This is a genomic window from Streptomyces sp. NPDC093598 (assembly GCF_044764825.1).
Lineage (GTDB): Bacteria > Actinomycetota > Actinomycetes > Streptomycetales > Streptomycetaceae > Streptomyces.
Map to the genome: position 1 here is coordinate 1 of NZ_JBIWIV010000017.1, position 55,072 is coordinate 55,072.

The 55,072-nt window shown below is 71.2% G+C and carries 55 protein-coding genes (1 of these 55 cut by a window edge); 20 read left to right on the forward strand and 35 right to left on the reverse strand.

Annotated elements, in window-relative coordinates:
* Nucleotides 1–105 precede the first annotated feature (105 nt).
* The 4 genes from ACIRDU_RS32760 to ACIRDU_RS32775 are packed head-to-tail and all read right to left on the reverse strand — an operon-like array spanning nucleotide 106 to nucleotide 3,738.
* Nucleotides 106–777: a response regulator gene (locus ACIRDU_RS32760; protein ID WP_403586372.1), complete on the reverse strand. Its 672-nt coding sequence runs from the start codon at nucleotides 775–777 to the stop codon at nucleotides 106–108.
* On the reverse strand, nucleotides 774–2,018 hold the full coding sequence (locus ACIRDU_RS32765) for a sensor histidine kinase (protein ID WP_403586374.1): 1,245 nt from the start codon (nucleotides 2,016–2,018) through the stop codon (nucleotides 774–776). Before ACIRDU_RS32765 ends, ACIRDU_RS32760 begins: the two co-directional genes overlap by 4 nt.
* 23 nt (nucleotides 2,019–2,041) lie before the next feature.
* Complete coding sequence (locus tag ACIRDU_RS32770; protein ID WP_403586377.1) at nucleotides 2,042–2,821, reverse strand: ABC transporter permease; 780 nt, start codon at nucleotides 2,819–2,821, stop codon at nucleotides 2,042–2,044.
* Nucleotides 2,818–3,738 carry an ATP-binding cassette domain-containing protein gene (locus tag ACIRDU_RS32775; protein ID WP_403586380.1) on the reverse strand — a complete coding sequence of 307 codons (921 nt, stop codon included), beginning with the start codon at nucleotides 3,736–3,738 and terminating at the stop codon, nucleotides 2,818–2,820. The genes ACIRDU_RS32770 and ACIRDU_RS32775 overlap by 4 nt, the downstream gene beginning before the upstream one ends.
* A gap of 92 nt (nucleotides 3,739–3,830) precedes the next feature.
* Between ACIRDU_RS32775 and ACIRDU_RS32780 the strand changes: the two genes are divergently transcribed.
* Entirely contained in the window at nucleotides 3,831–4,400 is a 570-nt protein-coding gene (locus ACIRDU_RS32780; protein ID WP_403586383.1) for a GNAT family N-acetyltransferase, read from the forward strand.
* On the opposite strand, the gene ACIRDU_RS32785 is transcribed toward ACIRDU_RS32780, so the two are convergent.
* The 8 genes from ACIRDU_RS32785 to ACIRDU_RS32820 all read right to left on the reverse strand — a co-directional run bounded on the left by ACIRDU_RS32785 (nucleotide 4,389) and on the right by ACIRDU_RS32820 (nucleotide 14,320).
* Entirely contained in the window at nucleotides 4,389–6,050 is a 1,662-nt protein-coding gene (locus ACIRDU_RS32785; protein WP_403586386.1) for a TraM recognition domain-containing protein, read from the reverse strand. The genes ACIRDU_RS32780 and ACIRDU_RS32785 overlap by 12 nt on opposite strands.
* A 16-nt stretch (nucleotides 6,051–6,066) precedes the next feature.
* Nucleotides 6,067–7,476 carry an ATP-binding protein gene (locus tag ACIRDU_RS32790; protein WP_403586389.1) on the reverse strand — a complete coding sequence of 470 codons (1,410 nt, stop codon included), beginning with the start codon at nucleotides 7,474–7,476 and terminating at the stop codon, nucleotides 6,067–6,069.
* 6 nt (nucleotides 7,477–7,482) lie between these two features.
* The gene (locus ACIRDU_RS32795; RefSeq protein WP_403586392.1) at nucleotides 7,483–9,039 is read right to left on the reverse strand and encodes an SCO6880 family protein; all 1,557 of its coding nucleotides are present in this window, start codon (nucleotides 9,037–9,039) and stop codon (nucleotides 7,483–7,485) included.
* Complete coding sequence (locus ACIRDU_RS32800) at nucleotides 9,036–10,364, reverse strand: hypothetical protein (protein WP_403586395.1); 1,329 nt, start codon at nucleotides 10,362–10,364, stop codon at nucleotides 9,036–9,038. The genes ACIRDU_RS32795 and ACIRDU_RS32800 overlap by 4 nt, the downstream gene beginning before the upstream one ends.
* A complete protein-coding gene (locus ACIRDU_RS32805) occupies nucleotides 10,354–11,181 on the reverse strand; it encodes a hypothetical protein (protein ID WP_403586398.1) in 828 nt (275 codons plus the stop codon). The genes ACIRDU_RS32800 and ACIRDU_RS32805 overlap by 11 nt, the downstream gene beginning before the upstream one ends.
* Before the next feature lie 215 nt (nucleotides 11,182–11,396).
* Nucleotides 11,397–11,705 carry a hypothetical protein gene (locus tag ACIRDU_RS32810; RefSeq protein WP_003991275.1) on the reverse strand — a complete coding sequence of 103 codons (309 nt, stop codon included), beginning with the start codon at nucleotides 11,703–11,705 and terminating at the stop codon, nucleotides 11,397–11,399.
* Nucleotides 11,706–12,184: 479 nt separating this feature from the next.
* Nucleotides 12,185–13,474 (reverse strand): peptidase S8, encoded by a 1,290-nt coding sequence (locus tag ACIRDU_RS32815; protein ID WP_403586401.1) that lies wholly within the window; start codon nucleotides 13,472–13,474, stop codon nucleotides 12,185–12,187.
* A gap of 228 nt (nucleotides 13,475–13,702) precedes the next feature.
* A complete protein-coding gene (locus tag ACIRDU_RS32820; RefSeq protein WP_403586404.1) occupies nucleotides 13,703–14,320 on the reverse strand; it encodes a TetR/AcrR family transcriptional regulator in 618 nt (205 codons plus the stop codon).
* Nucleotides 14,321–14,392: 72 nt separating this feature from the next.
* On the opposite strand from ACIRDU_RS32820, the gene ACIRDU_RS32825 reads away from it, so the two are divergent.
* From ACIRDU_RS32825 to ACIRDU_RS32840, 4 genes are all read left to right on the forward strand, one after another.
* Nucleotides 14,393–15,325 carry an oxidoreductase gene (locus ACIRDU_RS32825; RefSeq protein WP_403586407.1) on the forward strand — a complete coding sequence of 311 codons (933 nt, stop codon included), beginning with the start codon at nucleotides 14,393–14,395 and terminating at the stop codon, nucleotides 15,323–15,325.
* Between the two features lie 35 nt (nucleotides 15,326–15,360).
* Nucleotides 15,361–16,086: a trypsin-like serine peptidase gene (locus tag ACIRDU_RS32830; protein ID WP_403586410.1), complete on the forward strand. Its 726-nt coding sequence runs from the start codon at nucleotides 15,361–15,363 to the stop codon at nucleotides 16,084–16,086.
* A gap of 227 nt (nucleotides 16,087–16,313) precedes the next feature.
* Entirely contained in the window at nucleotides 16,314–17,258 is a 945-nt protein-coding gene (locus ACIRDU_RS32835) for an NlpC/P60 family protein (RefSeq protein ID WP_388136141.1), read from the forward strand.
* A gap of 246 nt (nucleotides 17,259–17,504) precedes the next feature.
* Nucleotides 17,505–18,203, forward strand: a complete 699-nt coding sequence (locus tag ACIRDU_RS32840; protein ID WP_403586413.1) for a phosphatase PAP2 family protein — start codon at nucleotides 17,505–17,507, stop codon at nucleotides 18,201–18,203.
* A 4-nt stretch (nucleotides 18,204–18,207) separates the two neighbouring features.
* Here ACIRDU_RS32840 and ACIRDU_RS32845 read toward each other — a convergent pair whose 3' ends face one another.
* Nucleotides 18,208–19,761 carry an FAD-binding oxidoreductase gene (locus ACIRDU_RS32845; RefSeq protein WP_403586416.1) on the reverse strand — a complete coding sequence of 518 codons (1,554 nt, stop codon included), beginning with the start codon at nucleotides 19,759–19,761 and terminating at the stop codon, nucleotides 18,208–18,210.
* Between the two features lie 403 nt (nucleotides 19,762–20,164).
* Between ACIRDU_RS32845 and ACIRDU_RS32850 the strand changes: the two genes are divergently transcribed.
* Nucleotides 20,165–21,016, forward strand: coding sequence for a hypothetical protein (locus ACIRDU_RS32850; RefSeq protein WP_403586419.1), 852 nt, complete (start codon nucleotides 20,165–20,167; stop codon nucleotides 21,014–21,016).
* A gap of 91 nt (nucleotides 21,017–21,107) precedes the next feature.
* Entirely contained in the window at nucleotides 21,108–21,275 is a 168-nt protein-coding gene (locus ACIRDU_RS32855) for a hypothetical protein (RefSeq protein ID WP_403586779.1), read from the forward strand.
* 21 nt (nucleotides 21,276–21,296) lie between these two features.
* Here the strand turns inward: ACIRDU_RS32855 and ACIRDU_RS32860 are convergent, their stop codons facing one another.
* Nucleotides 21,297–21,674, reverse strand: coding sequence for a metal-sensitive transcriptional regulator (locus tag ACIRDU_RS32860; RefSeq protein WP_403586422.1), 378 nt, complete (start codon nucleotides 21,672–21,674; stop codon nucleotides 21,297–21,299).
* A 203-nt stretch (nucleotides 21,675–21,877) separates the two neighbouring features.
* Between ACIRDU_RS32860 and ACIRDU_RS32865 the strand changes: the two genes are divergently transcribed.
* Nucleotides 21,878–22,498: a DUF47 domain-containing protein gene (locus tag ACIRDU_RS32865; protein WP_403586425.1), complete on the forward strand. Its 621-nt coding sequence runs from the start codon at nucleotides 21,878–21,880 to the stop codon at nucleotides 22,496–22,498.
* Between the two features lie 7 nt (nucleotides 22,499–22,505).
* Nucleotides 22,506–23,504 (forward strand): anion permease, encoded by a 999-nt coding sequence (locus ACIRDU_RS32870; protein ID WP_403586428.1) that lies wholly within the window; start codon nucleotides 22,506–22,508, stop codon nucleotides 23,502–23,504.
* 115 nt (nucleotides 23,505–23,619) lie between these two features.
* Here ACIRDU_RS32870 and pstB read toward each other — a convergent pair whose 3' ends face one another.
* From pstB to ACIRDU_RS32920, 10 genes are all read right to left on the reverse strand, one after another.
* Nucleotides 23,620–24,396: a phosphate ABC transporter ATP-binding protein PstB gene (pstB, locus tag ACIRDU_RS32875; RefSeq protein WP_403586431.1), complete on the reverse strand. Its 777-nt coding sequence runs from the start codon at nucleotides 24,394–24,396 to the stop codon at nucleotides 23,620–23,622.
* A 70-nt stretch (nucleotides 24,397–24,466) separates the two neighbouring features.
* The gene (gene pstA, locus ACIRDU_RS32880) at nucleotides 24,467–25,522 is read right to left on the reverse strand and encodes a phosphate ABC transporter permease PstA (RefSeq protein WP_403586434.1); all 1,056 of its coding nucleotides are present in this window, start codon (nucleotides 25,520–25,522) and stop codon (nucleotides 24,467–24,469) included.
* A complete protein-coding gene (pstC, locus tag ACIRDU_RS32885; RefSeq protein ID WP_403586437.1) occupies nucleotides 25,519–26,520 on the reverse strand; it encodes a phosphate ABC transporter permease subunit PstC in 1,002 nt (333 codons plus the stop codon). Before pstC ends, pstA begins: the two co-directional genes overlap by 4 nt.
* A 103-nt stretch (nucleotides 26,521–26,623) precedes the next feature.
* A complete protein-coding gene (pstS, locus tag ACIRDU_RS32890) occupies nucleotides 26,624–27,751 on the reverse strand; it encodes a phosphate ABC transporter substrate-binding protein PstS (RefSeq protein ID WP_403586440.1) in 1,128 nt (375 codons plus the stop codon).
* A 246-nt stretch (nucleotides 27,752–27,997) separates the two neighbouring features.
* Nucleotides 27,998–28,435 (reverse strand): NUDIX hydrolase, encoded by a 438-nt coding sequence (locus ACIRDU_RS32895; RefSeq protein WP_403586443.1) that lies wholly within the window; start codon nucleotides 28,433–28,435, stop codon nucleotides 27,998–28,000.
* Entirely contained in the window at nucleotides 28,432–29,556 is a 1,125-nt protein-coding gene (locus ACIRDU_RS32900) for a CHAD domain-containing protein (RefSeq protein WP_403586446.1), read from the reverse strand. The genes ACIRDU_RS32895 and ACIRDU_RS32900 overlap by 4 nt, the downstream gene beginning before the upstream one ends.
* On the reverse strand, nucleotides 29,537–31,903 hold the full coding sequence (locus ACIRDU_RS32905) for an RNA degradosome polyphosphate kinase (protein ID WP_403586449.1): 2,367 nt from the start codon (nucleotides 31,901–31,903) through the stop codon (nucleotides 29,537–29,539). The genes ACIRDU_RS32900 and ACIRDU_RS32905 overlap by 20 nt, the downstream gene beginning before the upstream one ends.
* Nucleotides 31,904–32,083: 180 nt before the next feature.
* Nucleotides 32,084–33,079 (reverse strand): ABC transporter permease, encoded by a 996-nt coding sequence (locus ACIRDU_RS32910; protein WP_403586452.1) that lies wholly within the window; start codon nucleotides 33,077–33,079, stop codon nucleotides 32,084–32,086.
* The gene (locus ACIRDU_RS32915; protein WP_403586455.1) at nucleotides 33,076–33,954 is read right to left on the reverse strand and encodes an ATP-binding cassette domain-containing protein; all 879 of its coding nucleotides are present in this window, start codon (nucleotides 33,952–33,954) and stop codon (nucleotides 33,076–33,078) included. Before ACIRDU_RS32915 ends, ACIRDU_RS32910 begins: the two co-directional genes overlap by 4 nt.
* A complete protein-coding gene (locus ACIRDU_RS32920) occupies nucleotides 33,951–34,343 on the reverse strand; it encodes a GntR family transcriptional regulator (protein ID WP_403586757.1) in 393 nt (130 codons plus the stop codon). The genes ACIRDU_RS32915 and ACIRDU_RS32920 overlap by 4 nt, the downstream gene beginning before the upstream one ends.
* A gap of 111 nt (nucleotides 34,344–34,454) precedes the next feature.
* Between ACIRDU_RS32920 and ACIRDU_RS32925 the strand changes: the two genes are divergently transcribed.
* From ACIRDU_RS32925 to ACIRDU_RS32950, 6 genes are all read left to right on the forward strand, one after another.
* Complete coding sequence (locus ACIRDU_RS32925; RefSeq protein ID WP_403586458.1) at nucleotides 34,455–35,006, forward strand: RNA polymerase sigma factor; 552 nt, start codon at nucleotides 34,455–34,457, stop codon at nucleotides 35,004–35,006.
* Nucleotides 35,003–35,839, forward strand: coding sequence for a zf-HC2 domain-containing protein (locus ACIRDU_RS32930; RefSeq protein ID WP_403586462.1), 837 nt, complete (start codon nucleotides 35,003–35,005; stop codon nucleotides 35,837–35,839). Before ACIRDU_RS32925 ends, ACIRDU_RS32930 begins: the two co-directional genes overlap by 4 nt.
* Nucleotides 35,836–36,696 carry an ABC transporter ATP-binding protein gene (locus tag ACIRDU_RS32935; protein ID WP_403586465.1) on the forward strand — a complete coding sequence of 287 codons (861 nt, stop codon included), beginning with the start codon at nucleotides 35,836–35,838 and terminating at the stop codon, nucleotides 36,694–36,696. Before ACIRDU_RS32930 ends, ACIRDU_RS32935 begins: the two co-directional genes overlap by 4 nt.
* Nucleotides 36,693–38,213, forward strand: coding sequence for an ABC transporter permease (locus tag ACIRDU_RS32940; protein WP_403586468.1), 1,521 nt, complete (start codon nucleotides 36,693–36,695; stop codon nucleotides 38,211–38,213). Before ACIRDU_RS32935 ends, ACIRDU_RS32940 begins: the two co-directional genes overlap by 4 nt.
* Nucleotides 38,204–38,842, forward strand: coding sequence for an ABC transporter (locus tag ACIRDU_RS32945; protein WP_403586471.1), 639 nt, complete (start codon nucleotides 38,204–38,206; stop codon nucleotides 38,840–38,842). The genes ACIRDU_RS32940 and ACIRDU_RS32945 overlap by 10 nt, the downstream gene beginning before the upstream one ends.
* Before the next feature lie 98 nt (nucleotides 38,843–38,940).
* Entirely contained in the window at nucleotides 38,941–39,903 is a 963-nt protein-coding gene (locus ACIRDU_RS32950) for a LysR family transcriptional regulator (protein WP_403586474.1), read from the forward strand.
* Here the strand turns inward: ACIRDU_RS32950 and ACIRDU_RS32955 are convergent.
* Complete coding sequence (locus tag ACIRDU_RS32955; RefSeq protein ID WP_403586477.1) at nucleotides 39,875–40,396, reverse strand: GNAT family N-acetyltransferase; 522 nt, start codon at nucleotides 40,394–40,396, stop codon at nucleotides 39,875–39,877. The genes ACIRDU_RS32950 and ACIRDU_RS32955 overlap by 29 nt on opposite strands.
* Before the next feature lie 3 nt (nucleotides 40,397–40,399).
* The gene (mshD, locus tag ACIRDU_RS32960) at nucleotides 40,400–41,326 is read right to left on the reverse strand and encodes a mycothiol synthase (RefSeq protein WP_403586480.1); all 927 of its coding nucleotides are present in this window, start codon (nucleotides 41,324–41,326) and stop codon (nucleotides 40,400–40,402) included.
* A gap of 145 nt (nucleotides 41,327–41,471) precedes the next feature.
* Here mshD and ACIRDU_RS32965 point away from each other — a divergent pair, with 145 nt between their 5' ends.
* The 3 genes from ACIRDU_RS32965 (at nucleotide 41,472) to ACIRDU_RS32975 (ending at nucleotide 45,715) form a co-directional block, all read left to right on the forward strand.
* Entirely contained in the window at nucleotides 41,472–43,289 is a 1,818-nt protein-coding gene (locus tag ACIRDU_RS32965; RefSeq protein ID WP_403586483.1) for a bifunctional metallophosphatase/5'-nucleotidase, read from the forward strand.
* A gap of 58 nt (nucleotides 43,290–43,347) precedes the next feature.
* A complete protein-coding gene (locus tag ACIRDU_RS32970; RefSeq protein WP_403586486.1) occupies nucleotides 43,348–44,559 on the forward strand; it encodes a DUF2993 domain-containing protein in 1,212 nt (403 codons plus the stop codon).
* Between the two features lie 133 nt (nucleotides 44,560–44,692).
* Nucleotides 44,693–45,715: a glycoside hydrolase family 5 protein gene (locus tag ACIRDU_RS32975; RefSeq protein ID WP_403586488.1), complete on the forward strand. Its 1,023-nt coding sequence runs from the start codon at nucleotides 44,693–44,695 to the stop codon at nucleotides 45,713–45,715.
* Nucleotides 45,716–45,773: 58 nt separating this feature from the next.
* Here ACIRDU_RS32975 and ACIRDU_RS32980 read toward each other — a convergent pair whose 3' ends face one another.
* The 3 genes from ACIRDU_RS32980 to ACIRDU_RS32990 form a co-directional block, all read right to left on the reverse strand.
* Nucleotides 45,774–47,834 carry a pectinesterase family protein gene (locus tag ACIRDU_RS32980; RefSeq protein WP_403586491.1) on the reverse strand — a complete coding sequence of 687 codons (2,061 nt, stop codon included), beginning with the start codon at nucleotides 47,832–47,834 and terminating at the stop codon, nucleotides 45,774–45,776.
* 77 nt (nucleotides 47,835–47,911) lie between these two features.
* A complete protein-coding gene (locus tag ACIRDU_RS32985) occupies nucleotides 47,912–48,196 on the reverse strand; it encodes a hypothetical protein (protein ID WP_403586494.1) in 285 nt (94 codons plus the stop codon).
* Entirely contained in the window at nucleotides 48,193–48,393 is a 201-nt protein-coding gene (locus ACIRDU_RS32990) for a hypothetical protein (protein ID WP_403586497.1), read from the reverse strand. The genes ACIRDU_RS32985 and ACIRDU_RS32990 overlap by 4 nt, the downstream gene beginning before the upstream one ends.
* 152 nt (nucleotides 48,394–48,545) lie before the next feature.
* Between ACIRDU_RS32990 and ACIRDU_RS32995 the strand changes: the two genes are divergently transcribed.
* Complete coding sequence (locus ACIRDU_RS32995; RefSeq protein WP_403586760.1) at nucleotides 48,546–49,358, forward strand: helix-turn-helix domain-containing protein; 813 nt, start codon at nucleotides 48,546–48,548, stop codon at nucleotides 49,356–49,358.
* Complete coding sequence (locus ACIRDU_RS33000; protein WP_403586500.1) at nucleotides 49,355–49,552, forward strand: DUF397 domain-containing protein; 198 nt, start codon at nucleotides 49,355–49,357, stop codon at nucleotides 49,550–49,552. The genes ACIRDU_RS32995 and ACIRDU_RS33000 overlap by 4 nt, the downstream gene beginning before the upstream one ends.
* Here ACIRDU_RS33000 and ACIRDU_RS33005 read toward each other — a convergent pair.
* The 6 genes from ACIRDU_RS33005 to ACIRDU_RS33030 all read right to left on the reverse strand — a co-directional run.
* Nucleotides 49,542–51,020 carry a sensor histidine kinase gene (locus ACIRDU_RS33005; RefSeq protein WP_403586503.1) on the reverse strand — a complete coding sequence of 493 codons (1,479 nt, stop codon included), beginning with the start codon at nucleotides 51,018–51,020 and terminating at the stop codon, nucleotides 49,542–49,544. The two genes, ACIRDU_RS33000 and ACIRDU_RS33005, sit on opposite strands and share 11 nt — an antisense overlap.
* Nucleotides 51,017–51,754: a response regulator transcription factor gene (locus ACIRDU_RS33010; RefSeq protein WP_403586506.1), complete on the reverse strand. Its 738-nt coding sequence runs from the start codon at nucleotides 51,752–51,754 to the stop codon at nucleotides 51,017–51,019. The genes ACIRDU_RS33005 and ACIRDU_RS33010 overlap by 4 nt, the downstream gene beginning before the upstream one ends.
* Nucleotides 51,755–51,877: 123 nt before the next feature.
* Nucleotides 51,878–52,054 (reverse strand): hypothetical protein, encoded by a 177-nt coding sequence (locus ACIRDU_RS33015; protein ID WP_403586509.1) that lies wholly within the window; start codon nucleotides 52,052–52,054, stop codon nucleotides 51,878–51,880.
* A 39-nt stretch (nucleotides 52,055–52,093) separates the two neighbouring features.
* Nucleotides 52,094–53,113, reverse strand: coding sequence for a S1C family serine protease (locus ACIRDU_RS33020; protein ID WP_403586511.1), 1,020 nt, complete (start codon nucleotides 53,111–53,113; stop codon nucleotides 52,094–52,096).
* Between the two features lie 130 nt (nucleotides 53,114–53,243).
* The gene (locus ACIRDU_RS33025) at nucleotides 53,244–54,266 is read right to left on the reverse strand and encodes a LacI family DNA-binding transcriptional regulator (protein WP_403586513.1); all 1,023 of its coding nucleotides are present in this window, start codon (nucleotides 54,264–54,266) and stop codon (nucleotides 53,244–53,246) included.
* Nucleotides 54,267–54,394: 128 nt separating this feature from the next.
* Nucleotides 54,395–55,072 carry the 3' portion of a response regulator transcription factor gene (locus tag ACIRDU_RS33030; RefSeq protein ID WP_403586515.1) on the reverse strand. It continues 102 nt past the right edge of the window, so 678 of the gene's 780 nt are visible here — the last part of the coding sequence; its start codon lies beyond the right edge, outside the window; the stop codon is at nucleotides 54,395–54,397.

The following is a 55,072-nucleotide window of genomic DNA, read 5'->3' on the forward strand; positions in this document are numbered from 1 at the left end:
GCAGGGGGGACCCTGTGGGAGAGTAGGACGCCGCCGAACAATTTTTGGGAAAACCCCCGCATCTTCGGATGCGGGGGTTTTCTGCGTTCAAGGCCTTTATGGCCTTCACGACGGCTGAACCAGCTTCGTGTCGTACGCCAGGATGACCGCCTGAATTCTGTCGCGGGAACCGGTTTTCGCGAGGATGCGGCCCACGTGGGTCTTCACCGTCGACTCGGCCAGGTGGAGACGCGCTGCTATCTCCGTGTTCGTCCAGCCCTGGCCGATGACCGTGAGGATCTCGCGTTCCCGGTCGGTGAGGGAAGTGAGACGGGGGTCCTCCCGCGTCCCGTTCTCCGCGCCGGGGTCGGCCGGGAGGTGGTGGACGTAGGCGTCCAGGAGGCGGCGGGTCAGGCTGGGGGCGACCACCGCGTCGCCCGTGGCGACCGCGCGGATGCCGGCGAGGAGTTCCTCGGGCTGGGCGTCCTTCACGAGGAATCCGGAGGCGCCCGCGCGGAGGCCGGCGTAGGCGTACTCGTCCAGATCGAAGGTGGTGACGATCAGGATGCGGGTGCGATCGCCGGCGGCGGTGATGCGGCGGGTCGCCTCGATGCCGTCGAGGCCGGGCATGCGGATGTCCATGAGGACGACATCGGGATGGAACTCGGCCGCCATGCGGACCGCTTCGCTGCCGTTCGCCGCCTCGCCCACGACCGTCATGTCGTCCTGGCTCTCCAGCAGCATGCGGGAGCCGAAGCGCTGAAGGGGCTGGTCGTCGGCGATGAGGACCGTGGTCACTGCGGGGATTCCTCCGGGAGGTGTAGGCGGACGCGCCAGCCCTGTTCGGGGCGGGGGCGAGGACCGGCCTCAAGTGTGCCGCCGTACAGGGCGGTTCGCTCGCGCATTCCGGGTAGTCCGCGGCCGTCCCGGGCGGTCCTGTCGGTGTGGCCGGCGTTGCCCGTGTCCGTGATCGTGACGGTGACGGCGGCCTTCTCCCCGTAGGAGAGAGCTATCTCCGCGGTGGCGTCGGGGCCTCCGTGTTTCAGGGTGTTGGTGAGGGCTTCCTGGATGACTCGGTAGACGGTGAGTTGGCGGCCCGGGGGGAGGGTGGGGCTGCCGTGGGTGGTGGTGCTGACGGGGAGTCCGGCGGAGCGTACCCCGTCCAGGAGCTGGTCGAGGTCGGCGAGGCCGGGCTGGGGGGTCAGGTCCGCCTGTTGTCTCTCTTCCTCGCGCAGGACGTCGAGGAGGCGGCGGAGTTCGGTGAGGGCCTGGCGGCTGGTGGTGGCGATGGCGTCGAGGGCTTGGGCGGCCCGTTCGGGGGACTTGGCGGCGGCGTAGCGTCCGCCGTCGGCGAGGCCGGTGATGACGGAGAGGTTGTGGCCGATGATGTCGTGCATCTCGCGGGCGATGCGGGCCCGTTCGGCGGCGGTCGCGAGCTGGGCCTGCTGGTCGCGTTCGGTCTCCAGGCGGCGGGCCCGGTCCTCCAGGGCCGCGGTGTAGTCGCGGCGGGTGCGGACCGTGACGCCGATGAGGGCCGCCACCGCGGTGGACATCAGATGCGAGCCGATCTGCTGGTCCCAGCTGCCCTCCCCGTAGCGGGCCACCGATACGAGGACGGGGGCGATCACCAGGGCCGTCGCCCACCACAGGGTGCGCAGGGGGCGGCGCAGAGCGAGATGGTAGACGAGTACCAGTTGCAGCAGGGCCGCTTGGAGTGCGGCGCCGGTCCATGCGTCGACGAGGGCGAAGGGCAGCATGGCGGTCAGGACCGCCGCGGGGTGGGTGCGGCGCCACAGGAGCGGGGCCGAGAGGCCGAGGCTCAGGGTGAGGAGCAGCCAGCCGGGGACGTCGAGCTGGTGGGCGTTGTGGCGCCAGCCGCCGCCGGCGTAGTCGATCAGGGCGGCCGTCACCCAGAAGCCGGTGAAGTGCAGGTCCCACAGCAGGGGGTGGCGTCGGTCGAAGGCGCGCACCTTGTGGGTGAGGCGGTGGGCGTACTCGGTGAGGGGCTCCGGCGCCCGATCTTCCGTCACGGGGTCCATCGTGAGGGATCCGGTGCCGGGCGTCATACGTCTCGGCGGCGCAGGACCAGGGCGGCCAGCGCGAGGGTCGTCGCGGTCCACAGGAGCATGGCCGACAGGGCGGCGCCCGGGGAAGCCGCTCCGGGCACGGGGTGGGCCGTGGTGAGGGCTTCCAGGGCCTTGCCGGGGAAGTAGCGAACGGCGTCGTCGACGAAGGCGTACGGGAGCATGGCCAGGATCTCCGGGAGGATCATGACGAGGCCGATGAAGGCGCCGATGGCCGTGGGGACCGAGCGGAGCAGGGCGCCGATGGCGAGGGCCAGGACGGCGAGGAGGGTGAGGCCTGCCGCGTTGCCCGCGAGGGCGCGCAGGACGCCCGGGTCGCCGAGGGAGGCGGACTGGTCGGTGCCGGAGAGGAAGGACTGGGCCAGGGGGAAGGTGAGGAGGTTCGTGGCCAGGGTGAGGGGGAGCGCGACCGCGGCCAGGACCGCGGCCTTGGACCACAGCACCGGCAGGCGGCGGGGGACCGCGGTCATCGTGGCGCGGATCTGGCCCGTGGAGTACTCGCCGGCCGTGGCCAGGATGCCCAGCACCCCCAGGTTGATCTGGGCGAACTGGGTGCCGAGGAGGACGAAGACGACCGTGTCCATGCCGTCTTCGCCCGTGCCGTCGTAGGCGGCGCCGAGGCCCGCTCCCATGGCGGCGGTGAGGGCGCTGGTGACGACGAGGGTGATCCAGGTGGAGCGCAGGGTCCAGAACTTGTGCCACTCGGAGCGCAGGACGCGGGCCGGGGTCACGCGGTAGGGGAGGGTCGCCGTGGTCATGCCGCTGCTCCTTGCAGGGTCGCCGGGTATTCCACCGTGTCCCGGGTGAGGTCCATGAAGGCCTCCTCCAGGGAGGCGTTGCCCGGGGTGAGCTCGTAGAGGGGGATGCCGTGGGCCGCTGCGGTGCGGCCGATGTGTTCGGCGTCCGTGCCGCGGACCTGGAGGGTCCCGGGGGTGTCGGCGGTGATGTCGACGCCGGGGGCGGTGAGGAGCCGTACGAGGGCGGGGGCCTGCGGGGTGACGACCTTGATGGTGCCCGCGCCGGAGTGGTGGACGAAGTCGGTGACCGTGGTGTCGGCGAGGAGTCGGCCGCGGCCGATGATGACCAGGTGCTCGGCGGTGAGGGCCATCTCGCTCATCAGGTGGGAGGAGACGAAGACCGTACGGCCCTCCGCCGCGAGGGACTTGAGCAGGTTGCGGATCCACAGGACGCCCTCCGGGTCGAGGCCGTTGACCGGCTCGTCGAGGATGAGCGTGGCCGGGTCGCCGAGGAGGGCGGCGGCGATGCCGAGGCGTTGTCCCATGCCGAGGGAGAAGCCCTTGACGCGGCGGTGGGCCACGTCGGTGAGGCCCGTGAGGCCGAGGACGTGCTCGACCCGGGCGCGGGGGATGCCGTGGGTGTGGGCCAGGGCGCGCAGGTGGTGGTAGGCGGTGCGGCCGGGGTGGACCGATCGGGCCTCCAGCAGGGCGCCGGCCTCGGTGAGAGGCGCGGGATGGGCGGCGTAGGAGCGGCCGCCCACGGTGGCGTGGCCGCGGGTGGGGGCGTCGAGGCCGAGGAGCATGCGCATGGTCGTGGACTTGCCGGCGCCGTTCGGGCCGAGGAAGCCCGTGACGGTGCCGGGACGGACGGTGAAGGACAGGTCCGTGACGACCGTCCGGTCGCCGTAGCGTTTGGTCAGTTCGTGTGCCGTCAGCATGCTTCGATGCTCGTGCGTGCGGGGGCGGCGGGCGTCGGACCGGCGGGGTAATCGGGGTGAGGGGTGTCGTACCCGGGTACTACCGTGGCCGCATGAGCTATGTGATCCGGTCCGTCCGTGCTGATGAGTGGCCTGCGGCGAAGGAGTTGCGGCTCGCGGCGCTGCGGGACCCGGTGGCGCACCTGGCCTTCCTGGAGACGTACGAGGAGGCCGTGGCCAAGCCGGACTCCTTCTGGCAGGAGCGGACGGCGTGGGCCGCCGAGGGGGCGGACAAGGCGCAGCAGATCATCGCCGAGGGGCCGGACGGACGGTGGGTGGGGACGCTGACCGTGCTCGTGGAGGAGCCCGGCACGACCGACTGGGCCGGGTTTCCCGTGGAGCGGAAGCAGGGGCACGTGGTCGGTGTGTTCGTACGGCCCGAGGAGCGCGGGAGCGGGCTGACCGAGGTGCTCTTCGACGCGGCCCTGGAGTGGTCGTGGGGGCGGGGTCTGGAGCGGGTGCGGCTCATCGTGCACGAGGAGAACGGGCGGGCGCAGCGGTTCTACCGGCGGGTGGGGTTCCTGCCGAGTGGGGTGACGGTGCCGCTGGGGGATGCCGGGGAGCGGGAGTTGGAGTTCGTCCTCGAGCGGAGCTCTGTGGGAACGCCCTTCTCAGACCGGTAGTTCGTCGTGCGGCCAGCGGGCGCGGCCCTGTTCGCGGGACCGGAGCAGGGCCAGGGTCGGCATGCCCCGGTCCGCTCCGGTGGCCAGCAGCTCCGGGAGCTGGGGAAGCGGGGCCACGGCCGCGACGTCGTCCAGGACGAGCGTCATTGGTGGGTCGAGGCGACCGGCCGATGACCGTTCGGCCATGTGCCGGCCGCGCTCGACCACGCTCGAGACGAGGGCCGTCAGGAGGGGCATCGCGCCCGGGTTCGTCCTGGGGTCCTCGATGGATTCCCCCACCACATAAAGCGTGCCCCCTTCGTGGACGAAGGAATCCAAGGCGAGGGCATCAGTTCGGTTGGGAGTGCAGGCCTCCCGGATGTTGACGGTGGAGAGGGACGCCAGGGCGCGGGTCGTCAACTGCTGGGCCATGTCCCGGCGTTCCGGGTGGGCGGTGAGGGCGCCTTCGAGTTCGCCCGCCGAGCCGGGGGCGGCCTTGGGGCTGGTGCGGAGGATGCGTACGGCGTCCTGGATCTGGGTGCCCTGGGACCAGCGGTGGACGTGGCGGATGGTGCGGCCGTCGATGGCGGCGGCGTGCAGGTAGCTCCGCAGGAGGGTGGCGGCTGTGTCGCTGACCGCCTGGTCGAGTTTGGCGGTGGGACGGACCGGGGTGAGGAGGGCGGTTGCTCTTCTCGTCGCCGTCTCTCTGTCCTCGCAGCCGGTGGTGGGGGACCAGTGGAGGCGGGAGGGGGTGTCGCAGAGGTGGGTGGGGTCGTAGAGGTGGGTGGGGCCGAGCTTGGCTCTGGCGTCTTTGGTTTCCTGCCAGAGGGTGGGGTTCGAGGTGACGACGAGGGCTGGGCCTTCCGCGTCGCGTACGGCTTGGGCGGCGGTGGTCTGGCGGGCTTCCCTGGGGGCTACGAGGATCTTTTCCCACCCGGCCACCCGTTCCTGGCCGAACAGGCCGGCCGGGGTCGCGGGCACGGCAGCCGGTGTGGGGGCCAGGGGGGCCGTCGGCTCCACGGGGGGTGGGGGCTCGGGGGCGGAGCGGCGGGGGGTGGGGACGTCGTGCTGTGCCGGCGTGGGTACGTCGTGGGGTGCCGCCGCAAGGGCGCCGTGCCGGGCCGAGAGCGATACGTCGTGCTGCCCCGGGCCGGCCGCCCCGTGGTGTGCCGGTGCCGATACGTCGTGCTGCCCCGGGCCCGGTGTCCTGTGCTGCGGTGACGCCGGGACCTCGTGCGGAGTCGCGGCGCCGGTCTCGTACGTGGCCCCTGCCCGCTCCCCGGCCGTCGCCCTCTCCAGTCGGCGCCTCGCCCGGCTTGCCTTCCAGCGGGCCACCGTGCCGAGTACGAACACCGTCAGGACGAGCAGGATCATCAGCTGGCCGATGAACAGGCCCCAGAACAGGCCGTAGCCGGAGAGTTCGGCGGGGGGTGTGTCGGGCCAGGCGGCGGGGATGTCGTGGGGCTGGGCGATGAGGCTGCGCATGGCCAGCGGCGTGCGGGCGAAGGTGACGCCGGACGGCCAGGAGCCGTGGGCGAACAGGGCGGCGAGGCCCGTGGCCGTCCACACCAGCACGGTCATGCCGAGGAGGAACGCGAGTATGCCGACCAGCAGGCCGTCGGGGATGCCCCCTTGGGCGCCGTGCTGGGGGCGGCGGTCGTCCGGTCTCACGCGTCCTCCCCTGCCCCTACGCCACCGTCGATTCGGAGTCGCCCAGGTGGTGCTCCACGAAGGCCGCGGCCCGTTCCTCCGCCTCGATCTCGGCGGCGTGCAGGGCGTCGTCCGCGAGTTGGGCGGAGGACTCGGTCATCGCGCGGTCGGTGAAGACCAAGGGGCGTTCGGTCTCCGTGACCAGGTGTTTGACGACCTGGACATTGCCGTTGACGTCCCAGACGGCGATGCCGGGGGTGAGCGTCGGGATGATCTCGACCGCCCACCTGGGCAACCCCAGCACCCGTCCCGTCGCCCTCGCCTCGTCGGCCTTCTGGGCGTAGATCGTTCTCGTCGACGCCATCTTCAGGATCGCCGCCGCCTCCTTCGCCGCCGCGCCGTCGACGACGTCCGAGAGGTGGTGGACGACCGCCACGAAGGACAGGCCCAGGCGTCGGCCGAACTTCAGCAGGCGCTGGAACAGCTGGGCGACGAAGGGGCTGTTGATGATGTGCCAGGCCTCCTCGACCAGGAAGATGCGCTTCTTCCGGTCGGGGCGGATCCAGGTGTGCTCCAGCCACACGCCGACGATCGCCATGAGGATGGGCATGGCGATGGAGTTGCGGTCGATGTGGGACAGGTCGAAGACGATGAGCGGGGCGTCCAGGTCGATGCCGACCGTGGTGGGGCCGTCGAACATGCCGCGCAGGTCACCGTCGACCAGGCGGTCCAGCACCAGGGCGACGTCCAGGCCCCAGGCCCGTACGTCGTCTATGGCGACGTTCATCGCCTCGGCCGACTCGGGCTCGGGGTGGCGCAGCTGCTCGACGATGTCGGTCAGGACCGGCTGGCGGTCGACGATGGTCTCGTTGACGTAGGCGTGCGCGACCTTGAGGGCGAAGCCGGAGCGTTCGTCCAGGCCGTGCCCCATCGCGACCTCGATGATCGTGCGGAGCAGGGCCAGCTGGCCCGTCGTCGTGATCGCGGGGTCGAGCGGGTTGAGGCGGATCCCCATGTCCAGGGCGGCCATCGGGTCCAGGCGGATGGGAGTTATGCCCAGCTCCTGCGCGATGAGGTTCCACTCGCCGACGCCGTCCTCGCCCTGGGCGTCCAGGACGACGACCTGGCGGTCGCGGAAGCGGAGCTGGCGCAGGACATACGTCTTCTCCAGCGCCGACTTGCCGTTGCCGGACTCGCCGAGGACCAGCCAGTGGGGGGCGGGGAGCTGCTGGCCGTAGAGCTGGAAGGGGTCGTAGATGTAGCCCTTTCCGGAGTACACCTCGCGGCCGATGATGACGCCGGAGTCGCCGAGGCCGGGGGCGGCGGTCGGGAGGTAGACCGCCTGGGCCTGGCCCGTGGACGTGCGCACCGGGAGCCTGGTCGTCTCCACCTTCCCGAACAGGAAGGAGGTGAAGGCGTCGGTGAGGACGGACAGCGGGTCCCGCATCAGGTCCTACCTCCGAATGCCGGTGGCGAAGGGAAGGGTGTTCACGAAGGCGCGGTGGTGCTCACGGTCGCACCATTCCAGCTTGAGGTACGACTTTCCCGCCGAGGCCCTTATCGTCCGCTTGTCGCGGGCGAGGGCGTCGGGGGAGCGCGAGGAGACGGTGATGTAGCCGACGAGGTTCACACCGGCGGCGCCGCTGGCGAGGTCCTCGCCGCGCTGGTCCAGCCGGGAGTGCGCGGCCACGTCACGGGGGTCGACCGTGCGGTTCATCTTGGCGGCGCGGGACGCCTCGGCTTCATCGTTGGTCTTCTCGGTCAGCATGCGCTCGATGGCGACCTCGGTGGGTTCTAGGTCCATGGTGACGGCGACCGTGCGGATGACGTCCGGGGTGTGGACGAGGAGCGGGGCGAGGAAGTTGACGCCGACGGGTGTCATCGGCCACTCCTTCACCCAGGCCGTGGCGTGGCACCAGGGGGCGCGGGTGGAGGACTCGCGGGTCTTCGCCTGGAGGTAGGTGGGTTCCATGGCGTCCAGCTCGGCCGGCCAGGCGTTGCGTTTCGTCATCGCCTGGATGTGGTCGATCGGGTGGTCCGGGTCGTACATGGAGTGGATCAGCGAGGACAGCCGTCCCTGGCCCAGGGGCTGCCGGACGCGGATGTCGGCCTCCTGGAGACGCGAGCAGATGTCGGTGAGCTCACGGGCCATGACGACGGCGAGTCCGGCGTCCCGGTCGACCTTGCCGCCGTGGGCGCGGGCGGCCCGGGCCATGGCGTTGGCCTCGGCGGCGAGGTCGCGGGTGTAGTGCATGCACGCGACGAGGTAGGCGCGGTGCTGCTCGCTGCTGGTCGACACCATCGACTGGAGCTGGTCGTAGGACTCCTGGAGCCACGGCAGGGCCTTCTCGTCGCCGCGGACGGCGACGTCCTTGGCGTGGGCGTCCGGGTCGGCCGGGAGGGTGCGGGCCAGCATCTGGAGGCGGGTGACGAAGCCGTCGCCGTTGGCCACGTGCTTGAGCAGGGTGCCGAAGCGGTCGACGAGGGCCTCCTGGTCCTCGCTGTCGCGCAGGCCGACGCCCGGGCCCTCGATCTCGATGGCGGCGGTGACGGTCTTGCGGTCGGCGTGCAGCAGCACGGCGATCTCGTCGGGGCCGAAGGGGGCGGCCAGCCAGGTGATGCGTCCGATGCCCGGGGGCGGGCCGATCTCCACCTCGCGTCCGTCCAGCCGGGTACCGGCCTCGATGACGGCGGAGCGGTAGGCGGTGCCCTGCTTCAGGGTCCGCTTGTAGCTGCGGTTGATCTCGAACCACTTGTAGAACGTGCGGTGCTTGTACGGCACGTACACCGCGGCCAGCGCCAGCATCGGGAACCCGGCGAGCAGCACGATGCGCAGGGACAGCACCGGGACGAGGAGTCCGCACATCATGCCGAGGAACGCGCCCACGACGATCAGGGCGATCTCTCCGGTCTCGCGGTTGCGGCCGATGATCGCGTTCGGCCGGGCGCGGCCGATCAGATAGGTCCGGCGGGGCGTGACCGGATGGGACACGTGGGACTCGGTCGTCAACGCCCTTCACCTCCCGTGCGATGGGTACTGCTGTTGCGGGTGTTACTGGCGTGGGGAGTGTTGACGGGGCTGCTCGAACGGGGGGCGGGTGCGGCGGAGGGGACAGATCCGCCGCTGCCGTTCGAGGTGCGCGCGCTGTGCGCGGCGACTCCGCCGGAGGCGGGGTTGCTGGGGCGGGGGGCGGAGGACTGGCTGCCTCCGCCGTTGTGGTCGGCGCGGGAGCTGTGGGTCTTGATGCCCTGCGCGACCAGGGACGCCGGGGAGCTGATGACCGCGGCGGCCTTGCTCTCGGCGCCCTGCATGAGGCGGTTGTTGCGGGAGCCGGCGATCTCGTCGCCGAAGCCGGGGACGAAGCGGTAGATCATCGCGCTGGCGAAGATGGCGAGCAGGATGATGGCGAGGCCGGAGACGACGGCGGAGAAGGCGTTCGGCCCGTCGTCGGCGGAGAGTGCGCCGGCGAGGCCGAGGACGATGACGATGACCGGCTTGATGAGGATGACCGCGATCATGATGCCGGCCCAGCGGCGGACGTGGCCCCACAGGTTCTTGTCGACGAGGCCGGCGTAGACGACGGTGCCGAGGAGGGCGCCGACGTAGAGCAGGGCGGCCCTGATGACGAGCTCCAGCCAGAGGACGCCGGCGGCGAGGATGCTGACCAGGGAGACGACGATCAGCATGATCGGACCGCCGCCGATGTCCTCGCCCTTCTTGAGGGCCTCGGAGAAGGTGCCGAAGAAGGCGTCGGTCTGGTCGCCGGTGGCTTTGGCGAGGACCTCGGTGATGCCGTCGGTCGCGGAGACGACGGTGTAGAGGATCAGGGGGGTGAAGGCGGAGGCCAGGACGGTCAGCCAGAGGAAGCCGATGGCTTCGGAGAGGGCGGTGGTCAGGGGCACGCCACGGACCGCCCGCTTGGCCACGGCCAGGAGCCAGAGCAGGAGCGTGAGGATCGTCGACGCGGCGAAGACGACGGCGTACTGCTGGAGGAACTTGGGGTTGGTGAAGTCGACGTTGGCGGTCTCCTTCACGGCCTCGCTGAGCTTGTCGACGGTCCAGGACGCGGCGTCGGCACAGCCCTTGGCGAGGGAGGAGAGGGGGTCGAGGGTGGAGGTGGGGTCGAGCCGGGAGGTCCCGCCCCCGCTGCCACTGCCGGTGTCGCCTTCGCAGATCTCCCGGGCCCTGCCGGAGAGCAGAGAGCAGTTGTCGTTGCTGGGGCTGGGCGAGGGCGTGGGAGCGGCGACCGCCCGGGTGGCGAACAGGACCACGGCGGTCTGTACGGCGGTGAGGGTTGCGGCGACCTTGACTGCGCGGCGCGGGCTACCGGGCATATGTGAAGCCTCCGAACTCCTGGACGGCCTTGGAGATGTCGTCCGACGTCGACACCTTGTTGTCGCCGTTGACCGGCGCGGGGCCTTCCTTCTGGGAGAAGCTGTCGACCTTCCAGTCGTTGTCGGTCCAGCGCAGTCGGAGGGTCATGGTGAACCAGTCGTTGGTGACCGGGCTCTGCGAGCTCTCCCCCGCCATCCCGAACACGCCGGTGCACCACACCTCGACGGTGGCGGTGTTGCCCGACCAGTCGGTGGTCTTGGTGCCGACCGGCATGGTGCGGGAGACGTAGGTGCTGCCCTTGGGCGCGTCGCCGTTCTCGTCCAGGCCGACCTTCTCCAGGAACGCCTTGCTGTAGACCTGGTCGAGGTTCTTCTCCAGCTCGGACACCTTGCCGGCGTCGAACACCTGACGGACGATGTCGGGCCGCCGCGCGGGCTTGAGGATGTCGGCCGAGACGAGCACGACGGCGTAGTTCGCCGCGGCGCTCTCGGCCCCCTCCTGGTCCTGGGCGAAGCCCGACGGGATACCGGCGGCCGACTTGGACGTGACGGGGCGTTGGCCGGACGGAGCCGTCGCTGAGGTCTCCGGCTTGCCCGAGGAACCGTCCGCCGAAGAGGACGTGTCGCCGTCCCCCCGGTTCGCGAAGGCGATCGCTGCGATCAGGAGGACCACCACGCCCACCACCGTGACCAGGCTGCGGGACGAGCCGCGGCGGCGGGGGTCGCCGAAGGCGTCGCCGGAGTCGGGCAGGCGGGTGCGGGTCTGGCCCGTGCCGGCGTAGCCGCCGGAGGGCTCGTGGTCGTCGCCGAGACTCATGCCGCGTACGCCCCCTCGACGTCGTGCGGAAACACTTCGTACCGGTCGTACTTCTCATACTCCTCGTACGACGGTAGCCGTGCTGGTTCCCGCGCGGGCGCGGTGTGGTGACTCGACATCAGGGAAACGCAACCTCAGCCGGTGGGCACGACGGGCGGGTGGGAGGGAGAGGGAGGAGGGGCCGGGCGTGACCGGCCGGGCGGACGGTGCCCCGGCTACACGGCCATGCCGTACACGATGGTGAACAGCGTCCCGAGTGAGCCGATGATGAAGACGCCCGTCAGGCCCGCGATGATGAGGCCCTTGCCCTGCTCCGCGCTGAAGGTGTCCCGCAGGGCGGTGGCTCCGATGCGCTGTTTGGCGGCGCCCCAGATGGCGATGCCGAGGCAGAGCAGGATGGCCACCGCCATCACGACCTCGATCATCACCTTCGCCTCGTTGCCCAGGCTGCCGAAGGGGCCCCAGTCCGGAGCGATCCCGCCGATGATGGTGTTGATGTCTCCCTTGTCGGCCGCAAAGAGCATGTAAGTCACCGCCCCTGTTGGGTAGTTCCGCATCCTCTGCGGTCATGCAGAGGTCAGGCCCTCATTCTCGCCGACAATGATGCTGTCGTATGTCGACTTGGCGTCATTGATTGGCGGGTTTCGTACGAATACCTTGCCACTGTTCCGCGCCGGGCCCTAGGGGAGGCGACGGGCGGTGTGCGAAGGATCGTATGGTCACTCTGTGTATCACGGCAGGACACGCCGGGCAATGAGGCCTGAGCGGAACCTGGTGTGCGGTTCTGTCGTTGTGCCCTCTTGCGGCCTTTCTCACCCTTACCGGCTGTTTCTGACGGCTGGTCGGGTGAGTGGTCGCGCCGGTGTTCCCCGGGTGAAGGCTACCTGGCACGGCGAACGGGCCGCGGCTGGGTTGCCGCGGCCCGTTCGTCCTCGGCCGGCCCCGGGCCCCCACGGCCCCGGGCGGCGTTCCTCGGTGACGGTCTGTCACGGGTCGGGAGGCGTCAGCCGGTGAAGGCGCCGAGCCCCTTCGGGGTGCCCAGACCGGTCGGGCCGTCGTAGCCCGTCCGGGCGGTGCAGAAGTAGCTGGTGGTGCAGCTGCCGTTGCTGCCGCTGGTGACGTCGTTCAGTGCGGTGGTGTTCGCGTAGGGGAACGCGGCCGGGTAGGAGCCGGTGGACGGGGTGCCCGCGAGGGCGTAGACGCTCGCGATGATCGGGGCGGAGGCGCTGGTGCCGCCGTAGGTGGCCCAGCCCTGGCCGTCGGCGCCGTAGGTGTCGTAGACGGAGACGCCGGTCGCCGGGTCGGCGACGGCCGAGACGTCGGCGATCATGCGCCGGGAGCAGCCGGTGTCGGTCTGCCAGGAGGGCTTGGTGTCGTAGGCGGAGCAGCCGGAGCCGGTGCCCTCGGTGCTGCTGGTCCGCCAGACGGTCTCGGTCCAGCCGCGGGTGGTGGAGGAGGCGGTGAGCGCGGTGCCGCCCACGGCCGTCACGTACCTGGACGCCGCCGGGTACTCGGCGCCGTAGCCTCCGTCGCCCGCGCTGACGGTGATGGCGACGCCCGGGTGGTTGAAGTAGGCGGAGTCGTAGGAGGCGTCGGAGGAGGACTCACCGCCGCCGTAGCTGTTGGAGACGTACTTGGCGCCCAGGGCGACGGCCTCGTTGACGGCGGTGCCGAGGTTGGCCATGGACGCCGACTTCGCCTCGACGAGGGTGATGTGGCAGTTCGGGCAGATCGCGCTCGCCATGTCGAGGTCGAGGGAGATCTCGCCGGCCCAGCCGCTGTCGGCGGTGGGGAGGGCGGTGGCGGAGCCGGTCTGGCTCACCTTCTTGAAGCAGCCGTTCGCGGTGGTGCAGGCGGGCAGGCCGTAGTGCGAGCGGTAGGCGGCGAGGTCGGACTCGGCGTTCGGGTCGTCGTAGGCGTCGACGATGGCGATGGTCCGGCCGGAGCCGTTGGTCGTGGCGGCGGAGGTCAGGCCGTAGGCGCTGCGGAGGTCGGAGGGGCCGTAGCCGGAGGGGGAGGAGGCCTCGGCGGCCTGGGCCGAGATGCCGTGCTGCTGCTGGAAGGCGGTGCGGCCGCCCGTGACGCGCAGGGCGTTGCAGGCCATCTCGTCCTTGTGGCGGGGCAGGGCGCAGGAGCGGGCCCAGGTGACCTTGGAGGTGCCGGCGTCCGCGGCCTGTGCGTGGGCGGCGGTGGTGAGGCCGGTGAGCAGGAGCGCGGCGGTGGCGGTGACGGCGGAGACCGTGCGGCGCCATCTGCGGCGGGCGGAGGGGGAGTTGTGCGGTGTCGTGCGCAAGGTACAGCCTCCTGGCAGTGGTGGGCAGAGGCCTGCGGGTGGGGGGACCGCCGGTGTGTTTCCCGGCGGGGGCGGCGACCCGCGACGACGATCGCTTGTTGAGTACGTGACAACAAGACGGTGATCGGAATCCTGACTTCCGCCTTACTGAAAGGGGTGCGGGGCTTACCGATCGCTGACGGCTCGATGGTCGGCGGATGGGCCCTGCTTGACCCGAGGGGCCTGGCTTCAGCGGGGCTTGAGGCCGTGCAGGAGGAGGTGGACGCACTCCTCGACGCCGTCGAGGGCCGCCTCGGGGGCGAGCATGCCGCCCGCCGCGAAGGAGGCGATGCCCTGGAGGGTGGCACCGGTCAGCAGGGTGAGGTGCTGCGGGTCGCCCGCGATGATCTCGCCGCGTTCCTGGGCGTCGGCGATGACCCGCTCCAGGGAGCCCACCGTCCGGTCGACGGCGGCGGCCATCTGCTCGGAGGCGTCCGGCTCGTGCTTGCGGGCGTACATGAGCTCCAGCAGCTCGGCGTTGTCGATGGAGAAGGCGAGATAGGCCCGGGCGAGCGCGGTGAGCCGCCGTTCCAGCGGGAGAGCGGGGTCGTCGGCGCCCTCCAGGGCCTGGCCCAGGCGGTCGTACCCGGCCAGCGCCAGGGCGTTGAGCAGGGCCTGCTTGTCCTTGAAGTGGCGGCCGGGCGCGGCGTGGCTGACGCCCGCCTCCCGGGCCAGCTCGCGCAGCGAGAGCGCGCCGGCCCCCTTCTCCCGCAGGGTGCGTTCCGCGCCGGCGAGCAGGGTGGAGCGCAGGTCTCCGTGGTGGTAGGGGCGGCTCTCCGGGGTGCGGCTGGCTGGCATGCGCACCATCGTATCCCGATGTTGGCGATGCCATCATTGTTGTCATTGACAGCATTGTTGACGGCGTCTACATTCACTGTCATGGCTGAGAAGACGAACAACCGGAGCAGCGGGACATGGAGCGCGGACCGCCTCCCCGACCTCGGCGGGCGGACCGTCGTCGTCACCGGTGCCAACAGCGGCATCGGGCTCACCGCGAGCGACGCCCTCGCCCGGGCGGGGGCGCACGTCGTCCTCGCCGTACGGGACCCCGAGCGCGGGCGGGCCGCGGCCGCGACCGTGCGCGGCAGCACCGAGGTGCGCCGGCTGGACCTGGCGGACCTGGCCTCCGTACGGGCCTTCGCCGACGCCTGGCAGGAGCCGCTGCACCTCCTCGTCAACAACGCCGGCGTGATGATGCTCCCCAGGCAGCGCACCAGGGACGGCTTCGAGATGCAGTTCGGCACGAACCACCTAGGGCACTTCGCCCTGACGAACCTGCTGCTGCCGCACATCACCGACCGCGTCGTCACGGTCTCCTCGGGCGCCCACCGCTGGGGCGGTGCGAGGATCGGCTTCGACGACCTGGACATGGCGGAGAACTACACCCCGCAGCGCGCCTACGCCCAGTCCAAGCTGGCCAACCTCCTGTTCACCCTGGAACTCCAGCGCCGGCTCACCGAGTCGGGCTCCGCGGTCCGCGCCCTGGCCGCCCACCCCGGCTACGCGGCCACCAACCTCCAGAGCCACGCGGCCAACCCGGCCGCCCGCGCCTTCATGCGCCTCGGCAACAGGTTCCTGGCGCAGGACGACCGCGCCGGCGCCCTCCCCACCCTCTACGCCGCCACCCAGGACCTTCCCGGCGCGAGCTACGTGGGTCCCGACGGCCTGGGCGAGATGCGCGGCGCCCCGACCCTGGTGGGCCGCTCCCGCGCGGCCAGCGACCCGCTGACGGCCCGGCGGCTGTGGCGGGTGTCGGAGGAGCTCACGGGAACGCACTTCCCGTCGGCTCGGGACCGGCGGACCGGCGTCTGACGCTTCTCTCACCTTCGTCGGGCACAGTCGCTCCGGTGAAGCGCGTCCTGTCCATCGCCGTGGTCCTCGTCGCCCTCATCACCGCGTCCACCGCGACCGCCGACGACGGCGCCGGGCCCTTCGGGGTGACCGTCACCGCGCGCAACGCCCGGGTCGGGGTGCTCGTCCCCGCCGCCCGGGCGGGGCGGCCGGCCGGCGGGCACTTCTGCACGGCGTCCGTGGTGGACGCGCCGCACCGGAACCTGGTCGTCACCGCGGCGCACTGCCTGGGCGGCGACGGAGGCCTCGTCTTCGTGCCGGGCTACCGGGACGGACACGCGCCCTACGGGGAGTGGACGGTGCAGCGGCGGTTCCTGCCCCGCGGGTGGGTCGACGGACGGCACGAGGACAGCGATGTGGGATTCGTCCAGGTCGCGCCGCGGGGCGGCGAGGAGGTCCAGGACGCCGTCGGCGGGAACCGGTTCGTGACCGGTACGGCGACGGGGGCCACCGCGGTGACCGTCACCGGGTATCCCAACGCCCGGGAGACGCCCGTCAGCTGCACCGACAAACCGGCCGCGCACAGCCGCACCCAGCAGCGCATCGCGTGCCCCGGCTTCAGCGGGGGGACGAGCGGCAGTCCCTGGGTGAACGGGGACGGGCAGGTCGTCGGGGTCCTCGGCGGCCACGACGAGGGCGGGACGACCCCCGGCGTCTCCTACAGCGTGGTCCTCGGCGCGGAGGCGGAGCGGCTGTACCGGGAAGCGGCAGGGGAGACGTGACGCGCCGCGATCCCGTGCGCCGGCCGGATCCGTCGCGCCCTCGCCGTGCTGCCCGTGCTGTGCCCCGTCCCTCCGTCCGCCCCCGACTCCCCTCCCCGTGATCATTCCCGGGCGTGGCGGCCGCCTCTACACTGACCAACGGACTCCTGGGCGACGAGGGGCGGTTGACGGTGCGTAAGGCTTGGATCGTGGCGAGTGTCGCCATCAGCTCCGCCCTGGCCTTCGTGATGCTGCTCGTCGTCGGGGTCTACCTCGTCGCCGGGAACCTGGTCAACGGCGTGGGCGGCGGGGCGAAATCGCTGGCCAAGGGGTCGGTGCCCGCCGCGTACGCGGCCCTCGTGCAGAAGTGGGGCAACCTCTGCCCCGCCATCAGCCCGGCCCTGCTCGCCGCCCAGCTCTACCAGGAGAGCGGCTTCAACCCCAGGGCGCAGAGCCACGCCGCCGCGCAGGGGATAGCGCAGTTCATCCCCGGCACCTGGGCCAGCCACGGCATCGACGGCGACGGCGACGGCGACCGTGACGTGTGGGACCCGAAGGACGCGATTCCCTCGGCCGCCTCCTACGACTGCGAACTCGCCTCGTACGTGAAGAAGGTTGGCGGGAATCCGACCGAGAACATGCTGGCCGCCTACAACGCGGGGGCGTACGCGGTGATCAAGTACGGGGGCGTGCCGCCGTACAGCGAGACCCGGAACTACGTGAAGCGGATCACGACGCTGTCGGAGAGCTTCGCGGCGCCGGTCGGGCGGGTCGACCCCTCCGAGCAGGCCGCCGCGGCGATCGAGTACGCGCAGAAGAAGCTCGGCACGCCCTACCTCTGGGGCGGCACCGGCACCGCTGAGCAGGGCGGACGCTTCGACTGCTCGGGACTGACCCAGGCCGCCTACGAGACCGTGGGCATCAAGCTCCCGCGTGTCGCCAACGACCAGTACAACGCCGGCCCGCACCCCTCGCGGGACGAACTGCTCCCCGGTGACCTCGTGTTCTTCTCGGACGACCTCACCAATTCGCGCGCCATCCGGCATGTCGGTATTTATGTCGGAGGCGGGTACATGATCGACGCGCCCCGGACAGGCGCCGTCATCCGGTTCGACCCGATCGACACCCCCGACTACTTCGGAGCCACCCGCGTCACCGAAGATGGCGCGAAAGCACTGCCCACGACGGTGTGAACCGTGTGTGAACCCACCCCCTGAGCTGCGAAGACGTATCTCTCTTCGATAACGTCTGCGTGATCATTCGGTGGAGTGTGGAACGTATCAACGGGGACCATGCGTTCCTGGTGACGTAGCCGAGCAGACGTTCATTCGGCACGTGTCACGCACGCGTGCGGCGGAAGCGGATCTACAACCACGGGGGTGGCAGGAGCGGCGCACGCACGGGTGCGCCGGGAGAGACGACGAAGGGGCCGCAGCACCATGGCTGGACTCGCCGATTCCGGGTCGAACCCCGACGTCGACCTGCTGTACGACATCAATGGCCTGGCCAAGGACGCGCCGGCGTGGCTCGACCGCGTCATGGAGTACGTCGGTGAGTACGGGCTGCTGCTCGCCATCGTCCTGCTCGTGGTGGGGTGCTGGTGGTCCGTCAGGCGGCGCGGGGACGAGGACGCGGCGTCCACCGTCGCGGCGCTGATCTGGGCGCCGCTGGCGGCGGGGATCGCCGTACTGGTCAACGTGCCGATACGGGGGTTCGTGGAGCGGCCCCGGCCGTTCCTCGACCACCAGGGGCTCGAGGTGCTCGTCAAGGGCAAGACCGACTACTCGTTCGTCAGCGACCACGCGACGATCGTCATGGCGCTCGCGGTCGGACTGTTCGTCGCCAACCGGAAGTTCGGGCTGGCCGGGCTGGTGCTGGCGCTGTTCGGCGGGTTCATCCGCGTCTACATGGGCGTGCACTATCCGACGGACGTCGTGGGCGGGTTCGCGCTGGGGACGGCCGTGGCGCTGCTGCTGTCGCCGCTCGCCATGGCCCTGCTGACGCCTGTGGTGCAGGCGGTCGAGCGGTCGCCCCGGGTGGGCTGGCTGGTGCGCCGCAGAGGGCGGGCCGAAGGCGAGGACACGGTGATCTCCGAGGCCCGGAACGAGCGGGCCCCGGAGAGGGACCTCGCCGCGTAGGGCCTCACAGCGCCTGGGGATACGTGAAGAAGCGGTCGGGGTCGTACTGGTTCTTCAGTGTGGTCAGGCGGGCCGCCGCGTCTCCGTAGTACGCCTTGCGCCAGTCGGTCAGGGTCGGGTCCGTGTAGTTCTGGTAGGCCGCGCCCGAGGCGTGGGGGCGCATGGCCTTGTGGGCGGAGGCCAGCCAGTCACGGGCCGTCGTACCGCTCGTGCCGGCTCGCCAGGCGGCGATGTACTGGGCCAGCATCCGGGAACGGCGGTGGACGAAGGCCGTGGACGTGGGGGAGACGCGGTTGACCGCTCCGCCGAGGGCGGTCAGCGCGATGCTGCCGGTGCCGCCGCGCACCGAACCGATCCGGGACAGCAGCGTACGGATGCCGGCCGTGGAGAGGGACCGGTCGAAGAAGTCCGAAGCGGCGGCGTACGTCTCACGGCCCAGCGCGCCCTTCGGGGAGCGGCCCGGGGTCGAGCCGGGCAGATGGCACTGCGCGTCCGTCGGGAACGAGGAGCAGCCCGCGTACACCTCCATCGACTCCTCGTACGAGCGGCGCTTCAGGGAGACGCTGCGGGCCGGGGCGCCGACGCGGTCGGCCAGACGGTCGACGGCGTTCTTGAGTTCGCCGTAGGTGCCGAGGGAGAACGCCGCGACCGAGACGGTCGGGGTGCCGCCCGCGGCGTTCGCCAGGTGCAGCGACGACCAGATCTCGTCCGGCTGTGACGGGCCCCACTCCTGCCAGGCCTTCACCACCGCGGCCGCCTTCGACCAGGGCCAGGACAGGTACGCCGAGACCCCCTGCGGGGCCGGGTGGGTCTTGAAATGCAGCTCGGTGACGACGCCGAAGTTGCCGTTGCCGGCGCCTCGCAGGGCCCAGAAGAGGTCCTTGTTCTCGCGGGCGTCGGCGGTGAGCTGCTTGCCGTCGGCGGTGATCAGGGTGGCCCGGGTGAGGCTGTCGCAGGTCAGGCCGTAGGCGCGGGAGACCACGCCGTGGCCGCCGCCGAGGGTGAGGCCCGAGACGCCGACGGTGGGGCAGGAGCCGGCGGGGATCGTGACGCCCTTCGCGGCGAGCGCCCGGTAGACGTCGATGAGTTTGGCGCCGGCGCCGACCACCGCGGTGGTCCCGGAGGCCCGGACGCGGCTGAGTTTCGACACGTCGATGATCAGGCGGCCGTCGCCGGAGGACCAGCCGGCGTAGGAGTGGCCGCCGTTGCGGATCGCCACCCGGAGGGCGTGGGCGCGGGCGTAGGCCAGGGTCGTGCGGATGTCGTCCGGGTGGGACACGTACGCGACCGCGGCGGGCTTCAGGCCGTCGAAGCGGGTGTTGTACAGCTGCCGGGCCGCGGGCCAGTCGGCGTCGCCCGGGCGGACGAGGGGGCCGTCGAGGTCGCGGGCCAGGGCGGACCAGCCGGCGGCGGTGGATCTCGAAGTGGTGGTGGTGCGCGAGGCGTTGGTGGCCGTGGCCCCGGAGCGGGTGCCCGACGGTGTGCAGGCGGTGGTGAAGGGGGTCGCGGCCGCGGCGATGGCCGCCGTGCCGGCTGTGAGGATCGTGCGCCGTTCCATGGGGCCTCCCGGTGGTTCCGTGGTGGGAGACGGGGTGACGGGGGCGGGGGTTCCACGGTCCGGGCGCAACCCGGCGCGGCGTCTGCCACGGGTGTCAGCCCGTCGCGTGTTTCTCCGCGTCCGTCCGCGCCTGGCTTCTCGCTCTTCGCGCCGGGCCGCGCCAGCCGCAGATGCAGTGGGCCACACAGAAATGGCCCTTCTCCATGGTCGTCGTGCGGTGTTCCGGGAGGTTGGGGGGAGTTTCCAGCCCGTCCTGCTGCGCCACGGCGACAACGTTACCCACCACAGGTAAACAGTTCGTATGGCGGCCGGGGCGGGCTCGCGTGACGAGGGCACATACCCGTCGTTAACCGGAACAACGAGGGGGCCCGTGACGGACGTACCGGCTGGGGGTAGGCAGGCGATGACTGGGCGGCAGCGGGAACGGCGGCACAGGCGGACGGGTGCGGCGTTCGTCGCGGCGGGGGTCCTGGCCGGGGTGGGGCTGGGCACCGGAGGGTGCGCCGGGGGTGACGCGGTCGCCGGTGACTCGCGCGGCGGGGACGCGGTCGCCGCGCTGCGGCAGGCCGCCGATCGGCTCGTCGACGCGAGGAGTTCCAAGGCCCGTACGTCGATGGAGATGGCCGCCGGCGGGACGCGGGTCACCATCCGGGGCGCCGGGGTGTACGACTACCGGAAGCGGATGGGACAGCTGAAGGTGCTGCTGCCGCAGGATCCCGCGGGGGCCGCCGAGCGCCGGCCGATCACCGAACTGCTCGCGCCGGGTGCGCTGTTCATGAAGAACCGGGGCGCCGGGGTGCCCCCGGACAAGTGGGTGCGCGTGGACACGCGGACCCTGTCCGACGGGAACCTCGTCACCGGCGGGGCCACCGATCCGTTCACGGCGGCCGAGGTGCTGCTCGGGACGCGGACGGCGACGTACGTGGGCAGGACGCAGGTCGCGGGAACCGCAGTGCGGCACTACCGGGGGACGGCGGACCTCGGTGACGCGGCCCGGCGTGCCTCGGAGGGGAACAAGGCGCCCCTGAAGGCGGCGGCCAAGGGGTTCGCCACCGCCGTGGTGCCGTTCGACGCCTACCTCGACGACGAGGGACGCATCCGCAAGATCAGGCACCGGTTCAGTTTTCTGAACGGGCAGCAGAAGAGCCCCGTGGCCGTCGCCTCGACCACGCTGCTCTACGATTTCGGGGCCTCGGCGCACGTACGGTTGCCGGAAGCCGACGACATCTACGCGGGCAAGATCGCCGAGGAGTGACCGGCGTGAACTAGCCCGTCCGTGCCATGCGCGGTGTGTAGGCCGCTCCCTACTCTAGGAAGCCGGTGACGGCAGAGATGAGGTGATGCACGTGGCTCCGGTCGGCGGTACGGCAGTTCAGGACCACGTGGCCCTCGCCGAGATCGAGCTGTGCGGAGAGCTGATCATCGCGGCCTCGGCCGCCCAGGAGCGGCTCAGCCTGGAGAGCATCGACGAGGTGCTGAAGGTGGCCGAGGAGCGGGACCCCGCCAGGCGCTGACCACGGGCCGCGGAACCCGGTTCACGTCCGCAGCATGCGGGCGATCGCCTGGGTCGCCTCCTTCACCTTCGCGTCGATCTCGTCGCCGCCCTTGAGGGCCGCGTCCGCCACGCAGTGCCGCAGGTGCTCCTCCAGCAGCTGCAGGGCGAAGGACTGCAGGGCCTTGGTGGAGGCGGAGACCTGCGTGAGTATGTCGATGCAGTAGACGTCCTCGTCGACCATGCGCTGCAGGCCGCGGATCTGGCCCTCGATACGGCGCAGGCGCTTGAGGTGTTCGTCCTTCTGCTTGTGGTACCCGTGCACGCCGTGATCGTGATCGGTCGCCACGTCCGCACCCGCGGCGTCGGCGGTGCCGGCGGTGACATGGGCGACATCTGTTGCGTCGGTCACGTCCGTCATCGCTTCCTCCTGGTGGGCAGTGGACCGATATATACCCCTGGTGGGTATATGGTACCGAACTTTGCCGGGTATACGGCCCTGGAACCGCCCCCGTGCTCATCACTGTGCCTGATGGGCGACACTGGTGGGCGGCCCGATAGCCGTGGCCGGATGATGCGCCTAGCATCAGCCTGACCGAAACCGAAGCACCCCGAGGACCCCACGTGCGCTTTCGTCTGACCCCCAGGGAGACGAGCTTCTACGACATGTTCGCCGCCTCCGCGGACAACATCGTCACGGGCTCGAAGCTCCTGATGGAACTGCTCGGGGCGGACACACCCGCCCGGGCCGAGATCGCAGAGCGTATGAGGGCAGCGGAACACGCAGGTGACGACGCCACGCACGCGATCTTCCACCAGCTGAACTCCTCCTTCATCACGCCGTTCGACCGCGAGGACATCTACTCCCTCGCCTCGTCCCTCGACGACATCATGGACTTCATGGAGGAGGCCGTCGACCTGGTCGTCCTCTACAACGTCGAGGAACTGCCCAAGGGCGTCGACCAGCAGATCGAGGTGCTGGCGCGCGCGGCCGAACTGACGGCCGAGGCGATGCCGCACCTGCGGACGATGGAGAACCTCACCGAGTACTGGATCGAGGTCAACCGGCTGGAGAACCAGGCCGACCAGATCCACCGCAAGCTGCTCGCGCACCTCTTCAACGGCAAGTACGACGCCATGGACGTCCTCAAGCTGAAGCAGATCGTGGACGTGCTGGAGGAAGCGGCCGACGCGTTCGAGCACGTGGCGAACACGGTGGAGACCATCGCCGTCAAGGAGTCCTGAGCCCTTCATGGACACCTTTGCTCTGGTCGTGACCATCGCGGTCGCGCTGTTCTTCACGTACACCAACGGTTTTCACGATTCGGCGAACGCGATCGCCACGTCCGTCTCGACGCGGGCGCTGACGCCGAAGGCCGCGCTGGCCATGGCGGCGGTGATGAACCTCGCCGGTGCCTTCATGGGGTCCGGGGTCGCCAAGACCGTCAGTGAGGGCCTGATCCAGACACCGACCGGCTCGAAGGGGATGGGGATCCTCTTCGCCGCGCTGGTGGGTGCGATCGTCTGGAACCTCATCACCTGGTACTTCGGGCTGCCGTCCTCCTCCTCGCACGCGCTGTTCGGCGGCATGGTCGGGGCGGCGCTGGCCGGGGGGACGACGGTCTACTGGCACGGGGTGCTGGAGAAGGTCGTCATCCCGATGTTCGTGTCCCCGGTGGTCGGCATGCTGGCCGGCTATCTCGTGATGACCGCGATCCTGTGGATGTTCAGGAAGGCCAACCCGCACAAGGCCAAGAGGGGTTTCCGGATAGCGCAGACCGTCTCGGCGGCCGGCATGGCGCTGGGGCACGGGCTGCAGGACGCGCAGAAGACCATGGGCATCGTGGTGATGGCGCTCGTCATCGCCGACGTCGAGGACTACGGCGATCCGATCCCGGTGTGGGTCAAGATCGCCTGTGCGGTGATGCTGTCGCTGGGGACCTACGCCGGCGGGTGGCGGATCATGCGGACGCTGGGGCGGAAGATCATCGAGCTGGACCCGCCGCAGGGATTCGCGGCGGAGACGACGGGGGCGTCGATCATGTTCACCACGGCGTTCCTGTTCAAGGCGCCGATCTCCACGACCCATGTGATCACCTCCGCGATCATGGGCGTCGGGGCGACGAAGCGCGTGAACGCCGTGCGGTGGGGTGTCGCCAAGAACATCATCCTCGGCTGGTTCATCACGATGCCGGCCGCCGCGCTGGTGGCCGCGGCGTCGTTCGGGATCGTGAATCTGGCCTTCCTGTAGCCGCCCCCGTACCGCCGCGCACGCGAAAAGGCCCGCCCCTTGGAACAGGGGCGGGCCCTTTTTCGGCCTCGCGGTGGCACCGCCATGCAGCACCGCGAGGAGTCGCGGGTTCGGCTCAGCCGAAGCGGCCGGAGATGTAGTCCTCCGTGGCCTGGACCGACGGGTTGGAGAAGATGCGCTCCGTGTCGTCGATCTCGATCAGCTTGCCGGGCTGGCCGACCGCCGCGAGGTTGAAGAACGCCGTGCGGTCGGAGACGCGGGCCGCCTGCTGCATGTTGTGCGTCACGATGACGATGGTGAAGCGCTCCTTGAGCTCACCGATCAGGTCCTCGATCGCGAGCGTGGAGATGGGGTCCAGCGCCGAGCAGGGCTCGTCCATGAGCAGGACGTTCGGCTCGACCGCGATCGCCCGCGCGATGCACAGACGCTGCTGCTGGCCACCGGAGAGGCCCGAGCCGGGCTTGTTCAGGCGGTCCTTGACCTCGTTCCAGAGGTTCGCGCCCTTGAGCGACCGCTCGACGATGTCCGCCAGCTCGCTCTTCTTGTAGTTGCCGTTCAGCCGCAGCCCCGCCGCCACGTTGTCGAAGATCGACATCGTCGGGAACGGGTTCGGCCGCTGGAACACCATGCCGACCTCGCGGCGGACCGACACCGGGTCGATGCCGGCGCCGTAGAGGTCCTCGTCGTCGAGGAGCACCTTGCCCTCGACCCGGCCGCCCGAGGTCACCTCGTGCATCCGGTTCAGCGTGCGCAGGAACGTCGACTTGCCGCAGCCGGACGGGCCGATGAACGCCGTCACCGAGCGCGGCTCGACGGTCATCGAGATGTCCTCGATCGCCTTGTGGGAGCCGTAGTAGGCGGTCAGTCCGCTTACGTCGATTCGCTTGGCCATGATTACTTCACTTCCAGACAGTCAGATCAGTCGCTGTGGTCGCCCGCGGCGGTAGCCGCACATCGATGCTTTAGCGACCGGTCTTCGGGGCCTTCCAGCGGGCGATACCGCGGGCCACCAGGTTGAGGATCATCACGAAGGCGATCAGCGTGAGGGACGCCGCCCACGCGCGGTCGTACGCCGTGACCTCGCCCGATCCGTACTGCTGGTAGATGTACAGCGGGAGCGACGCCTGCGCGCCCTCGAAGGGGTTGGCGTTGATGAACTTGCTTCCGAACACCAGCAGCAGGACGGGCGCGGTCTCACCGGCGATACGGGCGATGGACAGCATGATGCCGGTGGTGATGCCGCCGAGCGAGGTCGGCAGGACCACCTTCAGGATGGTGCGCCACTTGGGCACGCCGAGCGCCAGGGAGGCTTCGCGCAGCTCGTTCGGGACGAGCTTGAGCATCTCCTCCGTGGAGCGGACGACGACCGGCATCATCAGAATCGCGAGGGCGAGCGAGCCGGCGAAGCCGAAGGGCTCCATCTCGAACATCAGCATGAGGCTGAGGATGAACAGGCCGGCGACGATCGACGGGATGCCGGTCATGACGTCGACGAAGAAGGTGACGGCCCGGGCGAGGTTGCCGCGCCCGTACTCCACCAGGTAGATCGCCGTGAGCACGCCGACCGGCGCGGCGATCAGCGTGGCGAGGCCGACCTGCTCCAGCGTGCCGAGGATGGCGTGGTAGATGCCGCCGCCCGCCTCCGAGTCGGCGACCACGCCCATCGAGTGGGTCAGGAAGTAGACGTCCAGGACCTTCGTGCCGCGCTGCACGGTCGACCACACCAGGGAGGCCAGCGGCACCACGGCGAGCAGGAACGCGACCCACACCAGCGAGGTGACCACGCGGTCCTTGGCCTGGCGGCGGTTCTCGACCCGGGCCGCGATGGCGTACGTACCGAAGACGTGCAGGAGCGCGGCGATCAGGGCCCACTGGATGCTGCTGTGCAGGCCGGCGGCGGCGCTGATGCCGAGTCCGAGTGCGACGGATCCGGCGGCGATGGCCCAGGGAGCCCACTTGGGCAACTGGCCGCCGCGCAGGGTGCTGGGGCCCTTCGGGGTGATGGTTGCGGTGCTCATGCGTTGGCCCCCGAGTACTCCTTGCGGCGGGCGATGATCGCGCGGGCCGCGCCGTTGACCAGCAGGGTGATGACGAACAGGACCAGACCGGAGGCGATCAGCGCGTCACGGCCGAACTCGGTGGCCTCGCTGAACTTGCTGGCGATGTTCTGGGCGAAGGTGCCGCCGCCCGGGTCGAGCAGGCTGGTGTGGATCAGGAAGTCGGGGGAGAGCACGGTGGCGACGGCCATCGTCTCGCCGAGGGCGCGGCCGAGGCCGAGCATCGAGGCGGAGATGACGCCGGAGCGGCCGAAGGGGATGACCGCCATGCGGATCACTTCCCAGCGGGTGGCGCCGAGCGCCAGGGCGGCTTCCTCGTGCATCTGCGGGACCTGGCGGAAGACCTCGCGGCTCACGTTGGTGATGATCGGCAGGATCATGATCGCGAGCAGGATTCCCACGGTGAGCATGGAGCGTGCGGCGCCGCCCTGCCATGAGAAGACGCCGGTCCAGCCGAGGTAGTCGTTCAGCCAGCCGAAGAGGCCGTTCATGTGCGGCACGAGGATCAGGGCGCCCCACAGGCCGTAGACGATGGACGGCACGGCGGCGAGCAGGTCGATCACGTAGGCGATCGGGCCGCGCAGCCGGCGCGGGGCGTAGTGGGTGAGGAACAGCGCGATGGCGACCGAGACCGGGACCGCGATGACCATGGCGATGATCGAGGAGACGATCGTGCCGTAGGCCAGGACCGCGATGCCGAAGACCGGCGGGTTGACACCGGTGTTCCATTCGAAGGTGGTCAGGAAGTTGCCGTCGTCCTCACTGATGGCGAGGACCGCGCGGTAGGTGAGGAAGCCCGCGATCGCGGCCATGATCACCAGCAGCAGAATGCCCGAACCACGGGAGAGACCGAGGAAGATGCGGTCTCCGGGCCGGGTGGCACCACGGGCGGCGCGCTTCTGCTCGGCCGTGGACGGCAGGGTCGGGGGAGGTGCGTCAGCTATCTGTGTTGTGTCCATCGGGTTCTCCGGTCTGCGGAACCGCACGTGCTGTGCGGCTCTTGGCGGCGGTGCACCGGACGGTGCGGTCCGGTCCCGCTGGGGGGACCGGACCGCACTCGGGTCAGCTCAGGCTCTCGACGGTCGTGCGGACCTTGGCGATGATGTCGTCGGGCATGGGCGCGTAGTCGTTCTCGGCGAGGATCTTCTGGCCGTCCTCCGAGGCCGCGTAGCGCAGGAACGCCTTGACCGCGGGCAGGGTGTCGGCCTTGTTGCCCTTGTCGCAGACGATCTCGTACGTCACCAGGACCATCGGGTAGGCGCCGTCGGCCTTGGTCGCGTAGTTCAGCTTCAGCGCGAGGTCCTTGCCGGTGCCGATGACCTTGGCGTCCGCGATGGCCTTGGTGGCGTTCTCGACGGTCGCCTCGACCGGCTCGGCGGCACCGGTGTCGATGGCGACGGTCTTGATGCCGTCCTTGGCGTACGACAGCTCGAAGTAGCCGATCGCGCCGGCGGTCTGCTTGACCTGCGCGGCGACGCCGGAGGACTGCGGAGCGGACTGGCCGCCCTTGGCCTGCCAGGCCTTGCCGCCCTCGTACGGGAAGTCCTTCTTGGCGGTGGCGATCAGGTACTTGGTGAAGTTGTCCGTGGTGCCGGACTCGTCCGAGCGGTGGAACGCCTGGATCTTGAGGTTGGGCAGCTTCGCGTCGGGGTTCAGCCGCTTGATCTGCGGGTCGTTCCAGTTGGTGATCTTGCTGTCGAAGATCTTGGCGATCGTCGCGGAGTCCAGGACGAGCTTGTCGACCCCCGGCACGTTGTAACCGACGGCGATCGGGCCGCCGACCATCGGCAGGTCGATGCCCTGGCCGCCGGAGCAGACCTTCTTGGAGGCCTCGACCTCTTCGGGCTTCAGGGCCGAGTCCGAGCCGGCCCAGGGGACCTGGCCCTGCGTGAACGCGGTGACACCGGCGCCGGAGCCGCCGGCCTTGTAGTTGATCTCCACCTTGCAGGCCGCCGAGAACTGCTTGACCCACGCGTCGACCGCGTTCTTCTGCGCGGAGGAGCCGTCGGCGAGCACCTGGCCGGAAGCGTCGTCGCACTTGACGTTGCTCGGCGCGGCGGCGTTGGAGGAATCGCCGCCCTTGGTGTTGCCACCGGTGTCGTCGGAGCCGCACGCCGTGAGGGCCAGGGCGCCGGAGACGGCGAGAGCACCGAGAGCGAGGGCCCGCCGGTTCATGCGCTGAAGCTTCACTTGAGTTCCTTCCAGGAGCCGCCGTCCTGATCGGCGGCGTGCGAAGTGTGAGTGACGCGGACGCGGTCGCACTCGGCAGGCGCGGCTCGCGTCGGTAAGGCTGAAATTAGGCAGATCAGGTGAAGCCGCCGATGGCCGCACATGAACGACGGGTGAACCCCTGCCTAAGGTGTGGTTAGGTCACGGAATGCTCACGGGGAGAGCGCGTCGGCATTCCGCTTGTGCGGACGAAGCGGGACCGTTCGGTCAGCCGGTCGTCCGGGGCAGGTGCAGAACGGCGAGCAGTTCGTCGACCAGGGGCCGGTCGTGGGGCTGTGTGAGACGGTCGCGGGCGGCGGCGGGAGTCAGCCACAGCACCCGGTCGACCTCGTCCGTCGGGGAGAACGCGCAGGACAGGGCTTCGGCCGCCCAGTAGCGGACCTGCTTGGGACGGTCGTTGGCCGAATAACGCAGGGTGGACAGCTCGGGGCCGGGCGCGGCCCGGCAGCCCGTCTCCTCCGCCACCTCGCGCAGAGCGCCGGTGAGCGCCTCCTCGCCGCGCTTCAGTTTCCCCTTCGGCCACGACCAGTCGTCGTATTTCGGCCGGTGGACGAGGCAGACCTCCAGCCCGCCGGTGGCGCGGGAGCGACGCCACAGGACGCAGCCGGCCGCCTGGACGGTGGGGTCGGGGGACCTCGGGCTCATCCGGTACTCACCGCTTCCTTCTGCCAGCACTGCTGGAACGCGAAGCGCGCCGCCTCCACCTCGTGCCGCTGGTCGGCGTGGAGCACGCCGAGGGCGTACGCCGTGGCCGGAGCGATACGGGGGGTACGGGCCGCCTGGGCCGCCGCTGCCGCCGCCTCCGAGGCGCCGCGGTGCCGGTTCAGGGCCTGGCCGGCGGAGAGCAGGCGCAGGTCGACCACGGCGTTGCCCTTGGGGCCGCTGACGGCCTCACGGGCGTAGCGGTGCAGGCGCAGCAGCAGGCGGACCTGGTGCCACGGGGCGTCCTGCGGGTGCGGGACCGTGTCCGGGGACAGGCCGTGGATGAGGGCCGCGGCGTTGTACGGGTTCCCCGCGGTGACGAGCGGCAGGGCGGCCACGGCGTCGGCGAGGCGGTCCTGGGCGGCGGCGGCGAAGGGCCGGAGGTCGGTGGTGTCGGTGGCCTTGGTGAGGGGGACCTCGCTGGCCAGGACGGCGACCTTGTCCGCGACGGCGTGGAAGCGGCTGCTGCCCAGGGCTTGCAGGGCCGTGGAGTGGGCCCGGGTGCGGGCGAGGGTCAGCTGGCGGTCGAGCAGGGCGCCTGCCTTGGCTGCTCCGACGGTCAGGTTGCCGCGTTCCGGGGTGCCGGCCGGGTGGGGCTGCGCACCGGCGTGGGACGGTGCCGCCTTCTTCGGGCCGGTCGCCCCGGCGGGACGGCCGGCGGCGGCCGCGCCTGCCGGCTGTGATGGGGGCGCCGTCGAGCCCGACAGGCGGTGCAGGGCCGTCAGCAGGCGTTCCAGACGGGCCGTGTACGCGTGCTCCATCGCCAACGTGCCCGACACCCACGCCAGTTCGGGGCGCATCGCTTCGCACCAGTCCGTGTCGAGGAGGGACTGGAACGTGTGCAGGGTGGCGCTGATGCGGCGGGCCGAGCGGCGCAGGGCGCGGGCCGCCTCGGCGGACGCCTCCGAGCCGTTCGCCCCCGACCCCGTCTCCCGGTGCAGGCGCAGAGCGCGGAGGAACTCCGTGGCCTGGGCCCGCAGATAGCCCGCGAGGGTGTCACCGGTGGGGGCGGGCCCCAGGTGCCTGGACCGGGGATCCGTGGGGTCAAGGTGTTGCTGTGCCACGCCGGCGCCTCCGGGCGTCTATGAGCATCTCCTGGACGTTGCGCAGGGGCTGTCCGTCCGCGTCGGTCGCATGCCGGGTCCAGTCGCCGTCCGGGCCGAGGTGCCAGGAGGCGGTGGAGTCGGACATGCCGGTCTCCAGCAGCCGGTTCAGAGCTGCCCGGTGGGCCGGGTCGGTGACCCGGACCAGGGCCTCTATCCGGCGGTCGAGGTTGCGGTGCATCATGTCGGCGCTGCCGAACCACACCTCGGGCTCGCCGCCGTTGCCGAAGGCGAACACCCGGGAGTGTTCCAGGAAGCGGCCGAGGATCGAGCGGACCCGGATGTTCTCCGACAGGCCCGCCACGCCCGGGCGCACCGCGCAGATGCCGCGCACCCAGATGTCCACCGGCACGCCCGCCTGGGCGGCGCGGTAGCAGGCGTCGATGATGGCCTCGTCGACCATCGAGTTGACCTTGATGCGGACGTACGCGGGACGCCCCGCACGGTGGTGCTGGACTTCCTTGGTGATCCGCGAGACCAGGCCGTCGCGGAGCGACTTGGGCGCCACGAGCAGCCGGCGGTAGGTCTCCCGGCGCGAGTAGCCGGACAGGCGGTTGAAGAGGTCCGAGAGGTCCGCGCCGACCTGCGGGTCGGCCGTGAGCAGGCCGAGGTCCTCGTAGAGGCGGGCCGTCTTCGGGTGGTAGTTGCCGGTGCCGACGTGGCTGTAGCGGCGGAGGGTCTCGCCCTCTTGGCGGACCACCAGCGACAGCTTGCAGTGGGTCTTCAGGCCGACCAGGCCGTAGACCACGTGGCAGCCGGCCTCCTCCAGCTTGCGGGCCCACTTGATGTTGGCGTGCTCGTCGAAGCGGGCCTTGATCTCGACCAGGACCAGGACCTGTTTGCCGGACTCGGCGGCCTCGATGAGCGCGTCGACTATCGGGGAGTCACCGGAGGTCCGGTACAGGGTCTGCTTGATCGCGAGGACGTCCGGGTCGCCGGCCGCCTGCTCCAGGAAGGCCTGGACGGAGGTGGAGAAGGAGTCGTACGGGTGGTGCAGCAGGACGTCCCGCTCGCGCAGCGCGGCGAAGATGTCCGGCGGGGACGCCGACTCGACCTCGGCGAGGTCGCGGTGGGTGCCGGCGACGAACTTGCGGTACTTCAGCTCGGGCCGGTCGAGGGAGGCGATCCGGAACAGGCCCGTGAGGTCCAGCGGGCCCGGCAGCGGGTAGACCTCGGCCTCGCTGATCTTCAGCTCGCGCACCAGCAGGTCCAGGACCTCGCGGTCGATGGACTCCTCGACCTCCAGGCGCACCGGCGGCCCGAAGCGGCGCCGCATGAGCTCCTTCTCCAGGGCCTGGAGGAGGTTCTCGGCGTCGTCCTCCTCGACCTCCAGGTCCTCGTTGCGGGTGAGGCGGAAGGCGTGGTGCTCCAACACCTCCATGCCCGGGAACAGCTCCTCCAGGTGGGCGGCGATGACGTCCTCGATGGGGACGTAGCGGCCCGGGGAGCTCTCCAGGAAGCGGGACAGCAGCGGCGGCACCTTGACGCGGGCGAAGTGCTTGTGGCCCGTGACCGGGTTCCGTACGACGACGGCCAGGTTCAGGGACAGGCCGGAGATGTAGGGGAAGGGGTGCGCCGGGTCGACCGCCAGCGGCGTCAGCACGGGGAAGATCTGGTGCCGGAACAGGGTGAACAGGCGGGCCTGCTCCTTCTCCTGGAGCTCGTTCCAGCGGACCAGGTGGATGCCCTCCTCCGCGAGTGCGGGGGCGACGTCCTCGTGGTAGCAGGCGGCGTGCCGGGCCATGAGCTCGCGCGAGCGGGCCCAGATCATCTCCAGCACCTCGCGCGGCTGGAGGCCGGAGGCGGAGCGGGTGGCCACGCCGGTGGCGATGCGGCGCTTCAGTCCGGCGACCCGGACCATGAAGAACTCGTCCAGGTTGCTGGCGAAGATCGCGAGGAAGTTGGCCCGCTCCAGCAGGGGCGTTTCGGGGTCTTCGGCGAGTTCGAGCACGCGCTCGTTGAAGGCGAGCCAGCTGCGCTCCCGGTCGAGGAAACGTCCCTGTGGCAGCTGGGGCCCGTCGTACGGCGACTCCTCGTACGCGTCGAGGTCGGCGTCGATGTCGGGTTCCAGATCGGAGACGACGGCCGCGACCGTGTGCGGGCGGTGCGCCGCGATGGAGCCCACGGAGGGCTGCGCGTGCTGGACCTGTGCCTGGGTGTTCGGCTGGCTCATGGACCCATTCTTCCGCGCCGCGAGCATCACGGGCGCGTCGGACAGCGCGGGCGGGAGCGGAGGTGTCACATGAGTGCTCCCGTTTCCCTCGGGCCCCTTGCGGGGCGGGGAAGGCTCTGGCACGGCGGGATTCATTGGCCGAGCTTCGCAAGCTCGTCTGAATCGATGGTTACGGAGACATGACGTGCGGGATAGCGGGGGGCGGCTCGCGGGCGTCCACAGGGCCGGGTGAGGGGCGGCGGCGGTTGCCCACAGGCTGTGGACGGACGGCGGGCCGCGCGTCCATCCCCCCGTGGAAGGACGCGCGGACCGGGTTCAGGGCAGGCGGCGGCGCAGCAGGACGAAGGCGGCCGCGACCGCCAGGGCGGCGACGGCGAGGAGGATGCCGGTCTCCACGAGCTGGAGGGGCCAGAAGTGGGAGGCCGGGTGGTAGTCGGCGTAGTAGTGGCTGATGCCGTGCTCGGCCTCGCACGTGGGCTCGCCCGTGCACGCCGGGAACGTGACGCGGGAACCGGTGGCGGTCAGGGCGCCGTCCTCGACGATCATGCCGCCGGAGCCGGGAGTCGTGTCCGGGGCCGTCACGACGGTCTTCGCCGGCCACAGGTACGGGCGCAGATCGCCGAGGACGTGGACGAGCGACCCGACGGCCAGGGCCGCGACGCCGAGGGCGGGCAGCGTCCGGCGCAGCAGCAGGCCCGCCAGGACGCCGACCGCCAGGGCGGCGAGGGCCTGGGCGGCGGCGATGGTGCCGTTGACCTCGAAGACGCCGTCGTCGTACCACGCGCGCCAGCCCATGGCGCCGATCAGGGAACGGTTCGACGACCACAGCACGCGGTGCAGCAGCGTCAGCGCGAGCGTGCCCGTCACGAGCAGCAGGGCCGGGACCGCGAGCTTGGCGGCCAGCCAGCGGGCCGGGCTGACCGACTGGGTCCAGGCCAGCTGGGCGGTGCCGCTCTCCAGCTCGCGGCCGATGAGCGCCCCGCCCGCCCAGGCCCCCGTGAGCAGCGGGAGGAGTCCGAGGAGGTTGGTGCCGACCGTCACCGCCACCTGGTAGCGGGCGTTCGCCGGCCCGGCCATGTCGCAGCCCAGGTTCGGGCGGGGCTCGTCGCAGCCCATGCCCGTGTACTCGGCCCAGGCGGCGTCCGCGCCCGGGCCGATCGCCCACAGCAGCGCCCCGGCGGCCACCGCCACCAGCCCGAGCCAGAACAACAGCGCCGTGCGGTGCAGCCGGAGCAGGGCCAGGAGCAGGCCGCGCGGCTCGGAGGAGTGCCGGGCGGTGGCGGCGGGTGCCCGGGTGGTCATGGCGGTCATACGGCGGCCTCCCGCGCGTCGAGCAGCAGGGGCGGGGCGTCGGGGGAGCGCAGGTGGGCCAGGACGACCTCCTCCAGGGACGGGCGGTCGCCCCGGAGTCCGTCGCCGAGGGGGCCCGCGGGCCGGACCAGGGCGGTCAGCTGGCGGCCGGTGGTGCGGGACTCGACGACGGTGTGCGGGTGGAGGGAGTCGCCCGCCCGGCCGGTGACCAGGGTGTGGGCGGCGAGCAGGTCGTCCAGCGGCCCGGCGAGCCGGACGCGGCCGCCGCCGAGCAGCAGCAGGTGGTCGCAGGAGCCCTCCAGCTCCGCCACGACGTGCGAGGACATGACAACCGTGGTGCCGCGGTCGGCGGCGTCCGCCATGAGCGTGGCCATCAGCTGGTGCCGCGCGAGGGGATCGAGGTCGGCCATCGGCTCGTCCAGGAGCAGCAGTTCGGGGCGTTTGCCGAGGGCGAGCGCGACGCGGGTGCGCTGGCCGCCGGAGAGCGTGCGGATCTTCGTGTCAGGGTCGAGGCCGCCCTCCGCGACGATCCGGTCGGCGGTCCGGGCGTCCCAGCGGCGGGGGTTGAGGTCCCGGCCCAGCCGCAGGGTGCCGGCGATGGTGAGCTGGGGGTGCAGGGGCTTGTTCTGCGCGACGTGGGCGAGGCGCTCGCGGGCCGCCGCCGGGCTCTGGCCGAGCACGGTGATGGCGCCCTCGGTGGGGCGGAGCAGCCCCGCCGCCAGGGCGAGCAGGGTGGACTTGCCGGCGCCGTTCGGGCCGGTGACGGCGCAGATGCGGCCCGCGGGGAGCCGGAAGGCGCAGCCGTCCAGCGCGGGCCCGCGGCGTCGCCCGAACCTTCTGCCCAGTGCCGCCGCCTCGATGGCGGTGTCGGTCATGCGTCCCCCTTGAAGTGTGCGAAGTGCGCGTCGAGTACGGAAGTGAAGAGGGCGGCCACGTCCTCGCGCTCCAGGCCGGCCTCGCGCGCCCGGGCCGCCCAGGCGTCCAGTTCCGCGCGGAGCGGGGAGTCGGCGGGGGCGGTGCTCAGGGACTTGCGGACGAACGTGCCCAGTCCGCGGCGGGCCTCGACCAGGCCCTCGCGCTCCAGCTCCCGGTAGGCCTTGAGGACCGTGTTCGGGTTGATGGCGGTGGCCTCCACGACCTCGCGTGCCGTGGGGAGTTTGTCGCCCGGCTCCAGCAGGCCCAGACGCAGGGCCTGTTTGGTCTGCTGGACGATCTGGACGTAGGTGGCCACGCCGCTGCGCCGGTCGATGCGGTACTCGACCACTGCTTGAACCACCCTTTCACTAATTGAGTAGTGAAAGGGTGGTGCAGGGAGGGACGGAAAGTCAAGCGGGCTTTCGTGAACCGTTCGAGCCGGGCCGTCCGATGAGGAGACGTGAGCGATACGAGAAGCGACGGGGAGCTGCTGCGGGCCATCACCGCGGACGCCGACCGGCGTGCCTTCGAGGAGCTGTACCGGCGCTACGCGCCATGGCTCCGGGCCCGGTTGCGGGGGCGGTGCGCCGACCTCGGCGTGGTCGACGACGTCGTGCAGGAGACCTTCCTCGCGGTGTGGCGGGGCACGGCCCGTTACCGGGAGGAGGCCGGTTGCGCGGACGCGGCCGGTTGGCTGTGGCGCATCGGGTCGCGGCGGCTCGTGGACGCGCTGCGCGGCGACGGGGCGCGGGGGCGGCTGCGGCAGGCCCTGGCGCGGCTGCGGCACCGGGACGAGGTGTCGGCGGAGGAACGCGTGCTCGCGGGGGTGGAGCACGGGGACCTCGCCGGGGCCCTGGTCCGGCTGTCGCCGGAGCTGCGCGCGGTGCTGCAGGCGACCGTCATCGACGGGCTGACGACCCGTGAGGCGGCGGTGCTGCTCGGGATACCGCCGGGGACGGTCAAGACACGGGCGATGCGGGCCCGGAAGCAGTTGCGGGAGGCGTTGGCATGAGCTGGCACGTGTCCGAAGAGGATCTGCGCGCCTATGCGCGAGGGGAGTTGGCGGCTCCCGTGCTCTGGTCCGCCGACACGCATCTGACCTCGTGCGCCCGGTGCCGTGCAGTACTGGCGGAGGTCAGTGACCCGGTCGCCCTCGACGCCGGGTGGGACCGGCTCGACGCCGAGCTGGACGCGCCCCGGGTGGGACTGCTGGAGGGGCTGCTCGTGCGGGCCGGGGTGGCCGGGCACACCGCACGGCTGCTGGCGGCGACGCCGGTGCTGCGGCGGTCCTGGCTGGGGGCCGTCGTCGCCGTGCTCTGCCTGAGTGTGGGGGCCGGGCACTCCGTACGCGGCGGGGAGTTCCCCACGCTGTTCCTGGCCCTCGCGCCGCTGCTGCCGCTGGCCGGCGTGGCGCTGTCGTACGGGCCCGCGCTGGACCCGACCTACGAGATGGCCGTCGTCGCGCCGATGCACGGCTTCCGGCTGCTGATGATCCGCACGGTGGCCGTGCTGGCCGTCGCGCTCGGGCTGAACGGGCTGGCGACCCTCGCCCTGCCCGCCTACGGGCTGCGGGCGCTGGCCTGGCTGCTGCCCGGGCTGGCGCTGACCGCGACCGGGCTCGCGCTGATGCCCCGGCTGGGGCCGGTGCTCGCGCCGTCCCTGGTGGGCGGGGCGTGGGTCGGGCTGCTGCTGCTGGCCGACGCACTGCGGGCGGGGGCGGACGTGCCGCTCGCGCCGTTCACCGCGGCCGGGCAGGGCGTGGCGGCGTTGGTGGCCGCGCTCGGCGCCGGGCTGCTCTTCCTGCTTCGTGACCGATTCGACCTCTTCCAGGGACGTGCCGTATGACCCCGACCGTGTCCGCCTCCGGGCTGAGCCTCCGCTACGGCGGCACCCGCGCCCTAGACGACGTGTCGCTGCGCCTGACCGGCGGCGTCACCGGGCTGCTCGGGCCCAACGGCGCCGGCAAGACCACGCTGCTGCGGGTGCTCGCCACGGCCCTGCCCGCCGACCGGGGCGCCTTCACCGTGCTCGGGCACGACCCGGGCACCACCCGCGGCCGGCAGGAGGTCCGGCGGCGGCTGGGCTACCTGCCGCAGACGCCGGGCTTCCACCCGGACTTCACCGCGTTCGAGTTCGTGGACTACGTGGCGATCCTGAAGGAGATGACCGACCGGAGCGCCCGGCACCGGGAGGTGCGGCGGGTGCTCGACGACGTCGGCCTGGCGGAGGTGCGGGGCAAGCGGATCCGCAAGCTGTCCGGGGGGATGCGGCAGCGGGTCGCCCTGGGGGCCGCCCTGGTCGGTGATCCCGGGTTCCTGGTCCTCGACGAGCCGACCGTGGGGCTGGATCCCGAACAGCGCATGCGCTTCCGGGAGTTGATCGCGCAGGCCGGCGAGGGGCGGACGGTGCTGCTGTCCACCCACCAGACCGAGGACGTGGCGATGCTCTGCCACCGCGTGCTGGTCATGGCCGGCGGGCGGATGCGGTTCGAGGGCACCCCGGCCGAGCTGACCGCGCGGGCCGCGGGGCGCGTGTGGAGCAGTACCGAGCGGGACCCGGGCGCGAAGGCGGGGTGGCGCACCGGCACCGGGACCTTCCGGAACGTGGGGGATCCGCCACCCGGCGCCGAGCTGCTCGAACCCACCCTGGAGGACGGCTACCTGCTCACGCTCGACGGTGCCGGAGCGGAGGTGGCGGCATGACCGCGGCGGTGGAGCAGCCGGTCGCGTCCGAGACGCGGGACGAGCCGGGCGGGTCTGCCAAGGCCTTGTTCGCCCTGGCCCTGTTCGAAACGCGGCGGCTGCTGACCCGCATTCCGGTGCTCGTCGCCTTCTCCGTGTACCTCGGCTGGACCGTGTGGCGCGCCGGCAGGGACGGGGACGGCCACCCGGCCCTCCAGGACGCCGACCGCGCCACCCAGAGCGCCCCGCTGCTGGTCGGCCTCGCGGTCCTGCTGTCCGTCAACCACGCCGCGCTGCGCTCCCGGCGGCACGACACGGAGCGGCACTTCGCGGTGCTGGTGCTCCCGCCGTGGGGCCGTACGGTCGCCCACGCGCTGTCGGTCGTGGCCGCGGCCCTGGTCACCGCCGTGTGCGTGGCCGGGCAGTTCGGCCGGGAGGCCCTCCGCCCCGGGGCGATCGGGCACGGCTCGGTGGGCGAACTGCTCGTCGGGCCGCTGACGGTGCTGCTGTTCGGGTCGCTCGGGCTGCTGGCGGCCGTCCTGGTGAGGTCGGCTCTCGTCGCCCCGCTGGTGATCGTGTTCTGCCTGTTCCTGTTCCTGTTCTTCGCCGGTGCGGGAACGGGGGAGGGCTGGCAGCAGTGGCTCATGCCCGCCGTCGGCGAGGCGACCGGCAACACCCTGCCCTCCGACCTGATGGGCCGGCCCGCCGCCTGGCACGCCCTGTACCTGGCCGGTCTTGGGCTGAGCCTCGGGCTGCTGGCGGTGCTCGTGGCCGGTGGCCGCAAGCCGGCCGTCCTCGCCGGTGTGGCCGGGGCGCTGGCCATGACGCTGGTGGGCGGAGTGGCCCAGTCGGCGGGCGACTCCCCCGAGCTGGTCAAGGCGCGCGAACGGGCCACGGTGCACCCCGAGCAGGTGCAGACCTGCGTCCGGCGGGCCGGGTCCACGTACTGCGCGTTCCCCGATTGGAAGCCTCGCGTGGACGACTGGGCCGCGGTGGTGGACCGCGTCCGGTCCCTGGCCGGGGGCAGCGCCCACGAGCAGGACGTCGTCGTACGGCAGCGGGTCGAGGCGCGCTACGGCCTCTCCGGTGACGGCGCGCTGATGCCGCTGGAGCGTCCGCACGAGGTGACCGTGGGCACCCAGTGGGGCGGCAACCGCGTCCCCGAGTTCTCCGCCGCCGTGGCCGGGGTGCTCATCGCGGGCGACGAGAAGGCCGCGACCTCGATCTGCGACGGCCGCATCGTCCCCCTCATGTGGCTGGCCGTGGGCTGGGAGTCCGACCCTCTCGACGCGCTGCGCCGCGTCCGTCTCGACGACACCGTCACCGGCTCCGCCCTCGTGCTCCAGCCCACGAACGGGCTGTACATGACCGAGGCCCAGACCGAGGTGCTGCGTGCGCTGCTCGACCTGCCCCGCGGTGAGGCCGGCGCACGGGTCAAGGACCGGTGGGCCGGGCTGACCGCGCCGAAGGTCACGGCGGCCGGGGCCGCGAAGCTGCTGGGCCTGCCCGCGCCCGAGGGGGAGGACAAGTGCCTGTGACACGGCACCTGGTGCTCCCCGTCCTGCGGACCGTGCCGTGGGGCGCGGTCGGGGCGGCCGGGGGAGCGGGGCTGCTGCTCGCCGCGCTGACGCGGACCGGTGAGACGGCGGAACGGCTCACGCTCCACCTGCTGCGGGCCGCGGTCCTGGCCTTCGCGGTGGGCCTGGCCTTCCTCCTGGACGACCCGGCCCGGCACACCACGTCCACGGCGCCGACCCCGCGCCCGGTCCGCACCGCACTGCGCGTCGCCCTGGCCGTCCCGGCCGCGGCGGCCTGGTGGACGGTGGCCCTGCTGCTCGTCCCGCCGGGCGTGCGCCCCCCGGTCGGCGACCTCACGCTGGAGGCCGGGGCCGCTTTCGTCCTGGCGGTGACCGGCGCGGTGGCCGCGGTCCGTTTCACCGAGGCCACCCGGCCCGGACTGCCGGTGACCGCCGTCCTGCTGACCACAGCCGTCCTGACCATGCTGCTCTGGCCCGACCGCTGGGCCCTGTTCGTGCCGGCCGAGGACGAACGGTGGGCGGCGGCGCACGACCGGTGGGCCGTGGTGCTGGCGACGGCCGCACTGGCGGGCGCGGCCTGCGCGACGGACCCCCTGCGCCGCCGCGTCCTGCGCTGGACCCGGCCCTAGCTGACGCCTTCCGGTTGTGCGGATCGGTCCTTGGGCGGCCTTGAGGCGGGATTGGCCCTTTCCAGCACAACCGCAGGGAGTGGTACTAGGCTCCGGCCGTGGATCTCAAAGCCGTACGGGCCTTCGTCGCCATCGCCGATTCCGGGCAGTTCCAGAAGGCCGCCGTCGATCTGGCGCTCACCCAGCAGGCCGTCTCCAAGCGGATCGCCGCGCTGGAGAAGGACCTCGGGGTGCGGCTGCTGGTGCGTACACCGCGCGGGGCGGAGCTCACCATCGACGGGCAGGCCCTCCTGCCGCACGCCCGGGTCCTGCTCCAGGCGGCGGAGAGGGCTGCCGCGGCGGTACGTCCGGGGGACCGCGCGCTGCGGGTGGACGTGGTGGGGCGCCGGGCCGCCACCGGCGGGCTCGTCCAGGACTTCCACCGGGCGCACCCGGAGATCGCCCTGGACGTCGTCACCCTGTTCGACGCGGACACGGCGATGGCGGCCGTACGGGACGGGGCCGTCGACGCCACCTTCCGTGCCGTCACCATGCCCGGGCGCCGGCTCCCCGACGGCATCGCCGCCGTCCCCGTCCTCGACGAGCCGCTGCACCTGTGCGTCGGCCCCGGCCACGCGTTCGCCCGGGCCGACCGGGTGACGCCCGCGCAACTGGCCGGGCACCGGATCTGGATGCCGGGCAACGTGCCCGGGACCGAGTGGCACGCCTACTACGAGGAACTCGCCGCGGCCTTCGGACCGGCCATCGACACCATCGGGCCCAACTTCGGCCTCGAGGCGCTCCTCGACACGATCGCCGGCTCCCCGACCGTGGCGACCTTCCTCAGCGAACGGACCCCCCACGTCTGGCCGGTCGCCCACGACCTGCGGCTCGTCCCCCTCCGGGACCCGGTGCCGGTCTACCCGCACTCCCTGCTCTGGCGCACGGACAACCCCCATCCCGGGCTGACCGCCCTGCGCGACTACCTGGTCGCCACCCGGCCGCGGCCGCCGGAGGGCGAGACCTGGCGGCCGTCCTGGGCGCACCTGCCGCCTACCCCAGCCACTTCTCCATCAGCGTGAAGGACTTGGGCGCACCGCCCGGCTGCGGCTTGCCCTCCTTGCGGCCCACGACGCGGTAACCGGCGTCGGCGTAGTAGGCGTTGAGCTGCGCGTTGCCCGCGAGGCAGTCCAGACGCACCCGGGTACGTCCCGCCTCGGCCACACGGCGCTCGGCGGCGCCCAGCAGCAGCCGCCCCGTCCCGGGCGCGGCGGCGGTCCGGTCCACCATCAGCCGGTGCACGTACCCGGCCACGGGCGGCTGCGCGCCCCACGCGTCCTCGTCCTCCCACCACAGCTCCCAGGCACCCGCGAGACGCCCGCCGGCCTGCGCGAGCCAGACCTCGCCGTGCGCCATGACCCGGCGGAAGTGGTCCTCGTCCAGCTCCCCCGGCCGCCACTGCCCGGTGACACCACGGGCCAGCATCCAGCGGGCGGCGTCGTCGCGGAGGCGCACGAGCGCGGCCAGATCGGCCTCGGCGGCGGGGCGGACGCGGAGGTCATGCGTCGACGGCACGGCTCAGGTCTCCGTCCGGTACATCAGGTCCACCTCGTGCGTGACGAACCCCAGCCGCTCGTACACCGACACCGCCGCCTTGTTGTCGGCGTCGACGTACAGCATCGCCGTCGGCAGCCCCTGCCCCGCCAGATGCCGCAGCCCGATCGTGGTGAGGGACTTGCCGAGGCCGCCGCCCTGCGCGCCGGGGCCGACGCCGAGGACGTAGACCTCGCCCAGGCCCTCCTCGGCGTGCACCTTGGTCCAGTGGAAACCCACGAGTTCGTCGCCGCGGAAGGCGAGGAAGAACCCGGCGGGGTCGAACCACGGCTCGGCCTTGCGGTCGTCGAGGTCGCGCTGGGTGAGGGAGCCCTGCTCGGGGTGGTGGGCGAAGGCGGCGGCGTTCACCGCGAGCCAGGCCGCGTCGTCCCGGCCGGGGACGAAGGTGCGCACGGTGACGCCCTCGGGGAGCACCGGCTCGGGCGCGTCGAAGTCGGTCAACGGCCGCCGCATCTGGCGCAGTTCACGGAACAGGGTCAGGCCGAGGACCTGCGCGAGATGCCGGGCGGCGGAGTGCCCGCCGTGGGCCCACACCCGCAGTCGCTTTCCCGACGCGGCCAGCAGGGCGGACCCGAGCGCCCGTCCGTGCCCGTGCCCGCGATGCCCGGGATGCACCACCAGCTCGGCGGCCGGGGGCTCCACCTCGTCCGTGTCCTCCAACTGGGCATAACCGACAAGTTCCCCGCCGGCGGTGAGCAGCAGATGGGACACGCCCTCCCGCTCGCCGCCCCGCAACTGCAACCGGCCCTGTTCGGACACCGCCTGCTGACCGTCGGTCCGGGCGGCCTCGTCGAGCAGTCCGAGCACGGCCTCGGTCTGTTCGGCGGAGAGCGCGGCAAGGGTCTCGATCGAGCGGGGGCTTCCGGGCCGTACGGTGTCGTCGCTGGTCATGCGTACGAGGGTACGGGGCACCACCGGCAAATCGGCGGCAAAGAAGCAACCCAGATGTAACCATGAAACACCTGTCGCGCTACGCGCGTTGACTCTAGGCTGCGCCGGACGACATCACTGTCCCAGCAGACCCACAGGGGGGCGTATGCCAGCCACTTCACCGGCGCACCCGGAGCGCCGCAGACGTCGTACGAACCGTTTCGTCGCTCTTGCCGCCGGTGTCGTCACCGTCGGCGCGCTGGCCGCCGCGGCGCTGCCGGGTTCGGCGACCGCCGGGGAGGACCACCGCGAGGGCGGGTACGGGCCCGGCCGCTACCAGGACGTGCAGCTGCTGTCCTTCAACGACCTGCACGGCAACCTCGAGCCGCCGGCGGGCTCGTCCGGCCGGGTCACCGAGCACCAGCACGACGGCACGACGAAGACCATCGACGCCGGTGGTGTCGAGTACCTCGCCACGCATCTGCGGCAGGCCCGCGAGGGCGAGAAGTACTCCATCACGGCCGCCGGCGGCGACATGGTGGGCGCCTCCCCGCTGATCTCCGGGCTGTTCCACGACGAGCCGACCATCGAGGCGCTGAACAAGCTCGACCTCGACGTCACCTCCGTCGGCAACCACGAGTTCGACGAGGGCGCCAAGGAGCTGGCCCGGCTGCAGAACGGCGGCTGCCACCCCGAGGACGGCTGCTACACGGACGAGAAGTTCGAGGGCGCCGACTTCCCCTACCTGGCGGCCAACGTCCTCGACGAGAAGACGAAGAAGCCGATCCTCAAGCCCTACTGGGTGTGGAAGAAGAACGGCGTCAAGGTCGGCTTCATCGGAGTGACCCTGGAGGGCACCCCGGACATCGTCTCCGCCGAGGGCGTGAAGGGCCTGTCCTTCAAGGACGAGGTCGAGACGATCGACAAGTACGCCAAGGTGCTCCAGAAGCAGGGCGTGAAGTCGATCGTCGCCCTCATCCACGAGGGCGGCTTCCCGGCGTCGACGTCGTACAACTACGACTGTGACTCCCCGGGCGCGGGCGACGGCATCTCCGGCCCGATCGTCGACATCGCCAAGAAGGTCACACCGCAGGTGGACGCGCTGGTCACCGGCCACACCCACAACGCGTACGTGTGCAGCATCGCCGACCCGGCGGGCAAGCCCCGCATGGTCACCTCGGCCGCGTCCTTCGGCCGCCTCTACACCGACACCACGCTGACGTACGACCGCAGGACCGGCGACATCGCCCGTACGGCGGTGAAGTCGGCGAACCGCGTGGTCACCCGGGACGTCCCCAAGGCGCCCGACATGACCGAGCTGATCAGCAAGTGGAACACGCTGGCCGCGCCCATCGGCAACAAGCCGATCGGCTACATCTCCGGCGACATCGGCAACACCGGCACCGAGTCCCCGCTCGGCGACCTCATCGCCGACGCCCAGCTCGCCCACGGCAAGCAGCTCGACCCGGAGACCGACCTGGCGCTGATGAACCCGGGCGGCATCCGCGCGCCGCTGACCTACGCGGCCAAGGCCGGTGAGGGCGACGGTGTCGTCACCTACGCCGAGGGCTTCACGGTCCAGCCGTTCGCCAACACCGTGAACCTCCAGGACTTCACGGGCGCCCAGCTCATTCAGGTGCTCAAGGAGCAGGTGACCGGCCCGAACGCGGCGGCGCCCAAGGTCCTCCAGGTGTCGTCCGGTCTCACCTACACACTGGACCTCACGAAGTCCGGCGCCGACCGTGTGGTCACGGACTCGGTCAAGCTGAACGGCGCGGCCATCGACCCGGCGGCCACCTACCGCGTCGCGACGAACAGCTTCCTCGCGGGCGGCGGCGACGGCTTCCCGACCCTCGGCCAGGGCACGAACGACGTCGTCGGCTCCGACGACCTGAGCGCCCTGGAGCAGTACCTGACGGCCAACTCCTCGGCGTCCGACCCGATCGCCCCGCCGAAGGCGGACCGCATCACGATCGTGAAGTAAGTAGCATACCTGGGGTTCAGGTTGCGGGTGGGGGAGGTGCGCATGATCGGATGGATCGATGCGTACCCCCCACCACCTAGATGCGCATCCCCGTCGGAACCCGTACGAGGAGCTCGCCGCCCTCGATGACGGGCCTCTGGAGGAGACCCCTCTGGAGGAGTTCCTCGCTCAGGAACGCGATGCGGGCGCCGAGGACGCCTGGGCTCCGCCGGACCATCGTCGCGGCGGCAGGCGCCGCAAGAAGAATCGTTTCGCTGGTTTGCCGCTCGCGGTGAAGGCCGTGGTCGGCCTGACCGTCCTCGCCTCCTTCGCCGCCCTCGGCGACCGCTGGGCCGTGCTGTACGCCGAGCACCGGGCCGCCGGCACCCTCAAGGACCGCCTCGACCTGGCCGCCGCGCCCGAGGTGGAGATCGGCGGCTTCCCCTTCCTCACCCAACTCGCCGACAAGCGCCTGGAGTCGGTGAAGGTGACCGTCCCGGACGTCGCCGCCGACCGGGTCTCCCTGGCCAAGGTGTCGGCCACGGCCCACGACGTACGACTGCACGCCGACGGCCTCACCGCCGTGCGCGGCGCCCACGTCCCGCGCTTCGACGGGGAAGTCCAGCTGACCTTCGCCGACCTCAACCGCGAACTGGGCGCCTCCCAGGTGACGTTCACCGGCGAGGGCCGCGACCGGGTCCGGGCGGACGGCACCCTGCCCGTCGCCGGGCACAACCTGCGGCTGCGTGCCGAGGCCCGGATCCAGCGGCAGGGCGAGCGGGGCATCGCCACCGAGATCGGCAACATGCGCCTGGACATCGGCGACCTGGCCACCTACCGCCCCGGCACCCGCGCCTCGCAGGGCCTGCATCTGACGCCCAAGGGCACCGCCGACCTCGCCCGGCAGACCCGCAAGGCCAAGGCGCTGCTGTCGGTCCCGGCCATCGTGCAGCGGATGGGTGTGCCCGAGGCGACGGTGCGCGAGGCCCTGGCCGACGACGGCAAGCTCGCCGAGCTGACCGGCTCCCCGCGCTTCGCCCGCCAGGCGGCCCGGCTCAACCTCATCGACCTCGCCCTGGAGCACCCCGACGTCATGCGCCGTCTGGGACTCGATCCCAAGCTGCTCGACTCCCTGGCGGGCCTGACCCGCCCGGTGCTGGCCGACCGGCTGTCGCTGGCGTTCGAACTGCCCGAGCCGGAGCAGGGGGAGGTGCGGCTCCAGGACGTAAGGGTGGAGGAGGACGGTATCCGGGTCCGGGTGTCGGGCACGGGGCTGACCGTGGGCTCCTAGCCTGCCTTCTTGATGAAATTTGGTGTGCAGATGTGTTGACCTCTGTTCGAGTCCTCTTCTAGTTTGCGGGAGCCAACGAGCCACCGATCTGTACGCGAGGTTCGCTCGAAAGTACTGCTCAGAAGGGGACGTCGTGTCACGAAAGACTCACCGGGGAACAGCCGGCTTGGGAGCGCTGCTCGCCTGCGTCACGGCATTCGGCGGGGCCCTCGCCTCTCCCGCAGCCGCATCCCCCGCCACGCCGCCGCCCGTCAGCGACTTCAAGGGCGTGAACTGGGCCGACCCGCGCGACAACTACGCCCACGACGCGGTGGTGCCCTCGGGCCTGTCCACCTCCGACAGTTACGCCACCACCTACGCCAAGTCCAAGGCGATCATCGGCGGCTTCTCCGAGCTCGGCGCCAACACCGTCCGCCTCCCGGTCAACCCGACCTCGGTGAACGGCCCGTTCTGGAAGTCGTACCGGGGCGCGATCGACGCCGCCACCGCCAAGGGTTTCAAGGTCATCCTGGGCTACTGGGAGGCCGACAACGCCAAGGACGGCAAGATCGACAACCAGGCGTCCTGGGACCGGATGTGGGCGCGGATCACCTCCGCCTACGCCCGCAACTCCAAGGTGTACTTCGAGCCGATGAACGAGCCGTTCGGCTACACCGCCCAGGAGTGGACCGACATCGCGGCGAAGTGGGTGAGGACCCACGGCAACGTGCCCCGCGACCGGATCCTGATCGGCGGCTACAAGTACAGCGAGGACGTCAAGCCGGTGTGCGCCGACCCGCGCCTGAAGGGCACGCGCCTGGCCCTGCACAACTACGGCTTCTGGCACACCGACTGGACCAGCGTCGACCAGTGGAAGGCGGACTTCAAGGCCCGCATCGGCGACTGCGCCTCCCGCACGATCCTCGACGAGTTCGGTGCCTCGATGACTACCGGCCTGGACTACAACGGCCCGGTCAACGGCTCCAACGAGGTCGCGTACATCCAGGCCGCGACCGACACCATCCGGGAGCTGGGCCTGGGCTCGGTCTACTGGCCCGGCCTGCGCAACGGTGACACCTACTCCCTCACCACGCTCCAGGGCACGGGCACGAACCTCAGCCTGACGGTGAACAACCAGAGCGGCCTGGACCGGCTGCACTACGCCTGGAAGCAGTAAGGGTGGTGGCCCTTCCGGGTCCGGCGCCGCTCGTCAGCCGGACCCGGAAGGGAGCCGTTCAGGACGCCGAAGGCGTCCAGCCCGCGAGCCAGTCCGCGACCTCCTGGTTCGCGGCCTGCGCGTCGCTCAGGTGGGGGCGGTTGGTGCTCGCCTGGCCCGCACCCGGGCCGTAGTTGCCGTACTCGGCGAACCGGTCGTCCTTCCACGAGAAGCCGCTCATGTCGGTCCACGGCGTGGACTTGATCGCGGCGTTGAGGCTGGTGTTGCGGACGGTGGTCTGCGGGTCGAGGGACGCGTCCCCGCCCGCGTGCCAGGGCCGGCCGAGGTAGAAGGTCCCGGCCGAGACGTCGCCGTTCACCGTGGAGTTGGCGATCAGGATGCCCTTGCGGTTCGCCGCGGTGCTCGGCGCGGTGATGTATCCGGCCGAGGTGCCGTTCCAGCGTTTCTTCAGCGTGATGACGGACTTGTCGACCACGGCCGTGGCCCGGCCGAAGATGAAGTCGACGTTGCCGATGACGTAGGAGTTGCTGACGTAGACCCGGCCCAGCCGGTCCTTCGACGCGGTGTCGAGCAGCAGAGTGTCCTGGTCCCCGCTGACGATGATCCCGTCCAGGAAGACCTTGTCGGCGGCGGTCCGCAGGGCGACGGCCTGATGCCCGTCGAGGGACTGGTTGGCCTTCTCGTCGAAGTCGTTGGAGATGGTCAGATTGCGCGCCTGGAAGTCGTCCGCCTCGACGGCGACGGTGGCGCTGCCGCCCGTGCCGTAGGTGCCACCGCCCGGCTTGGGAGTGCCCGACGCGTTGTTGTAGACGATCGTCGTGTCCTTACGGCTCCCGCCGGTGCCCTGGATGGTGACGTGCGGCTTGTTGGAGGGCACCTTCACCAGTTCCCGGTACGTCCCCGGCTTCACGGCGATCACGACGCGCGACGGGTTGTTCGCCGGTACGGCGTTCACGGCGGCCTGCACGGTGCGGTACTGGCCGCTGCCGTCCTGGGCGACGGTGAGGGTGGTCGCGGCGGCGGCCTTGGTGGCGGCGGCGGCCGTACCTATGGAGGCGCGGGGCCCGGCACCGGACTTGAGGACCGACGGGAGGTCGGCGGCCTTGTCGAGGGTGTAGGGGTAGTACGTCTTCGGGTCGAAGGCGGTCCCGCCGCTCTCGTTGCGGCCGCTGGTGCCGGAGAAGGAGTTGCCGCGCTGGACGACGGCGGCGCCGCTGTCCTTGATGACCGGGTTGTCGATGCCCTGGAAGAGGGAGTTCTCAAGGACCATCTTCGTACCGCCGCGCGAGTAGTTCCCGTACGCCGACCTGATGGCGGTGCCCGGGGCGTCCTCCAGGAAGTTGTTGTAGAGGTGCGCGTGGGCGGCGTTGTCGGTGGACGGGTTGCGCTGCTCGGTCTCGCGGATCCAGTTGTGGTGGATCGTGATGTCGGTCTTGACGTTCTGGGTCCAGCCGATGCCGAAGGTCTTGTTGTTGTCGCTCAGCTTGTTCCAGGAGACGGTGACGTTCGTGCTGTCCTTGCGGACGTCGATGAGCCCGTCGGCCATGTGCCGCAGATCGTTGTGATCGATCCACACGTGATGGGCGCCGTCCATCTGGATCGCGTCGAAGTCGTGGTCCTTGTCGTTCCAGATGCCCTGGTACGCGTCCCGGATGGTCAGGTTCCGGATGATCACGTTGTGCACGCCCTGGCCGAGGAAGAACCCGCCGCCGACGATGTGCCCCGAGGTCCCCTGCCCCACGATGGTCTTGTCGGACCGGACCTTGATCTCTTTCCCGACCGGGTTCATCGTGATGGTCCCGGCGACCACGATGATGTACGGCTCGGCGGCGGTCGCGTACTTCTCCAGATCCGCGAGGGTCTTGACCGTGACGGTTTTCCCGCCCCGCCCGCCGTACGTCCCGTTCTGACCGAGGGAGTTGACGGAGGCGAACCCGTCGGCGGTGTCGGAGGCCCAGGTGGGGGTGGCGGCGGAGGCCTGCCGGGCGGTGGAGCCCAGGACGCCGAGATCGGTGCCGTAGGCGAGGGTACCGGCGGCGGTCAGGGCCAGGGGGATCCCGGCAGCCAGCGCGGTACGGCTTCTGCGGTGGCGGCGCGGCTTGCTGGACGGTCCACTCATGCGGCGAATCCGTTTCTGCTCGTGGGGGGCGGTCCACCGGTGAGTCGCCGCGGTGGGGGGAAAGGTTGCCGGCTCTGTCACTCCTTCTTCACATCGATGCCGCCCCTGCCACCCTCGCGGCTGACCGCGATCCGCAGCACGTCCCCCAGCGACTCCACGGCCCGCGTCAACGCGAAACGCACGGCGCGTTCACCGGCCTCGGGGTCGTGCAGGACGGCGTTGGAGCCGGCGAGCACGGTTTCGGCGGACGCCAGCTGAGCGGCCTCGACGTCGTCGGCGAGGCGCGAGAGCAGGCTGCCGGGGTCGTCGGTGGAGAGGTAGCAGGCCTTGCCGTCGGCCCCGGTCCAGGGGAGCAGCCTCATACGTAGGCCTCCACGGCGTGCAGGTACGGCCGGACGAGGGGGGTGTCCATTTCGAGGGGCTCCGACCGGAGAGGGCGTGCGGGCAGCGGCAGCGGCAGGGTGGGCGTGGCGGCTCGATGTCGCCCTCGGGCGGGCAGCAGGAGCCGTACGAGGGCGAGCAGGAGCGACTCGCAGAGTTCGGCGATACGCAGGCGCACGGAAGCGTCCCTTCTCAGGGCAGGGGGAAGGCGGGGTGTGACGAGCGGCGATCACGGTTCGTGCCCTCATCGTCACTGCATGCCCCTACGCTGCGGAAGAGGCCAGGCGTTGCCTGGGGGCTCAGACAACGGTGAGGGGTGACGTGGGGGAAATGGTTGACGGGGGCCGGGCCGTCCTGGGTCGGACGCTGAGGTTTCTGCGGGAGCAAGCGGGCAAGTCACTCGGGCAGTTGGCCGAGGACACGGGCTACGACAAGAGCTACTTGAGCCGCCTGGAGAAGGGGGAGCGGCTCTCCAAGCGTGCGGTCATGGAGGACTTGGACAGCTACTACGGGTGCGGTGACCTGCTGGTTCGTGAGTGGCGGGAGGCGCGCAGGGAGGTCATCAAGGACAAGTACAAGGGTTTCATGGACCTTGAGGCGACGGCGCAGGTCATGTGGATGTTCCAGTTGCGCGTGCCGGGCCTCCTGCAGACCGAGGACTACGCCCGAGCGGTGTTGTCAGGGTTGTCTGGCGCCCAGACAACGGCAGGCAACAGCGAGGAAGTCGAGGAGCAGGTGGCTGCCCGGATGGGGCGACAGGAGTTGCTCTACCGCGAGTCGGCGCCGAGCGTGCGCGTGATCCTGGATGAAGGGGCGGTGCGGCGGCCTGTTCCCGACGCGAAGGTGTGGACCGACCAGTTGTCGCACCTGGTGGATGCGGCGGAGCTGCCGAATGTCGCAATCCAGGTTCTGCCCTACACGGCCGGTGTGCACGACCTCATGAACAGTGACCTCATCCTGTTGTGGCAGCGTGCCGGTGACCCCGTCGCCTACGTGGAGGGCAACGGTTTCGGCGAGCTGATCCAGGATCCGGACAAGGTGCTTGCCTACCGCCTGTCCTACGATCTCGTCAGGGATGCGGCGCTGAGCCCGGCGGAGTCGACAGCGTTTCTCAAGTGCCTCTTGGAGGAGTGCAGACCATGAACCGAACCCCGGACCTCACCACCGTCGTGTGGCGCAAGTCGTCCTACAGCGACGGCGGAGCCTCGAACTGCCTCGAGATCGCCGCCGACTGCCCCGGCACAGCTCCGGTCCGCGACAGCAAGCGGCCCGACGGTCCGATACTCGTGTTCGGCGCGAGCCCCTGGGCGTCGTTCCTCGCCCACGTCAAGAAGTAGGAGGTTCCTCAGGCGGTGGCACCGCCGCCCCCGGCAGCCGTACCGTCGCCACCGTGCCGCCGCCCTCGGCCCGGGACAGGGACACCTCGCCACCGGCCTGCTGCACCGTACGCGCGACGATCGACAGGCCGAGGCCCGAGCCCGGCAGCGCCCGTGCGCTCGGGGAGCGCCAGAAGCGGTCGAAGACGTGGGGGAGTTCGTCGGCGGGGATGCCCGGGCCGTGGTCGCGGACGGTGAGGACGCCCTCGATCAGACGAACCTCGACCGTGCCGCCCTCCGGGCTGAACTTCACCGCGTTGTCCAGGATGTTCACCACCGCCCGCTCCAGGGCGGAGGGTTCCGCTCGGACGAACCAGGGCTCGATGTCCGCCGTGATCGTCAGCTCGGGCCCCCGCAGCCGGGCTCGCCGCAGCGCCGACTCGACCGTGTCCTGCCAGGCGACGATCTGTGTCCGGCCCGCGTGCTGGCCCGTGTCCGGGCGGGACAGTTCCTGGAGGTCGCCGATGAGCGAGGCCAGCTCCGTCATCTGCGCCTTCACCGACGCGAGCAGCGCCTTGCGGTCCGCCTCGGGGAGGGGGCGGCCCGTCTCCTCGCTGCGGGTGAGGAGTTCGATGTTGGTGCGCAACGACGTGAGCGGCGTGCGGAGTTCGTGCCCCGCGTCCGCGATCAGTTGCTGCTGTAGGTCGCGGGAGCTGGCCAAGGCCGAGGTCATGGCGTTGAAGGAGTGGGACAGCCGGGCGATCTCGTCCTCGCTGTCGTCCTCCACCGGGATGCGGATGTTCAGATCCTCGGTGCGAGCCACGTGCTCGACGGCGTCGGTCAGCTTGTCGACGGGGCGCAGCCCGGCCCGGGCGACCGCCAGGCCGGCGGCTCCGGCGCCGAGCACTCCCACGCCGGAGACCAGCAGGAGGATCAGCGCCAGTTCGTTGAGCGTGGACTGCGTTCCCTTGAGCGGCAGGGCGATGACGAGGGAGTAGTCGGCGGCGACGCCCGGGGGCAGGTTCTCGTCCTTGATGACGACCGCCGTCGTCAGGACGCGCAGCTTGTTGCCGTGTTCGTCCGTGCCGTCGCGGATGCGGCCCTGGTTCGGGTCGGGGTTCCTGGCCACGGCCTTGTCGTCGCCGGTGACGCGTACCTGGGTCGTGGAGGTCGGGAAGAGACACAGCGTGCCGTCGACGCGGACCAGCTGCCCGTAGGTCTTGGGCCGCGACCCCATGCCCAGCGAGTCGGAAGGCGTCTGAAGGCACTCGTGGGTGAGCGTCTGGAACTCGTCCGAACGCAGCGGCGCCACCGACGACTTCAGGTCGTTGTCGATCTCGTCGTACAACTTCCCCTGCACGATGAACCAGCAGGTCACCGACACCGCCGCCACCGCGAACGCCACCGCGGCCGCCACCAGCAGGGCCAGTCGGGAGCGGATCGGCAGGGAGCGGAACCGGCGTACCACCCGGTGCGTCCGGGAACTCACTCCGCCCCGCCCTGCCGCAGCACGTAACCGACGCCCCGCACCGTGTGCACGAGCCGCGGCTCGCCGCCGGCCTCGGTCTTGCGCCGCAGGTACATCACGTACACGTCGAGGGAGTTCGACGACGGCTCGAAGTCGAAGCCCCAGACGGCCTTGAGGATCTGCTCCCGGGTGAGGACCTGGCGCGGGTGGGCCATGAACATCTCCAGGAGTGTGAACTCCGTACGGGTCAGCTCCACCTGGCGCCCGCCCCGGGTGACCTCCCGCGTGGACAGGTCCATGCGCAGGTCGGCGAAGGTGAGCGCGTCCTCGTCGGCCGGGTCGGCCGCGCCCACGGCCGCCGCGTAGGAGATGCGGCGCAGCAGCGCGCGGATGCGGGCGAAGAGTTCGTCGAGTTCGAAGGGCTTGACCAGGTAGTCGTCGGCGCCCGCGTCGAGGCCGGTGACACGGTCGCCAACCGTGTCACGGGCCGTGAGCATCAGGATCGGCGTGGTGTCGCCGGTGGCGCGGATGCGGCGCGCCGCCGTCAGGCCGTCCATGCGCGGCATCTGGATGTCGAGGACGACCAGGTCGGGCCGGTAGGCCGCCGCCTTGTCCAGCGCGTCCGCGCCGTCGACGGCGACCTCGGTCCCGTACCCCTCGAACGCGAGGCTGCGCTGGAGTGCTTCGCGTACGGCCGGCTCGTCGTCGACGATCAGGATGCGCTGCGGGTCACGGTCGCCGTCTGCGGGGCTCATGGGTCGGAGGTCCTCGGGGGTGAAGTGGGACGGGGGTGCTCTGACGCTCTCAGCGTCGCACGTCGCGGGCGCCTGCCGGGAGGAGCGCCGGCCCGGTGGGGTGCGGGGCCGGCCGGCGAGGGATCAGCCCCGTACCGTGCGGCGTCCGGCCGTCGCGGCCCGGCCCGCTCGCCGGGCCGCCTTGGTCGCCACTTCCGGCGCCCGCCCCGCCGGTGCGTGCAGTTCGTACGCCACCGCCAGGGCCAGCGCGACCCCCGCCGGGTCGCCGCCCGGCTCCGCGTGTGCGATCCGCTGGATCATCGCCGTACTCCTCGCTCGATGGAACACACTCGGTGGAACTCAGTCGGTCGAACCCGCCCGCAGCTTCGCGAGGTCGGCCTTGACGGTGTTGATCGGGATGGCGAAGCCCAGGCCGACGCTGCCCGCGTCGGAGGACGAGGAGGCCTGGCTCGTCGGCGAGTACATCGCGGAGTTGATCCCGATGATGTTGCCGTTCATGTCGATCAGCGCGCCGCCGGAGTTGCCCGGGTTGAGGGACGCGTCGGTCTGGAGCGCCTTGTACGTCGTCGTGCTGGACCCGGTGTCGCCGTTGAACTGGCGTCCGCCGAACTCGAACGGCCACTGGTCGCCCTGCCCCTGGCCCTGCCCCCACTGCTGCTGGCCCTGGTCCTGACCCTCATCGGTCGGGACCGTGACGTCGCGGTCGAGGGCCGAGATGATGCCGCTGGTGACGGTGCCGGACAGTCCCTCGGGGGAGCCGATCGCCACGACCTGGTCGCCGACCTGCAGCCCGGCCGAGTCGCCGAGCGTGGCCGCCTTCAGGCCGGAGGCGTTCTCCAGCTTGATCAGCGCCAGGTCCTTCTTGCTGTCGGTGCCGACGACCTTCGCGGTGTACGACTTGCCGTCGCTGGTCGTCGCCTTGATCTGCGAGGCGCCGGAGACGACGTGGTTGTTGGTGACGATCTCGCCGCCGCTCGTGATGATCACGCCGGAGCCGGTGGAGGACCCGGTGTTGGAGTCGGCGCTGATCTCGACGATGCTCGGGCTGACCGCCTTCGCGACCCCGGCGACCGTGCCCTTCTGGCTGGACGGGACCACGGTGGTGCTGGTGGAGCTGGAGGCGACGGTGGCGTTGCCGGTCAGTTCCTGGATGCCGTAGGCGGTGCCGCCGCCTATCGCCGCCGCGACGATCGCCACGGCGGCGATCAGGGCGGCGGGGCCACGGCCGCGCTTCTTCGAATGCGGAGCATGCGCCGGGGCGTACGCCGGCGGGGGCGGCCACTCGGGGTTCACCGGGGCCTGCTGCTGACCCTCGTAAGGGTTCTCGTACTCGCCACTGCGGTGGAAGCTCTCGGTCATGGAACCGAGCTTGTCGCCCGACCATGAGAGCTTCCTGAGTGCTCCCTGAGAAGCCCGACAGAACCTCGTATGCCCGATATAAAGAGGCCCGCCGTCCGGTGAGGCGGCCTCCCCGTCCAACCGCCGGAGGCTACGCGCAGCCGCAGGACCGCCGGGTCACCAGCCGCGACGGGAACACCTTCAGCCGCTCCCGCCGGGCCCCCGCGACCCGCAGCCCGTCGTCCAGGACGAGGTCCACCGCCGCCCGGGCCATCGCCGAACGGTCGGACGCGATCGTCGTCAGGGGCGGGTCGGTGAGCGCCGCCTCCTTGATGTCGTCGAAGCCGGCCACCGCCAGCTCGCCCGGGACGTCGATGCGCAGCTCGCGCGCCGCGCGCAGCAGGCCGATCGCCTGGTCGTCGGTGGAGCAGAAGATCGCCGGCGGGCGCTCGGGGCCCGAGAGGATCTTCAGGGCCGCCTGGTAGGCGTCGTAGCGGTTGTAGAGGGCCTCAAAGAGGCGGCCCTCGGTGGAGATCCCGGCGTCGTCCATCGCGCGGCGCCAGCCCTCGACGTGGTCGGAGACCGGGTCGCCGACCGCGGGCGTCTCGGCTATGCCGCCCATACAGGCGACGTACTCGTAGCCGTGCTCCAGCAGGTGCCGGACGGCGAGCTCGGCGCCGCCCAGGTCGTCCGTGACCACGGCGACGTCGTCGATGGCCTCGGGCCGCTCGTGCAGCAGCACGACGCGGGCGTCCCAGGCCTCGATCTCGGCGGCGGCCAGATCGTTGAGCGCGTGGCTGACGAGGATCAGGCCGGAGACCCGCATGCCCAGGAAGGCGCGCAGGTAGTGGACCTCGCGCTCGCCCACGTAGTCCGTGTTGCCGACGAGGACCATCTTCCCGCGCTCGGAGGCGGCCTGCTCGACCGCGTGTGCCATCTCCCCGAAGAAGGGCTGGCGGGCGTCCGGGATGATCAGGCCTATGAGGTCCGTGCGCCGGGAGGCCATCGCCTGGGCCACCCGGTCGGGCCGGTACCCCAGTTCCTTGATCGCGGCGAGGACACGCTCGCGCGTGGCCGGGGCGACCGGCCGGGGTCCGTTGTTGATGACATAGCTGACCACGGCAGTGGAAGTCCCTGCCAGCCGCGCCACATCATCCCGAGTCACCTTGGCCACGCGCGGAGTCTACGCGGATATACCTGCTCCGGGCAGGGCGTAAAGGAGGTTCCGTACGATATCCCGACCGCCGTCCGGGGCACCCCGTGCGGGAAGCGATGCCCAGGTCGGCGCCGTATTACGCCTCTCTACGCCTGGGTACGGAGCTCGACGGCGTCCTGAGCGACCGACTTGTCCGCGGTGTCCTGCTTTGCCTTGGCCGCCTTGGCCTTCGCCTCCTCGGCGGCGCGCTCCGGCTTCTCCGGCGTAACGAATCGATAACCGACGTTCCGGACGGTGCCGATCAGCGACTCGTGCTCGGGGCCGAGCTTGGCGCGCAGCCGCCGTACGTGCACGTCGACCGTCCGTGTACCGCCGAAGTAGTCGTAGCCCCAGACCTCCTGGAGCAGCTGCGCGCGGGTGAAGACACGGCCGGGGTGCTGCGCGAGGTACTTCAGGAGTTCGAACTCCTTGAAGGTGAGGTCGAGGACGCGGCCCTTGAGCTTGGCCGAGTACGTCGCCTCGTCGACCGACAGGTCGCCGTTGCGGATCTCCATGGGGGAGTCGTCGCTGACGATCTGCTGCCGGCCCATGGCGAGGCGCAGCCGCGCCTCGACCTCCGCCGGGCCGGCGGTGTCGAGCAGGACGTCGTCGATGCCCCAGTCGGCGGTGACGGCGGCGAGACCGCCCTCGGTGACGACGAGGACGAGCGGGCAGCCCGGCCCGGTGGAGCGCAGCAGCTGACAGAGGCTGCGGACCTGCGGCAGATCACGCCGGCCGTCGACGAGGATGACGTCGGCGCCGGGGGTGTCGACGAGGGCGGGGCC

Bases quoted from the DNA above. Each gene is read 5' to 3' on its own strand.
- ACIRDU_RS32915 (WP_403586455.1), bottom strand. From the start codon at position 33,954: ATGACCGACACCGCCATCGAGGCGGCGGCACTGGGCAGAAGGTTCGGG.
- mshD (WP_403586480.1), bottom strand. From the start codon at position 41,326: ATGACCAGCGACGACACCGTACGGCCCGGAAGCCCCCGCTCGATCGAG.
- ACIRDU_RS32985 (WP_403586494.1), bottom strand. From the start codon at position 48,196: ATGAGGCTGCTCCCCTGGACCGGGGCCGACGGCAAGGCCTGCTACCTC.
- ACIRDU_RS32775 (WP_403586380.1), bottom strand. From the start codon at position 3,738: ATGCTGACGGCACACGAACTGACCAAACGCTACGGCGACCGGACGGTC.
- ACIRDU_RS32995 (WP_403586760.1), top strand. From the start codon at position 48,546: ATGGTTGACGGGGGCCGGGCCGTCCTGGGTCGGACGCTGAGGTTTCTG.
- ACIRDU_RS32965 (WP_403586483.1), top strand. From the start codon at position 41,472: ATGCCAGCCACTTCACCGGCGCACCCGGAGCGCCGCAGACGTCGTACG.
- ACIRDU_RS32780 (WP_403586383.1), top strand. From the start codon at position 3,831: ATGAGCTATGTGATCCGGTCCGTCCGTGCTGATGAGTGGCCTGCGGCG.
- ACIRDU_RS32970 (WP_403586486.1), top strand. From the start codon at position 43,348: ATGCGTACCCCCCACCACCTAGATGCGCATCCCCGTCGGAACCCGTAC.
- pstC (WP_403586437.1), bottom strand. From the start codon at position 26,520: ATGGACACAACACAGATAGCTGACGCACCTCCCCCGACCCTGCCGTCC.
- ACIRDU_RS32820 (WP_403586404.1), bottom strand. From the start codon at position 14,320: ATGGTGCGCATGCCAGCCAGCCGCACCCCGGAGAGCCGCCCCTACCAC.
- pstA (WP_403586434.1), bottom strand. From the start codon at position 25,522: ATGAGCACCGCAACCATCACCCCGAAGGGCCCCAGCACCCTGCGCGGC.
- ACIRDU_RS32810 (WP_003991275.1), bottom strand. From the start codon at position 11,705: ATGCTCTTTGCGGCCGACAAGGGAGACATCAACACCATCATCGGCGGG.
- ACIRDU_RS32910 (WP_403586452.1), bottom strand. From the start codon at position 33,079: ATGACCGCCATGACCACCCGGGCACCCGCCGCCACCGCCCGGCACTCC.
- ACIRDU_RS33010 (WP_403586506.1), bottom strand. From the start codon at position 51,754: ATGAGCCCCGCAGACGGCGACCGTGACCCGCAGCGCATCCTGATCGTC.
- ACIRDU_RS32790 (WP_403586389.1), bottom strand. From the start codon at position 7,476: ATGCGGGACCCGCTGTCCGTCCTCACCGACGCCTTCACCTCCTTCCTG.
- ACIRDU_RS32835 (WP_388136141.1), top strand. From the start codon at position 16,314: ATGCTGCTCGTCGTCGGGGTCTACCTCGTCGCCGGGAACCTGGTCAAC.
- ACIRDU_RS32860 (WP_403586422.1), bottom strand. From the start codon at position 21,674: ATGACGGACGTGACCGACGCAACAGATGTCGCCCATGTCACCGCCGGC.
- ACIRDU_RS32935 (WP_403586465.1), top strand. From the start codon at position 35,836: ATGACCCCGACCGTGTCCGCCTCCGGGCTGAGCCTCCGCTACGGCGGC.
- ACIRDU_RS32940 (WP_403586468.1), top strand. From the start codon at position 36,693: ATGACCGCGGCGGTGGAGCAGCCGGTCGCGTCCGAGACGCGGGACGAG.
- ACIRDU_RS33020 (WP_403586511.1), bottom strand. From the start codon at position 53,113: ATGACCGAGAGCTTCCACCGCAGTGGCGAGTACGAGAACCCTTACGAG.
- ACIRDU_RS32930 (WP_403586462.1), top strand. From the start codon at position 35,003: ATGAGCTGGCACGTGTCCGAAGAGGATCTGCGCGCCTATGCGCGAGGG.
- ACIRDU_RS32805 (WP_403586398.1), bottom strand. From the start codon at position 11,181: ATGAGTCTCGGCGACGACCACGAGCCCTCCGGCGGCTACGCCGGCACG.
- ACIRDU_RS32850 (WP_403586419.1), top strand. From the start codon at position 20,165: ATGACTGGGCGGCAGCGGGAACGGCGGCACAGGCGGACGGGTGCGGCG.
- ACIRDU_RS32800 (WP_403586395.1), bottom strand. From the start codon at position 10,364: ATGCCCGGTAGCCCGCGCCGCGCAGTCAAGGTCGCCGCAACCCTCACC.
- ACIRDU_RS32840 (WP_403586413.1), top strand. From the start codon at position 17,505: ATGGCTGGACTCGCCGATTCCGGGTCGAACCCCGACGTCGACCTGCTG.
- ACIRDU_RS32825 (WP_403586407.1), top strand. From the start codon at position 14,393: ATGGCTGAGAAGACGAACAACCGGAGCAGCGGGACATGGAGCGCGGAC.
- ACIRDU_RS32905 (WP_403586449.1), bottom strand. From the start codon at position 31,903: ATGAATCCCGCCGTGCCAGAGCCTTCCCCGCCCCGCAAGGGGCCCGAG.
- ACIRDU_RS32770 (WP_403586377.1), bottom strand. From the start codon at position 2,821: ATGACCACGGCGACCCTCCCCTACCGCGTGACCCCGGCCCGCGTCCTG.
- ACIRDU_RS33015 (WP_403586509.1), bottom strand. From the start codon at position 52,054: ATGATCCAGCGGATCGCACACGCGGAGCCGGGCGGCGACCCGGCGGGG.
- ACIRDU_RS32845 (WP_403586416.1), bottom strand. From the start codon at position 19,761: ATGGAACGGCGCACGATCCTCACAGCCGGCACGGCGGCCATCGCCGCG.
- ACIRDU_RS32895 (WP_403586443.1), bottom strand. From the start codon at position 28,435: ATGAGCCCGAGGTCCCCCGACCCCACCGTCCAGGCGGCCGGCTGCGTC.
- ACIRDU_RS33000 (WP_403586500.1), top strand. From the start codon at position 49,355: ATGAACCGAACCCCGGACCTCACCACCGTCGTGTGGCGCAAGTCGTCC.
- pstB (WP_403586431.1), bottom strand. From the start codon at position 24,396: ATGGCCAAGCGAATCGACGTAAGCGGACTGACCGCCTACTACGGCTCC.
- ACIRDU_RS32765 (WP_403586374.1), bottom strand. From the start codon at position 2,018: ATGGACCCCGTGACGGAAGATCGGGCGCCGGAGCCCCTCACCGAGTAC.
- ACIRDU_RS32980 (WP_403586491.1), bottom strand. From the start codon at position 47,834: ATGAGTGGACCGTCCAGCAAGCCGCGCCGCCACCGCAGAAGCCGTACC.
- ACIRDU_RS32870 (WP_403586428.1), top strand. From the start codon at position 22,506: ATGGACACCTTTGCTCTGGTCGTGACCATCGCGGTCGCGCTGTTCTTC.